The organism is Albimonas marina, from assembly GCF_029223255.1.
Taxonomy (GTDB): domain Bacteria; phylum Pseudomonadota; class Alphaproteobacteria; order Rhodobacterales; family Rhodobacteraceae; genus Albimonas.
This window is the reverse complement of the sequence record NZ_JARHUC010000007.1, coordinates 1-56,404: the sequence shown is the minus strand read 5'-3', so window position 1 is coordinate 56,404 and position 56,404 is coordinate 1. Positions and strand designations below refer to the sequence as shown.

Here is a 56,404-nt window from a genome sequence, read left to right as displayed (position 1 = left end):
CGTAGATCTCGGACTGCAGCTTCTCGAGGATGGCGTCGGTGTTGTCCATGCCGACCTCGGCCACGATGCCCTCCCACTTGGTGATCAGGCCCTTGAGGGTCTCGAGCTTGGCGGCGGCGTCCTTGACCCCGTACTTCTCCTCGGCGGTCTGGATGATCGCGCTCTCGTCGCCGGCGACGAAGGCGTCCTTGTCGGCCTTCATCTCGTCGGAGGGCTCGATGATCTCGACGCCGTGCTCCTTGGCCTCGGCCAGCACTTCCTCATCCGAGGAGGTGTAGAACAGGGTGGCGCCGAGGCTGGCCTTGGCGGCCTCCGACAGCAGCATCTTGCGCTGCTCGGCCGAGAAGCCGGCCCAGCGGTCGGCGTTCCAGGTCATCATCGACAGGGAGTGGTAGGTGCCCAGGTTCAGCAGCGTGTTGTACTTGGCCGTGTCCCACAGCGAGTACGAACGCAGCGCGCCCGGCGCCTGGATGGCGATGTCGAGCGCGCCCTTGTCGAGGCCCTCGAACATCTCGGACGACGGCACGTTCACCTCGATGGCGCCCACGGCCTGCGCCCAGCGCGACCACAGCGAGCCCGGCACGCGCATCTTCTTGCCCGCCAGGTCGGCGGTGGAGCGGATCGGCTCCTTGGAGATGATCGTGTAGGGCGAGGTCGAGTAGGTGCCCGTGTAGATCAGGTTCTGCGCCTTGTACTCGGCCAGGCAGTCCGGGCAGTGCAGCAGGTTGAACTCGGTCGCCATCGCCATCGCGACGATGTTGTTCGGGGTCGAGAGGCCCATGTCCGCGACGAGCTGCGCGTTGGGGAACTCGGCCGGGAAGTAGGTCATGGCCAGCATGCCCACGTCGGCGATGCCGTCGCCGATGCCGGTCATCGCGGGCTTGGCGCCCAGCAGCGCGCCGCCCTGGAAGTACTTCACCGTGAAGTCGCCCGAGGCCTCGACGTTCTTGATGAACGGATCGTAGCCGCCCACCGACACCGGGTGCTTGGGGCCGACCCACAGGGTGGCGGTGATGCGCTCGGCGGCCGCGGCGGGCGCGGCGATCGCGACGGCGAGGGCAGCGCCCGTCGCCCATTTGGCGATCATGTTCATGACAGGTCCTCCTCCTGTGTCGTGGTCGCGCGCGGCGGCGTTCCCGGGTCGGCCGCGCGGTCGGCGCGCACGATGAACCGAACGGCCGGCGAGAGTCCATGGGTTTCGCACTGCGGTTTGCGCAAGCCGCTTTGCGGCGCCGCAGCACGGAGGCCGATCTCACGATGACGCTACGGCACAAGCTCGACCTGCCGGCCGGCAGGCTTGAAAATCCGAAGGTTGCGGCGCATGACGGAGACGAGGCTCGACGCCCGCCCCGCCGGCGCCTCCGCCCGGGTCGGCGCCGCCGGCCCGCGTCGTCGCCCCCCGCCGTCCCCTTGCGTCTCCCGTGCCGGACCCCGCCTTGCCCCAGTCGCCCGACGCCGCCCTTCCTCCCGCCGACGCCCCGCAGACCGGCTCGCTGGCCGCGACCGGCGCGCCGCCGGCGCAGGCGCGCGCGGGCGGGGCGCTGAACGCGGCGATCGCGGCGCTGCTGACGCTGGTGGCGGCCTCGGCGCTGATGGAATCCTTCTCCGGCTGGCATTGGGCGAGCGGCCTGTCGGTGGGCGCGCTGCTGGCCGCGACCGCCGTGGGCCTGCCCCGCATGGGCCGGCGGGAGCAGCTGCTGCTCGCCGTCGCGATCGCCGTCGGCGGCTGGGTCGCGCTCACGGTTCCCGACGCGGGGCCGCGCATCTACGAGGCGCTGGACCGGGCGGCGTTCCTGGCGGCCTTCATGCTGCTGCTGGCGGTGCTGCGCGACGGCGCGCAGAGCTCGGCCGACGTCGAGGCCTGCGGCGCCTGGCTGACGCGCCAGCCGCCCTCGCGCCGCTACGGCGCGATCGCGACGGGCTCTCACGTGCTGTTCCTGCTGATCAACATCGGAACCCTCAGCCTGCTGGCGCCGCTGATCCGGGCGGGGATCCGCGACAGCCTGGCGGCCGGCGACGACCCGGAGGTCGTGGCCGCGAAGGAGCGTCGCCAGCACTGCGCCCAGATCCGCGGCTGGGCCTGCGCGATCATCTGGGCGCCGACGACGGTGACCCAGGCGGTGCTCGCCTCGCTGTTCCCCGACGCGGACACGCGCATCGTGCTGGCGGGCGGCATCGGCTGGGCGGCGCTGGCGCTGCTGGCGGGGATGTTCGAGGATCGCCTGCGCTTCCGCGGCCTGTCGCGCCGGATGGCGGCGCGCGGCGTGCAGACCCGCCGCCCGCCCCTGCCCGCCCCGCGCCTGGCGCTGGCGGGGATCGGGCTGGTGTGCCTGGGCCTGGGCGGCGTCGCGCTGGGCGTCAGCCTGGGGGCCGGCGTGGGCGTGGTCACCGCGCTGATGCTGGGCGCGCCGGTGCTGACGCTGGTCTGGATCTACTTCCAGGGCCGGGCGAAAGGCCGCTCGCGCGCCGACGCGCTTTACGAGACCAGCCGGCGGGGCCGGCGCATCATCACCCGCACCACGCCCGAGAGCGCGCCCGAGGCCTACACGCTCGCCTTCGCGGGCTTCATCGGGGCGATGGCCGCTGCGCTGGTCCCGGCCGGCGTGCTGGGCGAGACGGCGGCCTCGATCCCCGCCTGGGCGCTGCTGATGATCCCGCCGCTGGTGATGTGCATCGGGGTGCAGTTCGCGCTGACGCCGATGCTGTTCGCGGTGTTCTTCGGGCAGGCGCTGGCCTCGGCCTCGCTGCCGGTGGACCCGGCGCTGCTGGTGCTGTCGATGGGCGGGGGCTGGTGCCTGGCGATGACCTGCTCGCCCTTCGGGGCGGGGGCGCTGGTGCTCGGCCGCGCCTCGGGGATCTCGCCGGCGACGCTGACCTGGGGGTGGAACCTGCCCTATACCGGGCTGGCGGCGATCCTGCTGGCGGGATGGCTGGCGCTGCTGAACGAGCTGGTCTGAGGACCGGCGAGGAGCGACCCGCCCGCGGGGCGGACCGAATTCAAACGACCCGGCCCGAAGGCCGGGCGCGACGGGAGGAAGACGGATGACCAAGCGCTGGACGCGACGCCCCGAAGGCTCGACCTGGGGCGACTGGGGCCCGGACGACGAGCTGGGCCGGATGAACCTGCTGGGGACCGAGCAGGTCCTCAAGGGCGTGGCCGAGGTGAAGGAGGGGCGCGCCTTCCTGCTGTCCCTGCCCCTCGACCTGCCCGGCGGCAACCTGCTGAACCCGCGCCGGCATCCGCCGCGGCTGTTCGCGACGAACCGCGACGGCGAACCCTCCTACAACTTCGAGGTCTCGCGCCTCGATCCGAAGTTCACCGACGTGATCTCGGACGACGCGGCGCTGATCCACCTGCAGTATTCGACCCAGTGGGACGCGCTGGGCCACGTGGGCGGGCGCTTCGACGTCGACGGCGACGGCGAGGCGGAGGCCGTCTACTACAACGGCTGGCGCGCGGGCGAGGACGTGGTGGGGCCGAGCGAGGCGGAGGCGCCGTTCGAGGGGCCGAAGGCCAAGCGCCTCGGGATCGAGAAGATGGCCGAGACCGCCGTGCAGGGCCGCGCGGTGATGATCGACCTGCGCGCCCACCTGGGCGACGCGCGCACGCTGGTCGACATGGAGATGCTGGGCCGGATCATGAAGGAAGACGGCGTGACGGTCGAGGCGGGCGACATGGTCTGCCTGCACACCGGCTTCGCCGACCTGATCCGCGGCATGGCCGGAAACCCCGACGAGGAGACGCTGCACGGCGCCTGCTCGGCGCTGAACGGCCGCGACGAGGCGCTGAAGACCTGGGTCCGCGACTCCGGCGTGGTGGCGCTGATCGCCGACAACTACGCGGTCGAGGCGCACCCGGCGGCCGAGGGCCATGGAGACTGCTGCGCCTTCCTGCCCCTGCACGAGCTGTGCCTGTTCCAGCTGGGCGTGCACCTGGGCGAGCTGTGGTGGCTGAGCGACCTCGCCGCCCACCTGCGCGCCGCGGGCCGCTCGCGGTTCCTGCTGACCGCGCCGCCGCTGAACCTGCCCGGCGCGGTGGGCTCGCCCGCCTCGCCGGTCGGCACCGTCTGAGCCCGGCCTAGCCGCGGGAGGCGCCGCGGCGGGCGGCGCGCCCGGCCCGGCCGCCCGCCCGCGGCGCGGGGCTGGCGGGCCGCCCGCCGGCGCCGTCTCCCGCGGCGCGCGGCGCGGCCGAATCCCTCGCGGCGCCCGGCGTCGGCCCGCGCCCCTGCGGTTCCGCAGGGCGAAACTATGTCGCGCAAGCGGCCTCGGTGGACCGATTGACCCGGTCCGGCCGCGTCGTTAGCGTGCGCCTCCGATCCGCGCACAGACGTGGACGCCTTTTCGTGCGCCATGGGAGGGCGACGATGAACCCAGCGTCCTGGCTGTCCGATCTGCTCGCGCGCAACGCCGCCGCGGCGGCGTCGCGCGGCCCCTCCATCCCCGAGATGTGGGCGGCCGCGCCGGCCGACGCCCCCTGCCTGATCCTGCCCGACAGGAGCCTGAGCTACGGCGAGATCGACGCCGCCGCGCGCCGCGCGGCCTCGGGCCTCGCGGCGCTGGGGGTGGTCGAGGGCGACCGGGTCGCCTGCTGGCTGCCGAACCTGCCGGAATACCTGGTGACCTTCCTCGCCTGCTGCCGCCTGGGCGCGGTCTGCGTGGCGGTGAACACCCGCTACCGCTCGGTCGAGGTCGGCGACATCGTCGGCCGCTCGGGCGCGAAGGCGCTGGTGCTGGCGCCGGGCTTCCGGGGCATCGACTTCGCGGGCATCCTCGCCGACGTGGACCCCGCGGACGTGCCCGCGCTGGAGGCGCTGGTGACGGTGGGCGAGGTCCCGGCCCCCGTCTTGCTGGGCGCGGCGAAGGTCGTGCCCTGGGCGCAGATCGACGCCGCCCCGCCGATGGCGGAGAGCCGCGGCGGACCGGAGAAGCCCTGCAAGGTCTTCACCACCTCGGGCACCACCTCGGGGCCGAAGTTCGTCCTCCATGCGCAGGCGACGCTGGCGCGCCACGGGCGCGACGCGGGCGCGGGCATGGGGCTGGAGGCGCCGGACGCGGTCCTGCTCCAGGCGATCCCCTTCTGCGGGGTCTTCGGCATGGCCCAGATCCTGGCCGCCGCCGCCTGGGCCCGACCCTCGGTCCTGCCGCCGGCCTTCGACGCGGCGCAGGCCGTGGCGCTGATGGCCGAGCATCGCGTGACCCACGCCAACGGCGGCGACGACATGCTCGACCGGCTGATGAGCGTCTCGGGCGGCGCGCTGAACCCCGAGTTCCGCCACTTCGGCTACGCCCGCTTCAACCCCGCGCTCGACGACGTGGCCGAGCGGGCGAACGCGGCCGGCATCTCCTGCGTGGGCCTCTACGGCATGTCGGAGTGCATGGCCCTGTTCTCCTTCCAGCCCGCCGACTGCGCGATGGAGCGGCGCAAGATGGGCGGCGGCGTGCCAGTGAGCGCCGAGGCGGGCGTGCGCGTGCGCGACCCCGAGAGCGGCGCGATCCTGCCCCCCGGCGACGGCGCGGGGGAGCTGGAGGTGACCGGCCCCTCGATCATGCTGGGGTATCTGTTCAACGACGAGGCGACCCGCAAGACCTTCACGGACGACGGCTGGCTGAAGACGGGCGACCTCGCCCAGGCCACCGCGGACGGCGGGTTCGTGTTCCTCAACCGGATGGGCGACGCGTTGCGTCTGGGCGGGTTCCTGACGGACCCGCGCGAGATCGAGACGCATCTGATGACCCATGCGGACGTCGAGGCCTGCCAGGTCGTCGGCGTCCAGGCCGGCGGCAAGCCGCGGGCCGCGGCCTTCGTGATCCCGCGCGCGGGCGCGGCGATCGACGAGGCCGCCCTGGCCGCCCACTGCGACGGGCGGCTGGCGAAGTTCAAGGTTCCCGCCCGCGTGTTCGTGGTCGACCGCTTTCCCACGACCCCGAGCGCGAACGGCGAGAAGATCCAGCGCAACCGGCTGCGAGAGATGGCCCAGCAGGCGATCGACGCGGCCGCAGACGAACGGAATCCCGTGACATGAATGCGATCGAGCGCGCCATACGCTCCGTCTCCGCCTTGCTGATGGCGGTGGCGGCGGTGGCGCTCATCCTGATGATGCTCATGGTGACGGTGGACGTGGCGGGGAAGTATCTCTTCACCGCGCCCGTGCCCGTCACCCTCGAGATGGTCTCCAACTACTACATGGTCGCGGTGGTGTTCCTGCCGCTGGCCGCCGTCGAGCTGATGGACGGGCATATCCATGTCGAGCTGATCCACGCCCGCCTGCCGCGTGCAGGCCGCCGGATCCTCGACATCGCCGCCCATGCCCTGGCCTTCCTCTTCTTCGCGATGCTGACCGTCTACGGGTGGGAAGTGGCGATGAAGAAGTTCGAGGTCGGCGAGTTCCTGATGGGCCAGTATTCGCTGATCATCTGGCCCAGCCGCTTCCTGGTGCCGGTGGGCTGCGGCCTGATCGCGGTGCTGCTGATCCTCAAGACGGTGCGGTCGTGCATCCGCCTGGCGCGGCCCGACCTCGACATCGACGACAAACCTGCTGAGCACGGAGCGCTGGAGTGAGCGATCTCGACCCCGAAATCCTCGGCGGCATCGGCATCGCCGTGCTGCTGGCGATGATCTTCCTGCGCGTGCCCGTGGGCGTGGCCCTGGGCTGCGTCAGCGCAGGCGGCATCTACCTGATCCTCGGCCCGCGGGCCGCGACGGGCATGCTGTCCGAGATCCCCTACGACTTCACCGCCCACTGGTCGCTGTCGTCGATCCCGATGTTCCTGCTGATGGGCTACTTCTGCTACCACGCAGGATTGACGGAGGGGCTGTTCCGGATGGCCCGGATGTGGCTGTCGTGGCTGCCGGGCGGGTTGTCCATCGCCTCGATCCAGGGCGCGGCGCTGTTCTCGGCCGTCACCGGCTCGTCGCTCGCCTGCACCGCCGCCATGGGCCGCATCGCGGTGCCCGAGATGATCAAGGCGGGCTACGACAAGGGCCTCGCCACGGGCACGGTCGCCGCGGCGGGCACCATCGGCTCGATGATCCCGCCCTCGATCCTGCTCATCCTCTACGGCATCTTCGTCGAGGAGCCGATCGGCGCCCTGTTCCTGGCGGCCTTCCTGCCGGGCGTGCTGACCGGCGTGATGTACTCGATCATGGTCTGCGTCCGCGCGATCGTCACGCCGGGGCTCGCCCCCTCGACCAAGGACGAGAACTACACCTGGGAGCAGCGGATCTGGGCGCTGAAGGACACCTGGCCCGTCGGCCTGCTGGTGCTGGGCGTGTTCGGCGGCCTGTTCTCGGGCGTGTTCACCCCCACCGAGGCCGGCGCCGTGGGCGCGTTCCTGGCCTTCGTCATCGCCTGCCTGAAGCGGTCGATGACCTGGGAGGCGTTCCGCGAGGCGGTGACCGAGACCCTGCGCTCCACCGCCTCGATCTTCGTGATCGCCATCGGCGCGCAGCTGCTGACCCGCTTCTTCGCCCTCTCGGGGGTGACGGACATCCTGGCCGACTTCATCTCGGGCGCGGGCTATTCGCAGCTGCAGGTGGTGCTGCTGATCTCGGTGGCGCTGCTGATCCTGGGCATGCTGCTCGATCCCATCGGGATCATGCTGCTGACCATCCCGATCCTGCTGCCGGTGCTCGAGAGCCAGTCGATCAACCTGATCTGGTTCGGCGTGCTGATGGCGAAGTTCCTGGAGGTGGGCTTCATCACCCCGCCGGTGGGCCTGAACGTGTTCGTGGTGAAGGGGATCGTGGGCGACCTCGTGCCCACCCACACGATCTTCAAGGGCATCGCCTGGTTCGTGGTGATGGACGCGATCACCATCGCCCTGCTGATCGCCTTCCCCTCGATCATCCTGTGGCTGCCCACCTCGCTGGGCCTGATCTGAGGCCGACGCGCGGGCCGATCCGAACAGGGCCGATCCGAACAGGACCGATCCGACGACGGCCCGCGCCGAGAGACCGATCCCGGAGCCGGGGGGCGAAAGCCCTCCGGCCCTTTTCCTTGCGCGGCGCCGGGTCCCAACGCCACGCGGCGGGCGCCTGCCATGCGTCCCATGCAAACCCCGGCGCCGCTGCGGTAAATATGGTTGCCTTTGCATCGAACGCGTGTTTGCCTGCCGAGCGGTTGGTTGACCGGGGGAACGTCCCCTGCCCGGCCGTGCGATGGACCCCGTCACATGCTCCGCATCTCCCCCGCCCTGCGTCCCCTGATGCCGATCCTGATCGGCGCCTCGCTGATGCTGACGCTGACCATGGGGCTGCGGCAGAGCCTGGGCCTGTTCATGCCCGCGATCACCACCGACACGGCGGTGACGGTCACCCAGTTCACGCTGGCGATCTCGATCCAGAACCTGTGCTGGGGCGTGTTCCAGCCGCTGGCCGGCGCGATGGTGCCGCGGGTGGGCTACCGGCCGGTGATGGTGACCGGCGCCGTCGCCTACGCGCTGGGGCTGGCGCTGATGTCGACGGCGCAGGGGTTCTGGACGCTGGTGATCGGCGCGGGCGTGCTGATCGGGCTGGGCATGGCCTGCGCCTCGATGGCGATGGCCATGGCGGTGACGGCGCGCTCGGTCCCCGCCTCGGTGCGCTCGATGGCGCTGGGCTGCGTGTCGGCGGCGGGCTCGCTGGGCGCGCTGATCGCGGCGCCGCTGGGACAGGGGCTGATGGAGGCGCTGGACTGGCGCGCGGCGGTGGTGGGCTTCGCGGTGCTGGCGATGCTGATCGCCCCCGCGGCCTGGACCGCGGGCAAGGTCGACAGGCTGCCGGTGCCGCCCACGCCCTCGGGCGACTCTGCCGACGGGCTGAACGCGCGGGGCGCGCTGGCGATGGCCGGGCGCAACCCGCGCTTCCTGGTGATGACCGGTGCCTATTTCGTCTGCGGCATGCAGCTGGTGTTCCTGACCACCCACCTGCCCGCCTATCTCGAGCTCTGCGGCGCCGACCCGATGCTGGGCGCGACCGCGCTGGGCGTGATCGGCGGCTTCAACGTGCTCGGCTCCCTCTTCTTCGGCTGGGCCGGGGGGCGGTGGTCGAAGCAGGCGCTGCTGGGCGGCATCTACATGGGCCGCTCGCTGGTGCTGGCGTGGTTCTTCTCCCAGTGGCCGACGCCCGAGAACACGGTGATCTTCGCCGCCCTGATGGGCTTCCTGTGGCTGGGCGTGGGGCCGCTGGTCTCGGGCTCGGTGGCCGAGACCTTCGGCCTGCGCTGGCAGGCGATGCTGCAGGGCACGGCCTTCATGTTCCACCAGGCCGGCAGCTTCCTGGGCGCGCTGGGCGGGGGCATCGCCTTCGACCTGCTGGGCGACTACGACCTGGCGGTGGCCTTCGGCGTGGGCCTGGGCCTGACCGCGGGCGCGGTGCAGGCGGCGGTGGGGCTGACCGGCCGCCCGCCCTCGGCCCCGCTGCGCACGGCGTGACGGCGCCCCGCGCCGCAGGCGACCCCGCCGGGCCGCGCCGCGGGCGCGAGGCCCGCGACCTGCGCGCGGCCCGACGCGGCGCCCTGCCCGCCGCCGGCCCGAAGGCCGCGTCTTGCGCAACCGCCCCCGCCCGTGCAATTTCCCGCCGCGCGCGCCCTGCCCGGGTGGCGGAATGGTAGACGCAGCGGTCTCAAACACCGCGGCCGAAAGGCGTGGGGGTTCGAGTCCCCCTCCGGGCACCACAGCGCTTGGCGCGGCTTGCCCGCGCCCCCGGCCCTGCGCCAATTTCGCCGATCAGAACGATCCGCCCCGTCGCCGCGCCCGCCCGCGCGTCGCCGAGGGCCGGACGCAAGGCCCGTCCCGACCGGGACGGGAGGGAGGATCACGACCATGCCCCGACCGACGCAGGCCCCCGCCCTGAGCGCGGGCCCCGGCGCGACCGGCCTCCCTCGACGGATCCGAACGCGCGCGTGCAGGCCCCTGCCGCGCCGCGCCACCCCCCGAAGCGGAGACCCCCGATGAAGCTCGATCCCGACGCCGCCCGCGTGCTCGAGGCGCTGGCCGCCCGTCCCTCGCTCGACAGCATGACCCCGGCGCAGGCGCGCGAGGTCTACGCGGCCGGGCGCGCCGCCTCGGTCGGCGCGCCGACGCCGGTGGAGGTGGTGCGCGACATCACGCTGCCGGGCCCGGCCGGCGCGATCCCCGCCCGCCTCTACCGTCCCGCGCCCGAGAGCGCGGGGCCCCTGCCCGCGCTGGTCTTCTTCCACGGCGGCGGCTGGGTGATCGGGGATCTCGAGTCCCACGACGGCCTGTGCCGGCGCCTCGCCGCCGGCTCCGGGTGCACGGTGATCGCCATCGACTACCGCATGGGCCCCGAGCACCGCTTCCCCGCCGCGGTCGAGGACGCCGAGGCCGCCGCCCGCGCCGTCCACGCCCAGGCGGCCGAGCTGGGGGTGGACCCCGGCCGGCTCGCGGTCGGGGGCGACAGCGCCGGCGGCAACCTCGCGGCCGTGGTGACGCAGGCGTTCCGCGACAAGGGCGGCCCGGCGCTGCGCTGGCAGATGCTGATCTACCCCGCCACCGACTTCGCCATGGACACGCCCAGCCAGGCGGAGTTCGCCGAGGGCCACTTCCTGACCGGCCCCCTGCAGCGGTGGTTCCATTCCCACTACCTCGACGAGGCGGACAAGGCCGACGTGCGCGCCTCGCCCGCGCGCGCCGAGACCCTCGCGGGCCTGCCCCCCGCCTTCGTGCTGACCGCCAGCCACGATCCCCTGCGCGACGAGGGCGAGGCCTACGCCGCGCGGCTGGTCGCGGAGGGGGTGCGGGTCGAGACCTGGCGGGTTCCCGGCCAGATCCACGGGTTCATGCCGCTCGACGCGATGATCGCGGCCGCGCCGAAGGCGGCGGCCCTGCTGGCCCGGCGGATGCGGGAGGAGCTGACGGCCTGAAGAGGCGGGACGTCCGCACCGGGCGCGCGCCCCGGGCTCGACCCGGGGCCTCTCCCCTCGCCGGCGGAAGCGCCGAGGCGGGAGACCGCGCGACGGCGCGACGGCGCGCCTGCGCGAGGCTCCGGGTCAGGCCCGGGGCGCCGCGCGGCGGGTCGGGGCGTTCAGCCCTCGACCACCCGGATCAGCTTGGCGTCGAAGACCCGCAGCACCTGGCGCAGGTCGTGGCCGCGCTTCAGGATCCGGCCGTCCATGCCGATCACCGAATACTGCCCCTGCTTGTTGGACAGCTTGGGGCGCTTCTCGACCCGGTAGATCGGCTGCTCGGCCGAGCGGCGGAAGATCGAGAACACCGCGACCTCCCGCAGCATGTCGATGCCGTAGTCGCGCCACTCGCCCGCGGCGACGAAGCGACCGTAGGTCGTGAGGATCGCCGAAAGCTCCGTGCGGTCGAAGGCGACGCGCTCCGGCGACTGGCGGGGCGGGGTCGGGCCGGGGGGAACAACATGCAGCATGACATGAAGATGACGTTCGACCGGCCGCATGGCAAGCATCGAGCGACGCGCGTTTTACATTCCCGCAGGCGAAGATCTGAAGGCGAGCGGGCCCGCGGCGCCGTCTTCGGGGCGTCGATGTCGCTTCCATTCTGCGGGATCGACGTTGCAAGGGCCGGAAAACGGCGGCAGGGTCGCCGCGACCGCCCCGGGCTCGCGCCCGAGGGCCTTCCCCCTGCCGCAGGAGCTTCGCCCGTGACCGCCGCCATCCCCCGTTCCCGCGACTTCCACCTGCCCGGCCGCTCGGCGGCCTACGGGGCGAACGGCATGGCCGCCACGTCGCACCCGATCGCCACCAAGACCGCGGTGCAGATCCTCGACGCCGGGGGCAACGCCGTCGACGCCGCCATCGCCGCGGCCATCGTCTGCGGCATCGGCGAGCCGGCGATGACCGGGATCGGCGGCGACATGTTCGCCCTGATCCACAAGGAGGGCGAGGAGATCATCGGCCTCAACGCCTCGGGCCGCGCCCCCGCGGGCCTGTCGGCGGCCGACCTGCGCGCGCAGGGCCTGTCGGGGATGCCCGACAAGGATCCGCGCTGCGTGACCGTCCCCGGCGCGATCGACGGCTTCTGCCGGCTGGCGGCGGACCATGGGCGCCTCGGCCTCGACGAGGTGCTGGCCCCCGCGATCCGCTACGCCGAGGAGGGCATCCCCGCCGCCCCGCGCGTCGCCTTCGACTGGCGCAACTCCTCCGACCGGCTGACCGGCGCGGCGCGCACGCATTACCTCGAGAACGACGGCCCGCTGGCCGCCGGCCGCCTGTTCCGCGCCCCCGGCCAGGCCGAGGTGCTGCGCCGCGTCGCCAAGCAGGGCCGCGCCGGCTTCTACGAGGGCGAGGTGGCCGAGGACATGGTCGCCAGCCTGCGCGCGATGGGCGGGTCCCACACGCTGGAGGACTTCGCGGCCACCGCCTGCGACTACGTCGATCCCATCGCGGGCGAATACCGCGGGACCGAGCTGGTGGAGCTGCCGCCCAACGGCCACGGCGCCACCGCCATCCTGCTCGCGAAGATCCTGACGCATTTCGACGTCGCCTCGATGGACCCGTTCGGGGTCGAGCGCGCCCATGTCGAGGCCGAGGCCACCAAGCTCGCCTACGACGCGCGCAACCGCATCATCGGCGACCCGCAGCACGCGAAGATCCGCCTCGCGCACATGGTGGCGGACGAGACGGCGGCGAAGCTCGCCGCGCTGATCGACCCCAAGCGCGCGATGAAGAGCGCGACGACGCTGTCCGAGCAGGTGCACAAGGAGACGATCTACCTCACGGTCGTCGACCGCGACCTGACCAAGGTCTCGCTGATCTACTCGATCTTCTCGAACTTCGGCTCGGGGCTCGCCTCGGACAAGTTCGGCATCCTGTTCCAGAACCGCGGCATGGGCTTCACCCTGGCCGAGGGGCACCCCAACGAGGCCGCGGGCGGCAAGCGTCCGCTGCACACGATCATCCCCGCCATGCTCAAGCGCGGCGGCGAGGTGACGACCTCCTACGGGGTGATGGGCGGCGCCTACCAGCCCTGCGGCCACGCCCGCGTGCTGTCGAACCTGGTGGACTTCGGGATGGAGCCGCAGGCCGCCGTCGACGCGCCGCGCTGCTTCTCCGACGTGGGCGGGCTGAACGTGGAGCGGGGCTATTCCGAGGCCGTGCGCAAGGGCCTCGCCGAGCTCGGCCACGACGTCGCGGTCCCCGAGACGCCCATCGGCGGCAGCCAGATGATCGTCATCGACCGCGCGAACGGGGTGCTGATCGGCGCCTCGGATCCCCGCAAGGACGGCTGCGCCGTCGGCCTCTGACCGTACGGGGGAGGGCGCGCGCCCTCCCCCGCCGTCCCCGCGAGATCGGCCGCGCGTCCCCTCCGCGCCGGCGCCATCATCGACGCCGGCGTAGACGTGCGCCGAATCACGGGAGGGGACGCCATGGCGACGCCGGAAGACAGGCTCGCGGACCTGGGGCTGGAACTGCCTGCGCCGGTGGTCCGCCCGCCGGGGGTCCACCTGCCCTTCACGTTCATCAACCTGCGCGGCGACCGGGCGGTGGTCTCGGGTCACGCCCGGCAGGCGGCGGACGGGTCGCTGGCCGGCCCCTACGGGGTCTTCGGCGCGGGCCTGACCACGGCGGAGGGCTACGCCGAGGCGAAGGGCATCGGCCTCTCGGTCCTCGCCAACCTGAAGGCCGAGATCGGGGAGCTGAGCCGCGTGACCGGCTGGGTCCGGGTCTTCGCCATGGTGACCTCGGCCCCCGGCTACGCCGAGCAGCACCTGGTGGCGAATGGCTTCTCCGACCTGCTGATCGACGTCTTCGGGCCCGAGGTCGGCCGCCACGCCCGCTCGGCCGTCGGCGTCGCCGGACTGCCGCTGGGCTTCGCGATGGAGATCGAGGGCGAGGTCCTGATCCGCCCCTGAGCGTCCGCTCCGGCATGAGAAAGGCGCGGCAGGGCGGCCGCGCCTTCCGCTCGTCCGGCTCCGCCCGGGACTATTCGGCGGCCTTCGACGTCTCGACCCGCGGGCTGCGCAGGGTCTGGGCGGCGATCTCCGGGCGCAGGGCCTGGATCGCGTCGAACTGGGTCAGGAACACCCGGCCCGTCAGCTCGTGCAGGAAGTGGGTCTTCTTCAGCCGGTCCATCACCGGGCCCTTCACCTCCGACAGGTGCAGGGTCACGCCCGCGTCCTTCAGGCGGCGGTTGATCTCTTCGAGGCTCTCGAGCGCCGAGGCGTCGATCGAGTTCACCGCCGGGCACATCAGCACCACGTCGCGCAGGTCGCAGTCGCCGGCCACGAGGTCGAGGATCTTGTCCTCGAGGAAGCGGGCGTTGGGGAACCACAGGCTCTCGTCCACGCGCAGGGTCACCAGGTCGGGCACGGTGACCACGTTGTGCCGGTCCACGTTGCGGAAATGCTCGGTCCCCGGCACTTGACCGACAATGGCGCAGTGGGGCTGCGAGGTCCGCCACAGGTGCAGGCCGATCGAGACGGCGACGCCCGCGATCACGCCGGCCTCGACCCCCAGCAGCCAGGTCAGCAGGATCGTCGCCGCCGCCGCCAGCGCGTCGGAGCGCGAGTAGGCCCAGGTCCGGCGGATGGCGCCGAAGTCCACCAGGCTCAGCACCGCCACGATGATCGTGGCCGCCAGCGTCGCCACCGGCAGGAAGTGCAGCAGCGGCGTCAGGAACAGGGTGGCGAGCGCGATGCCCGCGGCGGTGAAGACGCCCGCCGCCGGCGTCTCGGCCCCCGCGTCGAAGTTCACGACCGACCGCGCGAAGCCGCCCGTCACCGGGTAGCCGCCGGTGAAGGCCGAGCCGATGTTGGCGGCGCCCAGGCCGATCAGCTCCTGGTCGGGGTGGATGCGCTGGCGGCGCTTGGCGGCGAGGGTCTGGGCGACCGAGACGCTCTCGACGAAGCCGATGACCGAGATCAGCAGCGCAGACCCCAGCAGCGAGGTCCACAGGCCCAGGTCCAGCGGCGGCGCCGAGATCGAGGGCAGGCCCGAGGGCACGTCCCCAACGATGGCCACCCCCGCCGAGGACAGGTCGAACGCCCAGGAGACCAGCGTGGTGACCGCCACCGCCGCCACCGGCCCCGCCTTGGCGATGGCGTCGGCGAGCTTCGGCCCGAGCCCTTTCGAGACCAGCAGGGGCTTGAGCGACTTGCGCACCCAGAACAGGAACCCCGCCGCCGCCGCGCCGATCGCGAAGGTGACGACGTTGGCCGAGGGGATCGCCTGCGCCAGCCCCCACACCGTCTCGGGCAGCGAGCCGCCGGAGACCTTCACGCCCAGGATGTGCTTGAGCTGGCTCGCCGCGATGATCACGCCCGAGGCGGTGATGAAGCCCCCCACCACGGGGTGCGAGAGGAAGTTCGCCAGGAATCCCAGCTTCAGGAAGCCCATCGCCGCCAGCATCAGCCCCGACAGCAGCGCCAGCGCCATGGCCGCGCCGTAGTATTCGGGCGTCCCGACCGAGGCGACCTGCCCCACCGCCGCCGCCGTCATCAGCGAGACCACCGCCACGGGCCCCACCGCCAGAGCCCGCGAGGTGCCGAAGACGCCGTAGAGCACCAGCGGCGCGATCGAGGCGTAGAGCCCGACCTCCGGCGGCAGGCCCGCGAGCATCGCGTAGGCCAGCGACTGGGGGATCAGCATGATGGTGACGATGACCGCGGCCATCAGGTCGGCGCCGAAGGTCTCGCGGTCGTAGCGCGAGCCCCAGTCCAGGATCGGCAGATAACGTTTCAGCATGGGTCCTCGGGGTCCGCCTGCGCGGGCCGATTGGGGTCCGGCCCGCAGGGCGGGGCGGTTTCGGGGACCGGCCCGCGGACGGGCCGGCCGGGAGCGGGGGCGGGCCTCAGCCCGCCTTGCCGGCGGTCTCGGCCAGGGCCTTGCCGGCGGCGTGGGGCGTCGGCGTGCGGGGCAGGATCTCGGGCGCGGCCAGCCACTCGCGCCCCTTCAGCATCGCGTGCCAGTAGACGGGGGGCAGCAGCTTCTCCTTCAGGAACCAGGCCGCGCGGGTCGGCTGCTTGCCGTCGATCAGCCAGTCGGGGAAGGAGGGCAGCAGCTTGCCGCCGTAGCCGAACTCCGCCAGCACGATCTTGCCCCGCTCCACCGTCAGCGGGCAGGAGCCGTAGCCGTCGTAGATCGCGCGGGGCTCGCCGCCCTCGAGCGTCGCGATCACGTTCTCGGCCACCACCGGCGCCTGCTTGCGCACCGCGGCGGCGGTCTTGGCGTTGGGGGCCGAGCAGGCGTCGCCCAGGCCGTAGACGTCGGCGAAATGCACGTGGCGCAGGGTGGCGGGATCGACCTCGACCCAGCCGGCCGCGTTCGCGAGCGGGGAGCGCGCGATGAAGTCATGCCCCCGCTGCGGCGGAACGGCGTGGAGCATGTCGAACGCTTTCGTCACCTCCTCGGTCCCGGCGTCCGTCTTGCGGCTGAACACGGCCGTCTTCGCCTCGCCGTCGACCGAGACCAGCGTCTCGTTCATCGCCAGCTTGATGCCGTAGGCGTTGACGTAGTTCATCAGCGCGGGGACGTAGTCCTCGACCCCGAACAGCACCCCGCCAGCGTTGCAGAACTGGATGTCGAGGCGACCCAGGCGCCCCTCGCGGTTCCAGTGATCGCAGGCGAGGTACATCGCCTTCTGCGGCGCGCCCGCGCATTTGATCGGCATCGGGGGCTGGGTGAAGATCGCGCGGCCCTCGCGCAGGGTCTGCACCAGCTCCCACGTATAGGGCGCCATGCCGAAGAGGTAGTTGGAGGTGACGCCGTTGCGGCCCAGCGTCTCCTTCAGCCCCGGGATCGCGTCCCAGTCGAGCTTCAGCCCCGGCGCGACCACCAGCGCCCGGTAGGCCAGCCGCGCCCCGTCCTCGAGCGAGATCTCGCGTCGCTCGGGCGAGAACTGGGCGGCGGCGGCGCGGATCCAGTGGACGCCCGCGGGCATCACCGAAGCCATGGGTTTGAGCGTGTCGCGCCGGTCGAAGACGCCGCCGCCGACCAGCGTCCAGCCGGGCTGGTAGTTGTGGATCGACTGCGGCTCGACGATCGCGATGTCGAGCCTCGGGCGGCGCTTGAGCAGGCTCGCCGCCGCGGCGATGCCCCCTGCCCCGCCGCCCACGATCACCACGTCGTAGCGATGCGCCGGCGGCGCGCCGGGGCCCGAGGCGTCGGGCTTGTTCGCCTCGCCCAGCCGCGCGGCGGCCTCGAGCCGCGGGCGCAGGCCGTCGAGGTCGTAGCCCGCGCCCTGCGCGGCCGCGACGATGGCGTCGGGGCTCAGCCGCGGCGCCTTCGCGAGCGCCCAGAGCGTCATCGAGCGGGTGCCCGACCGGCAATAGGCCAAGACCGGGCCCGGCAGCGTCTCCAGCGCCTTGCCGAAGCCGCGGGCGGCCTCGTCGGTCACCTGGCCGGAGGGGACGGGAAGATAGCGGAACTCGAGCCCCAGGCGCTCGGCCTCCTCGCGGATCGTCTCGGAGGAGGGCTGGTCCCCCTCCCCGTCGGGGCGGTTGCACACGATGGCGCGCACGCCCTGCGCGGCGGCGAGGCCGACGTCGGCCGGGTCGATCTGCGGCGACACCGAGAATTCAGGCGAGACGATCTTGCGTTCCAATGGGGGTCTCCTCCGCCGGCCCGGGGGCTTCTTCTTCGTGGGAGGCCCGCCGGGCGCCGCGCCCGGGGGGAGCCTCCCCTCCCCCGGCGCCGGCGTCGCGGCGAGCCCGGCCCGGCCCCTCTCGGCGCCGGACCCGTTTCGGGCGCGCGCGGGCGCGGCTCAGAGCTTGTTGATCGGAACCTTGAGATAGACGGTCCCGTTGTCCTCGGCGGGGGGCATCTTGCCCGCGCGCATGTTCACCTGGATCGAGGGGATGATCAGCTTGGGCATGCCCAGCTGCGCGTCCCGCTCGGTGCGCATGCGGATGAAGTCTTCCTGCGTGTTCCCGCCGCCGACATGGACGTTCTTCGCCTTCTGCTCGCCGACCGTGCTCTCCCACGCGTATTCGTCGCGTCCGGGGGCCTTGTAGTCGTGGCAGGTGAAGATGCGGGTCTCGTCGGGCAGGCTGAGGATCTTCTGGACCGAGTGCCACAGCGTCTCGGCCGAGCCGCCGGGGAAGTCGCAGCGCGCGGTGCCGAAATCGGGCTGGAACAGCGTGTCGCCCACGAAGGCCGCGTCGCCGATCACGTAGGTCAGGCAGGCGGGCGTGTGGCCCGGCGTGTGCAGCACGAACCCCTCCAGCGCGCCGATCGAGAAGCGGTCCTGCTCCTTGAACAGCCGGTCGAACTGGGAGCCGTCGCGCTCGAACTCGGTGCCGGCGTTGAAGATCTTGCCGAAGGTGTCCTGCACGACGCGGATGTTCTCGCCGATGCCGATCTTCCCGCCGACGGCCTTCTGGATGTAGGGCGCCGCCGACAGGTGGTCGGCGTGGACATGGCTTTCGAGCAGCCACTCCACCTTCAGTCCCTTCTCCTTCACCCAGGCGATGATCTCGTCGGCGGATTCGGTTGAGGTGCGCCCGGCGGCGTTGTCGAAATCGAGCACCGAGTCGACGATGGCGCAGGCATTGGAGGTCGGATCCTTGACGACGTAGCTGACGGTGTTGGTCGGCTCGTCGAAAAAGGCGGTCACGTCAGGTCGCATGGATCGCTCCGGGGGTCGGCAAGGGGGTCTGCATGGCTCGGCAGGGAAGATAGGTATGCATTCCTATTTTTGAATAGGTAATTCCGTCGCATTTGAGTGTAGAATGCGCGCGCGCCGCGGTCATCCCCCGTGGTGACGCAGCGCAGGCCGAAATTCGGAAAGCGAGGGGCGCGGGGCGCGGGCGGCGCCCTCAGGCCCCGGGCGCCTCGTCGAGGGAGGCGATGGTCTCGTGCAGAAACCGACGCTCGACCATCACCACCGCCGCGCGGCGGTCGAGATCGAGGCCCACCTGCGCCTGCGCCGCGCGATTCGAGGTGCCGATGCGGGTCTCGGGACCCAACGCCAGCCGCTCCAGCGGCCAGGTCAGCCCGATGGAGGCGAGGCCCGTGCAGGGGCCCAGCGGGAAGATCGAGACGCGCGCCCCCTCGGCCAGCCGCGCGCGCCAGCGCAGGGGGGCGAGGAAGGCCAGGTCCTCCCGCCCCGCCAGCAGGATCCGCCGGTCGGGATGGGTGGCGAGCGCATGGAGCGCGGCCAGCGAATGGTCGAGCCGCCCGCCCAGGAACCCCGCCGCGAGGTAGAGCGGCGCGCGGGTCAGGCGCAGGCATTTGCCGAGATCGGTGCTCTCCTGCTCGGGCTCGTGCAGGAAGCGGGGGCCGAGGCGGGCGCGCCAGCCCGGCGCGTCCGCGATCGAGTCCATGTCCCCGATGATCGCGTCGGGGGGCGGCCCGCCTTCCAGCCGGTCCGCGCCCCCGTCGGCGGCGACCACCGCGCCGCAGAGAGGGCGAAGCTCCGCGATCAGATCGGGCGCGGCCGGCCCCCCGCCCAGCAGCAGAACCGGGCTGTCGAAGACCAGGGGAAGGGGGGCCGGCCCGCTCAACCGCGCCTCACGCCGCCGGCGGGACGTAGCGCTGCAGGGACGGACGGTCCTTCAGCGCGGCCTGCCAGCGCAGGGTGGCCGTGTGCTCGTCCGGCACGCGAGTCTTGGTGACGCGCATGAAATCGAGCGCGATGTAGGCGTTGATGTCGGCCATGGTGAAACGGTCGCCGGCGAGGAACTCGCTCTCCTCCAGGCGCTTGTTCAGCACCTCGAGCCCGTTGGCGAGCGGGCGGCGGTGCCAGTCCGACATCACCGGCTCCTGCACCTCGAGCGCCGCCATCGCGGGGTGCGAGTGGCGGAAGACGTAAGCGGCGGGGAGCATGATCATGAACTCCACCCGGCGGTTCCACTGGTCGATGCGCCCGAGCTCGAGGGGCGTCGCGCCCATCAGGTTCGGCTCGGGATGCAGCCCCTCGAGGAAGCGGCAGATCGCCATGGTCTCGGTCAGGGTCGTGCCGTCGGAGAGCTCCAGCGCCGGCAGGTGGTGGGTGCCGAACTTCGCCAGATGCTCCGGGTCGTAGTGGGCGCGGGTGGCGAGGTCGATCTCCACCCTGGGGATCTCGACCCCCTTCTCCACCAGGAACGCGTTGACGCGGCGCGGGTTGGGGGCGGTGGAGCAGGTCACCAGGCGCACGGGCGCGGGGGTGGCGGTCATGTGAATCCTCCCGGTTGGTTTGGCCGCGACATTGCCCGTCGGGGCGGCGAAAGGAAACCGGGGACGGAGGCGCCCTGCGGGCGGGCTTGGGGATGCGGCTTGGGGGGCGCTTCGATGGGTGAGGGGGGGAGGACGCTCCTGACTCACCCGGAAACAGGGGGCGCGCCTGTTTCCCGGATCCGTCTCTCGCTGAAGATGCCTGAGCGACTCGGCCGGAGGGGTCAAGGACAAGCCCGCGCAAGCGCGGGTCGCTGCGCGATCCCTGACCCCTCCGGCCGAGTCGCTCTGATCGGCATCAGCGAGAGACGGCTCCGGGAAACAGGCGCTTGGCGCCCGGGCGCGGGCGTCGCGCCGGGGCGCCGGGGCGCCCGGCTCAGCCGCGGCGCTTCTTGCGGGCGTGCTTGGCGCGGGCCTTGGAGGCCGACGAGAGCTTCTTGCGGGCGGGCTGCCTGCGGCGCGACGGGGCCGGGGCGCCCTCGCCCTCGATCTCGAGGAGCTCCAGCAGCAGGCCGCCGGTCACGGGCACGGCCTCGGCGAGGCGCACCAGGCAGCGCTGGCCCATGGCGATCACCCGGCCGGAGGTCTCGCCGGTCAGGGTGTGGGTCTCGGGGTCGTGGCGGAACCACTCCCGCCCCAGGCTCGCGATCGGGATCAGGCCGTCGGCGCCGGTCTCGTCGAGCTTCACGAAGAGGCCGAAGCGCGCCACGCCCGAGACGCGGCCCGCGAACTCGTTGCCCACCCGGTCCTGCAGGTAGGCGGCGAGGTAGCGGTCGTTGGTGTCCCGCTCGGCGGTCATCGAGCGACGCTCGGTGAAGGAGATGTGCTCGGCGGTGTCCTTGAGGTCCTCGATCTCCTCGCCGGTCTGGCCGTCGCGCCCCCAGTCGTGGGCGGCGATCAGGGCGCGGTGGACGACGAGGTCGGCGTAGCGGCGGATCGGCGAGGTGAAGTGGGCGTAGGCGCGCAGGTTCAGGCCGAAGTGCCCGAGGTTGTCGGGCGAATAGTAGGCCTGGGTCTGGGAGCGCAGGACGGTGAGGTTGATCAGCTCGGCGAAGTCGGAGCCGGCGGCCTGGTGCAGCAGCCGGTTGAACAGCGCCGGGCGGATGACCTGGGACTTCGACAGCGTCAGCCCGCAGCCCTCGGCCACGTCGCGCAGCGTGTCGAGCTTGTCCTGGCCGGGCTCCTCGTGGACGCGGAACAGGAGCGGGCGGCGCTTGGCCTCCAGCGTCTCGGCGGCGCAAACGTTGGCGAGGATCATGAACTCCTCGATCAGCCGGTGCGCCTCGAGCCGGTCGCGGAAGCCGATGGAGGCGACGGTCCCGTCCTCCGCCAGCTTGATCCGCCGCTCCGGCAGGTCGAGGTCGAGGGGCTGGCGACGCTCCCGCGCCTTCGCCGCGCTGTCGTAGGCGGCGTAGAGGTCGGCGATCGTGCGCAGGTGCGGCTCGATCTCCGCGTCCGGGCGGCCGTCGGCGGCGGCCTGCACCCGCTCGTAGGTCAGCGAGGCGGGGGAGCGCATCAGGCCGCGGTGGAAGTCGTGGGCGCGCTTGGTCCCGTCCTCTGCCAGCACCATGCGCAGCGCGATGCAGGGGCGGTCTTCGCCCTCGACCAGCGAGCAAAGATTGGCGGAAAGCTCCTCGGGCAGCATCGGCACGACGCGGTCGGGGAAGTAGGTGGAGTTGCCGCGCAGCCGCGCCTCGCGGTCGAGCGGCGAGCCGGGGCGCACGTAATGGGCGACGTCGGCGATGGCGACCCAGACGACATGGCCGCCCGGGTTCTCCGGGTCCTCGTCGGGCAGCGCGCAGACGGCGTCGTCATGGTCGCGCGCGTCGGCCGGGTCGATGGTGACCAGCGGCAGGTGGCGCAGGTCCTCGCGGCCCTTCAGCGAGGTCACCGGCTCGGCGGCGGCGGCGGCCTCGGTCACGCGCTCGGGGAAGGCGTCGGGGATGCCCTGCTCATGGATCGCGATCAGGGAGAAGCTGCGCGCGGAGCCCGGCGAGCCCAGCTTGCCCACCACCCGGGCGCGGGGCAGCGCCAAGTCGCGGTTGCGGCGGATCTGGCCGATCTGCTCGGCCTCCACCAGCTCTCCGTTTTCGGCCTCGTCGGCGTCGCGGGCGGCGATGATCCACTCGCGCTGGTCGCCCTTCGAGACGGGAACCAGCCGCCCGCCGCCGTCGGGCGCGCGGCGGAAAATTCCAAGGATCTTGCGGGGGCCGGAGCCGATCTTCTTGATGACCTTGCCGGTGTAGTGATGATCCTCGCCATGCACCGGGGTGACGCGGGTCAGCAGCCGGTCGCCGGGGCCCGGCGCGGGGCCGCGCGAGCCGGGCAGGATCAGGACCTTGGGCGCGGGATCGTCCCGGTCCCAGTCCTGGGGCGTGGCGAAGAGGTCGCCGTTGTGGTCGGGCTCGCCCACCACCAGCACCGCCACGGGAGGCAGGTGGCCGGGGGCGCCGAAGCTCTTGCCCGGGCGCTTCTCGATCACGCCTTCGTCGGTCAGCTCGCGCAGCAGGTCCTTGAGCTGCACGCGCTCCACCCCCTTCAGGCCGAAGGCGCGCGCGAGGTCGCGCTTGCCGGCCTTGTCGGGGTTCTGGCGAATGTAGTCGGCGAGGGTGTCTTTGTCGGGGAGTCGGCTCATCGGCCGCGCGGTATCACGGACCGGGCCGCTCCACCAGCGAAACGAAGAAGGCGGCGATCATGACGGTGGCGTCGGGGGCGCCCTCCGGGGTCGGCGGGCCGAGGCCGTCTCCCTCCCGCCCCTGGTCCGGCGCGCCCGGCCAGCGGTGGCCCATGCCGTCGATCTTCCACTGCATCAGGGGCGCCTCGCAGGCGAACCAGATGCGCTTGCGCCCGGCGCCGTGGGGCAGCGTCTCGTCCAGCGGCGCGCGGCAGTCGTTCATCGCGACGAGCGAGGAGATCGTGCGGTCGACCGAGGCGAGCGCGCCGGCGCCGATCTTGTGCTCCCCCCGCGCCTGGCCGCCGGTCCAGGGGGCGACGGGATCCTCGGTCCCGTTGAAGACCAGGACCGAGGTCGGCCGTCCCAGCGAGCAGTTGAGCGAGGCGGGCCAGGTCGCGCCGACGATGGCGGCGCCCTGCACGAGGCCGGGCGCCTCGCACAGCGTGCGCAGGACCATGGCGCCGCCCTCCCCGAAGCCCGCGAGGATGATGCGGGACGGGTCGGCAAGCCCGTCTTCCGCCAGTTTCGCCACCAGCGCGCGCAGGAAGGCCACGTCGGGGGTGCGCACCGCCTCGCCCCCGTCGACGCGGCGGCGGCCGGCGTTCCAGGTGCGCGCGCCGCCCTCGGGGTAGACGCGCAGCCAGCCGCGGAAGGGCTCGGCGCGGGCCAGGTCGGCCAGCGCCCGGACCTGGAGGGCGGACTGGCCGCGGTCGTGCAGCAGGATCAGGGTCGGCAGGGGATCGGGGCGCGGCGGCTTCGCGCCGGGCAGGATCGGGGCGGGCGCCTCGGGGGCCTCCGGCGCCTCGACCAGGGCCTGCCGGGGGAGGCCCTGCACCTCGATCCCGATGCGCTCGACCCCCTCGGGGAGGGGGGCGGCGGAGGCGGGGGCGACGAGGAGGAGCGGGGCCAGGAGGGCGCCCAGCCCCAGCAGGATCGCGCGGCGGGGCGCGCGGCGGCGGTCCCGGCTCAAGGCCGGGACACGGCGCGGCCGTGGGGCGCGAGGGCGAAGACGGGCGAGGCGGCGAAAGGAGACGCCGCTCGCCATCCGGGCGCGGGGGCCGCGGCGCGGCCCCGGGGGGACGCGCCGGGGATCATGCCTCGCCGCCGCCGTCGAAGACGTCGTCCACCTCGGGGTCGCCGGTGGGGGCGTCCTTCGCGGCGGACTTGGCCGCGGACTTGGCCGGGGCCTTCTTCGCGGCGGGCTTCTTCGCCGCCGACGTCTTGGCGGGCGCCTTCGCGCCGTCGGCGGCCTTGGCCGTCTTCTTCGCCGCGGGCTTCTTGGCGGCGGCCTTCTTGGGCGCCGCCTTCTTGGCCTTGCCTTTGCCGCCCTTGGCGGCCTTGGCGTTCACCAGCTCCAGCGCCTGTTCCAGCGTCACGGTCTGGGGGTCGGCGTCCTTGGGCAGGGTCGCGTTGACCTTGTCCCACTTCACATAGGGACCGTAGCGGCCGGGATAGACCGAGATCGCGCCGCCGTCGGGATGCTCGCCCAGCTCCTTGAGCGGCGTCGCCGCCGCGCCGCGGCCGCCGCGGGCCATCTTCTGGGCGATCAGGTCCACCGCCCGGTTGATGCCGATGTCGAAGACCTCGGACTGGTCCTTGAGGTTGGCGTAGACCGGCTTGGGCAGCTTCTTCTCGCCCTCGGCCTTCGGCGGCTGGTGCATCACGAAGGGGCCGAAGCGTCCGATCCCGGCCTTGATCTCGCCGCCCTCGGGGTGCTGGCCCACCAGGCGCGGCAGCGCCAGCAGGTCGAGCGCCTTCTTCAGGTCCACGTCGTCCAGCGCCAGCCCCTTGGGGATCGAGGAGCGCTTGGGCTTGGGGTTCTCCTCGGTCAGCTCGCCCAGCTGCACATAGGGGCCGAAGCGGCCCGAGCGCAGGGTCACCGGCTCGCCGTCGTCGTCATGGCCCAGCAGCTTGCCGTCGGGGCCGATGGCGCCCTCGCCCTCCTCCCCGCCGCCCATGGGACGGGTGTAGCGGCACTCGGGGTAGTTGGAGCAGCCGATGAAGGCGCCGCCGGAGCGCGCGGTGCGCAGGGAAAGCCGGCCCTTGCCGCAGTTCGGGCAGAGGCGCGGGTCGGAGCCGTCGCCCTTGTCGGGGAAGAGATGCGGCGCCAGCGCCTCGTTGATCGTCTCCAGCACCTCGGTGATGCGGAGCTCGGCGGTGTCCTCGACCGCGGCGTGGAAGTCGCGCCAGAAGTCCGAGAGCAGCGCCTTCCAGTCCATCCCGCCGTCGGAGACGACGTCGAGGTCCTCCTCCAGCTTCGCGGTGAAGTCGTAGGAGACGTATTTGGAGAAGTACCGCGACAGGAACACCGTCACCAGGCGGCCCTTGTCCTCGGGGATCAGGCGGTTCTTGTCCTTGCGGACGTATTCCCGGTCCTGGATCGTCCCGATGATCGAGGCGTAGGTGGACGGCCGCCCGATGCCGAGCTCCTCCATCCGCTTGACCAGCGTGGCCTCGGTGTAGCGCGGCGGCGGCTGGGTGAAGTGCTGCTGGGCGAGCACGGCGCCCTGCCCGGCCAGCATCGCGCCCTCGGCCCGCTCCAGCCCGGCCTGCGTCTCGACCTTCTTGTCCTCGCGGACCTTGTCGAAGGCCTCGCGCAGCGCCTCGGCGGCCAGCGGCGTCGGCTCTCCCTGCGAAAGCGCCGGAAGGCGGCCGTCCTCGTCGTCCTGCGGCTCGTCCCGGCCCTCTTCATAGACGCGGATGAAGCCGTCGAACTTGATGACCTGGCCGGTGGCGCGCAGCGCGACCTCGCGGTCCTTCGAGCGGATCTCGGCCGTCGTCCGCTCCAGCCGCGCGGCCTCCATCTGGGAGGCGAGGGTGCGCTTCCAGATCAGGTCGTAGAGCTTGCGCTCGTCCGCGCCCATGTCCGCGCCGATCTTGCCCGCGTCGCGGGACATGTCGGTGGGGCGGATGCACTCGTGCGCTTCCTGGGCGTTCTTGGCCTTGTTCTTGTAGAAGCGGGGCTTCTCGGGAACGTAGGCGGCGCCGAAGCGGTCCTTGATCGCGGCGCGGGCGGCCTGCACGGCCTCGGGCGCCATGTCGATGCCGTCGGTCCGCATGTAGGTGATGTGCCCGGCCTCGTAGAGGCGCTGGGCCGCGCGCATGGTCTGCTGGGCGCCCATGCCGAACTTGCGCGACGCCTCCTGCTGGAGGGTCGAGGTCATGAAGGGCGGCGAGGGGTTGCGCGTCCCCGGCTTCGCCTCGACCGAATCCACGAAGAGCGAGCCGCCGCGCGAGGCGATGGCGGCGGCCGCCATCTCGGCCCGCGTCGCCGTCTCCAGCGTCTGGCGGTCGATCTTCTTGCCGGACAGCTCCGACAGCCGCGCCTCGAACTCGACGCCCCGCGGCGTCTTCAGCATGGCGCGGACGGACCAGTATTCCTTGGCCTTGAAGGCCTCGATCTCCATCTCCCGTTCGACGATCAGGCGCAGCGCCACCGACTGCACGCGCCCGGCGGAGCGCGAGCCGGGCAGCTTGCGCCACAGCACCGGCGAGAGGTTGAAGCCGACGAGATAATCCAGCGCCCGGCGCGCCAGGTAGGCGTGCACCAGCTCCATGTCGATGTCGCGGGGCGCGGCCATGGCGGCCTCGACGGCGGCCTTGGTGATCGCGTTGAAGGCGACCCTTCGGACGGGCGTGTCCTTCTTGAGGGCGCGGCGCTTCCTCAGCGCCTCCTCCAGGTGCCAGCTGATCGCCTCCCCCTCGCGGTCGGGGTCGGTGGCGAGGATCAGGGCGGGGTCGTCGGCCAGGGCCTCGGCGATCGCGCGGACGTGCTTCTGGGACTTGGCGTCCACTTCCCACAGCATCTCGAAGCCGTTGTCGGGATCGACCGAGCCGTCCTTGGGCGGCAGATCGCGCACGTGGCCGTAGCTCGCAAGGACGGTGTAGTCCTTCCCGAGGTACTTGTTGATCGTCTTGGCCTTGGCCGGGGACTCGACGACGACGACGGCCATGCGGACGCTTCTCCTTGCCGGGGGCGAACGGTCGGGGACCATGTTGGGACGCGGGGCGGCTTGTCAATCCGGGGGCGGGCGGCGAAGTCCGCGGGATCCGACGCGTCGCGACCGGGGCCCGGGCGCCTACCAGCCGCCCTGGTTCACGATCCGGTCGACGTTCAGATAGCCCAGCACGGCCACCGAGACCACCACCGCGGCCATCCCCGCCAGGCGGTTGGCGGCCCGGCGGCGGTAGAGCGCCGCCAGCAGCGGCTCGACGTCGATCTCGTGCAGGCGCGGGGCGATGCGCCGCGCCTCCGCCGCCTGGGCGGCGACCATCAGCGCGGCGGGGCCGGCCAGCATCAGCAGGCCCAGCGCCAGCTCCGATCGCGCGAGGAAGCCCAGCGTCGCCAGCATCGCCAGCAGGAAGCCCACCGTCGCGCCGGTCGCCGCGCCCCAGCGATGCGCGAAGGCGTCGATGCGCAGGATCATCCGGCGCGCGTAGGCGTCGCACAGATAGGCGTCCTCGCCCCCCTCGCGCAGGGCCCGGCGCAGCATGTCCCAGGGCACGCCATGGGTGAAGTAGGACGCCATCGACCAGAACACGGCCGTCAGCGCCCAGTACCAGACCGAGAAGAAGGTGGCGTCGTCGAACTGCATCCGGTGGGCGGGGCCTCGCGCCTCTGCATCGGGACCGGGCGGGACGGGCCGCGCGGGGTCGAAGGGCGTTTATGTCCGCCTTCGCCCGGTTGCGCCAGTGCCGCGACCGCGAGGGCGGGCGCCCCGGGCCGGACGATGCGTCGCGGCGGGCCGCCCGCGCCCGGCCCGCCGACCGGGACGGAACATCGCCGGATCGGCCCACCCCGGCGCGCCGCGCGGCCGTTTCGGGCCCGGCGTCGCGCCTTTCGCGCGCTTTCCACGCTATGGAACCGCGTCGCACGGCCCCTTGTCCCTCCCGCGGCGATCCCCTAGCCGTGGGAAGGTCGCGGCCCGGTCGGGCCGCCAGTCCACAGGAGATCTCCCGATGATCGGATTCGATGCGGCCGGCCTCGCGCTGCTGGCGGCGGCGCTGCTTGCGACCGGCGTCTTCGCCGGCGTTCTCGCGGGCCTGCTGGGCGTGGGCGGAGGCATCGTGATCGTGCCGGTGCTGTCGTGGCTCCTGGCCGCCTCGGCGCTGGACCCGGAGGTGACGCAGCACCTGGCGGTGGCGACCTCGCTGGCCACGATCATCCCGACCTCGATCTCCTCGGCCCGCTCGCACCGCAAGCGCGGCTCGGTGGACATGGGACTCTTGAAGCGCTGGGGCCCGGGGATCGTGCTGGGCGCGCTCGCGGGCGGCGTGCTGGCGCGCTTCGCCTCGGGCGACGCGCTGCGGCTGGTGTTCGGCCTGGTGGCGCTGGCGGTCGCGGTGAACATGGCGATCCCCAAGACGCTGACCGCGGCGAACGAGCTGCCGAAGTCGCCCGCGGGCAACGGCCTGCTGTCGGGCGTCGTGGGCCTGTTCTCCTCGCTGATGGGCATCGGCGGGGGCACGCTGGCGGTGCCGATCCAGTCGGCCTTCTCGGTGCCGATCCGCACCGCGGTGGGCACGGCCTCGGCCATGGGGCTGCTGATCGCGGTGCCGGGCACGATCGCCTTCATCTGGGCGGGCTGGGGGGTCGAGGGCCTGCCGCCGCTGTCGCTGGGCTACGTCTCGATCCCGGCCGCGCTGCTGATCGTGCCGGCCACCTGGTTCTGCGCGCCGCTGGGGGCGAGCCTCGCCCACCGCGTCGACCAGGCCCTGCTGAAGCGCCTGTTCGCGCTGTTCCTGGCGATCACCGCGGCGCGGATGCTGTATTCCGCCCTCGGCTGACGCCGCCCGGGACGGCAGGCGCCGGGAGCGCAGGCGACCGCCGGCGAGCGGGGGCTCGACGCCCCCCGAGCCGGCCTGCGGCCTGAGCCCGCCTCAGTCCAGCTCGCGCACCGGCGCCCCGTCGAGCCATCCCGCGATGTCCTCGACCGCGTCGCCGTAGAACAGCCGGTAGACCGCGTCCGAGACGTAGCCGATATGCGGCGTGCCGATCACGTTGGGCAGGCGACGGAAGAGGTCGTCGCACTCCGGCGGCTCCACGTCGTAGACGTCGAGGCCGGCGCCCGCGATCCAGCCCTCCTGCAGCGCCCGCTCCAGCGCGCCGCGTTCGACCAGCGGCGCGCGGGAGGTGTTGACCAGGTAGGCCGAGGGCTTCATCGCCCGCAGCTCCGCCTCGCCGACCACCCCGCGGCTGCGCGGCGAGAGGACCAGGTGGATCGAGATCACGTCCGCCCGCTTGAACAGCGCCTGCTTGCTTTCGGCCAGGGTCACGCCGACCTCGGCGCAGCGCTCGGGCGTGAGGTTGGGGGACCAGGCCTCGACCTCCATCTCGAAGGCCTGGGCGACCCGCGCCACCCGGCCCCCGATCTCGCCCAGCCCCAGCAGGCCCAGCCGGCGCCCGGCCAGGCGCGTGCCCACCGGCCCCTGCCACAGGCCCTGCTTGAAGCGCGTGGATTCGGCCGAGACCCGGCGCATCAGGTTCAGGATCAGCCCCCAGGCGATCTCGACCGTCGAGTTCTTGTCGCCCCGCGTCCCGCAGACCGTCACGCCCCGCGCCTTCGCCGCCGCCACGTCGATGGCGGCATTGCGCATCCCCGTGGTGATCAGCAGCTTCAGCTCCGGCAGGCGGGCGAGCAGGCTTTCGGGGAAGGGCGTGCGCTCGCGCATCGCGAGGATGATCTCGAAGCCCGCCAGCGCCTCGGCGGCGGCGTCCTCGTCGGCGAATGGCTCGCGGAAGATCACCGGCTCCACCCGGCCGGCGAGCGGTCCCCAGTCCGCGAAGGAGAGGGCCACGCCCTGGTAATCGTCCAGCACCGCGCAACGCATGTCCGGGTCCTCCCTCGACCGTTTACGGGCGCGCGCCGATCGTCGCTCCCGTCGCGTCCTTTTTGACAAGCCGGCCGGTTAGCGGCAATGCTCTGTTCGACGCGATGTCTACCGACGGCAAGGTATAGGGGAGACCACCGATGCAGCCCAGCCGCGAGCCGTATTCCCGGCCTTGCCGTGCGCCCGCCGACGGCGTCGCCTCCGGCGGCGAACCCGAGGAGGACACGGCCGCCCGCGGGGCGCGCAAGAAGGCCTCGATCCGCCGCGAGGAGATCATCGCGATCGCCGCGGACATCTTCGCGACAAAGGGCTACGACGGCGCCTCGCTGCGCGACATAGCCGAACGCGCCGGCCTGACCAAGGCCGCCCTCTACTATCACTTCCCCGACAAGGAGCAGATCTTCGAGATCGTGGTCATGTCGCGGATGGACGCGCTGATCGCCGACGTGGGCGAGCATGTGGCCGCCGCCGGCGACGACCCGATCAAGCGGATCGAGGCCTTCGTCGAGGCCTCGGCCACCCGCATCGACAGCGACCGCACCGGCTGGATCTCGTCCTCGAACACCTTCTGGAGCTTCGAGAACGCCCAGAACCGGGTGAGGATCGTGGCCCAGCGCGACGCCTACGAGAAGATCCTGCGCGACGCGATCAAGGACGGCATGGCCAAGGGCGTGCTGCGCGAGCGCGACGCGGGCCTGGTCTCGCGCCTGATTCTCGCGGGCCTGTCGAACCTGCCGCGCTGGCACAAGGCCGACGGCCCGCTGAGCGCGCAGGAGGTCGGGCGCCAGTACGTCGACTTCGTGCTCAACGGCCTGAAGGTCGAGCGGGACTGAGATCCCCGCGCCCCCCGGCCGCGGGGGACGCGCCGCCATCCGAGCCCGGCGCGAGGGCGCCCCGCGGGGCGCGCGCGCGTCCCCCCCTGCTCTCCAGTTCCGAGGCGCATGCCATGTCCGAGCTCACCGGAAAATCCGTCCTGATCACCGGCGCGAGCCGCGGCATCGGGGCCGCGGCGGCGGCGGAGCTCGCCGCCCGCGGCGCCCGCGTGGCGCTGGCCGCGCGCGACCACGCCGCCTGCGAGGCGGGGGCCGAGGCGATCCGCGCCGCCGGCGGCGAGGCCATCGCCTTCTCCTGCGACGTGACCGAGTGGTCCGACGTCTCGGCGGTGGTGGCCGCGACGCGGGAGGCCTTCGGCGGCCTCGACGCGATGGTCAACAACGCCGGCGTGATCGAGCCCATCGCCCGGCTGAGCGACTCCGACCCCGAGGGCTGGGCCAAGGCCTTCGGGATCAACGCGCTGGGCGTCTACCACGGGCTGCGCGCGGCGCTGCCGGTGATGGAGGCGCAGGGCGCGGGCGTGATCGTCAACGTCTCCTCCGGCGCGGCCTACAACCCGCTGGAGGGGTGGAGCCACTACTGCTCGGCCAAGGCGGCGGCGCTGATGCTGACCCGCTCGGCGCATCTCGAGAGCGCCGACAAGGGCGTGCGCGTGGTGGGGCTGAGCCCCGGCACGGTCGCCACCGACATGCAGCGCGTGATCGGCAAGAGCGGGATCAACCCGGTCAGCAAGCTGAGCTGGGACGACCACATCCCCGCCGACTGGCCCGCCAAGGCCATCGCCTTCCTGCTGACCGAGGCCGCGCGGGAGTTCGACGGGACCGACTTCCAGCTCCGCGACCCCGAGAACCGCGCCCGCCTCGGCCTCGGCTGAGACCCCGCGGTCGGACCGGAGGCGCCGCGGCAGGCCGCGCGCCCGGCCCGGCCCGCCCGCCCGCGGCGCGCGGCGGATGCGGCGCCCGGGCCCGGCGTCTCCCGCCGGGTCGCGCGGCGCGGACCCTCCGGCCGAGGGGCGGGTCGCGGCGTCTTCCCTGAACCGTCCATCAGCGCGCCGATGACGGCCGCCGCCGCGGAGGCATCCGGTGCGTGGGGCTGGAAGGTGCCGGGCGGCGCCTGCGGCGGCGGGTCCGCGCGGGCGGGGGCCGCGGGACTGGCGGGGGGCGGCGCGGGCGCCTATCCTCGCGCCGCAGCCCGCCCGGCGCGCGGGCGCCCTGCCCGCCCTGCCCGCGCCCCCCGCGCGCCACACCGCTCCCGGAGCCTTCGAGATCGACGTCATCCGCAAACTGATGGACCTGCTCGACGCGCGGGAGCGGCGGATCTTCTGGGTCGTGCTGGGGCTCTCGATCCTGGCGGGCTTCGCGAACATGGTGGGCGTCGCCTCGGTGATCCCGTTCCTGGCGGTGCTCGCCTCGCCCGAGGCGGCGGACCCTTCGGGAGGGCTGGGGCGGATCGCGCAGGCGCTGGGGCTGGGCGAGGCGCGCCCCTCCCTCCTCGCGCTCGGGGCGCTGGTGGCGGTCTGCTACGCGCTCGCCATCGCGGTGCGGGTCGCGACCGTCTACGTGCTGCGCCGCTTCTGCGCGATGCGGGTGCACACGATCGGCGTGAAGCTGCTGGGCCGCCAGCTGCGCCAGCCCTACCCGTGGTTCCTGGGCCGCCACAGCGCCGACCTGGTGAAGAGCACGCTCGCCGAGGTGGAATACATGGTCCACGGGGTGCTGACCCCGGTGCTGGAGGCGATGTCGAACGCCTGCATCGCGCTGGCCATGCTGGCGCTGATGCTGCTGGTCAGCCCCACGGCGGCGGCGATCATGTTCGCAGTGGTGGGGGGCGGCTACGCGCTGGTCTACCTGGCCCTGCGCCCGCGGATCCGGCGCATCGGCCAGGCGCGCCTGGCGAGCATCAACGCCCGCTTCCGCATCGCGCAGGAGAGCCTGTCCGGCATCAAGGAAGTGAAGACGCTCGGCCTCGAGGAGGCGGTTCTGCGCCGCTACGCCGAGCCCTCGCTGCGCGGCGCGCGGGCGACGGCGGACGAGGTGGTGCTCGCCCAGACCCCCCGGCACGTGCTGGAGGGGGTGGCGGTGGTCGGCATGATCGCGGTGATCCTGGCGCTGACCGCGGGGACCGACGGCTCTTCGGCCGGCTACGCCTCGATCCTGCCCACGGCGGGGGTCTATGCGCTGGCGGGCGCCCGGCTCGCGCCCTCGATGCAGGCGATCTACGGGGGGCTGAGCTCGATCCGCGCCCGCCGCCCCTCGCTCGACGCGATCCATGCCGAGCTGATGGAGCCGGGTCCTGATCCGCTGCAGGCCGCCCCGATCCCCCCGCTGTCGCGCACGCTGGAGCTGCGGGACCTGCGCTTCGCCTATCCCGGCGCCGACCGGCCGGCGCTGGAGGGGCTGGACCTGACCGTCGCCGCGGGGACGCGGGTAGGGATCGTGGGGGGCACCGGGGCGGGCAAGACCACGGCGATGGACCTGATCCTGGGGCTGCTCGCGCCCGACGCGGGCGAGATCCTGGTCGACGGCCGCCCCCTGCGCGACGCGGCCGAGCGGCGGGGCTGGCGGCGGACGCTGGGCTACGTGCCCCAGCACATCTTCCTGACCGACGCCTCGGTCGCCGAGAACATCGCCTTCGGCGACCCCGAGGGCCGCATCGACCGCGCCGCCGTCGAGCGCGCCGCCCGCCTCGCCGCCCTGCACGACTTCGTGACCGCCGAGCTGCCCCAGGGCTACGACACGCTGGTGGGCGACCGCGGCGTGCGCCTCTCGGGCGGGCAGCGCCAGCGGGTGGGGATCGCCCGCGCGCTCTACCGCGACCCGTCGCTCCTGATCCTGGACGAGGCGACCTCGGCCCTCGACACCGTCACCGAGCGGCAGGTGATGGAGGGGATCGAGGCCGCCGGGCGGGGCCGCACGGTGATCACCGTCGCCCACCGCCTGACCACGGTGCGCGGCTGCGACGAGATCTTCCTGCTCGAGCACGGCCGCGTCGCCGCGCGGGGGGACTTCGAGACGCTGCTCGCGACCTCGCCGCTGTTTCGCGAGATGGCGCGCGACATCGCCTGAGGGCGGGAGGCGGAGCGCGCCCTCCTGACGCGGCGGTCTCGGGGATGTGAACCGCGACGAAACCCGTCATGACGGGGGGCGCGGTTCATGTTATCGAACGGGAGAACCTTTCAATATAATGATCTCGCAGCCCTCGGCCCTGCGGTCGCGGCGCGGACAACTTGAACGTGGTGGGGATGAGCAAGGCGATCGCTGGCGGCTGGAGCGCCACCTGGAACCCATTCGGCGTCTTCTGGCTGGCCATCGCGGTGGTCGGGGCGGCGCTGTTCTTCCTGCCCGGCCTGGTGACGCTGGGCGAGGCCTGGCAGCTGGCCGAGTACAGCCACGGGCCGCTGATCCCGCTGCTGTCCTCGTTCCTGCTGCTGCGCCAGCTGAAGGAGGTTCCGGTCCATACAGGCCCCATCGACGACCGCTGGCCGGGCGTGACGGTGGTGGTGCTGTCGCTGCTGCTGGGCCTGCTGGGCCTGCTGAGCCATATCGGCGACGTCTCGGCCTACGCGATGATCGTGTGGATCTACGGCATGCTGCTGGTCAGCTTCGGCTGGAAGCGCGGCAAGCAGCTGTGGCCGCCGGTGCTGCACCTGACCTTCATGCTGCCGCTGCCGGGGGTGATCTACTACAAGGCCACCACCACGCTGCAGTTCATCTCCTCGGACGTGGGCGTCTGGGCGCTGCAGATGATGGGCACGCCGGTGTTCCTCGACGGGAACATCATCGACCTGGGCATCTACAAGCTGCACGTGGCCGAGGCCTGCTCGGGCCTGCGCTACCTGTTCCCGATCATGTCCTTCTCCTACATCTTCGCGGTGCTCTACCGCGGGCCGACCTGGCACAAGGCGGTGCTGCTGCTGTCCGCCGTTCCGATCGCGGTGCTGATGAACTCGTTCCGCATCGCGCTGGTCGGCCTGCTGGTGAACGCCTGGGGGATCGAGCAGGCCGAGGGCTTCGGCCACCTGATGGAGGGCTGGGTCGTCTTCCTGGGCTGCATCGCGATCCTGTTCACGCTGGCCGCGGTCATGCTGCGCCTGCAGCCCGCCCCCCGCATGACCCTGACCGAGGCGCTGGATCTCGACCTCAACGGGATCATGCCCGAGCTCGCCCGCGTGCGCTTCACCCGCCCCTCTCCGGCGATGATCGCGGCCGCCACGCTCTGCGCCGGCCTCGCCGCCGCCTGGTGGCTGAGCCCCCCGCGGGAGCTGCCGCCGATCGACCGCCAGCCCTATTCGCGCATGCCCGCCGAGATCGGGGACTGGTCCGTGGTCAGCCGCCAGCCGCGCCTGAGCGACCAGATCGAGCGGGTGCTGGGCGCCGACGACTACATCGGCCTGAACTTCGCCAAGGCCGACGCCCCCGCGCCGATCGAGCTGTTCTCGGCCTGGTATCACGACCAGACCAAGGGCGGCATCCACTCGCCCGAGATCTGCCTGCCCGGCGGCGGGTGGGAGATGCACTCGATCCGCACCGTCGACCTGGGGCCGCGGCTGGGCCTCGCGCCCGGGTTCGACGTGAACCGGGCGGTGATCATCAAGGGCGGCTCGAAGCTGCTGGTCTACTACTGGTTCGACCAGTCCGGGCGGCGCATCGCCTCGGACTACATGGCCAAGGCCATGCTGCTGGTGAACGGCATCGTCGAGGGGCGGACCGACGGCGCGCTGGTGCGCCTGACCACCCCCATCCGCCCCGACGAGAGCGAGGCGCAGGCCGAGGCGCGCCTGCTCGATTTCCTGAAGCCCGCCGTCGACGTGCTGCCGCCGTTCCTCGACGGCCGCGCCTGACCTCGCAGCCCCCCGAACCTTCCGAAGGCCGCGTCCCCCGCGGCCTTCGTCGTTTCCGGGCGGCGACGCCGTCGCGCCCGGGACGGCCGCGCGTTCAGTCCGCCCGCGCCGCGGTCACCGTGGCGTGGATCGTGACCGCCGCGTCGACCATCGCCTCCCCCGGCGCGCCGACCTTCCAGTCGGTGCGGATCAGCTCCGCCGAGACCTCCGCCCGCGCCACGTCGCCCTCGGTGACGATGGCGACCGAGAGGTCGAGGGGCCGGCTCTGCCCCTTCAGGGTCAGGTCGCCGTGAACGGTCCAGGCGCCGGGCGCGTCGCGCTGGAAGCCCTCGCCCTCGAAGATCGCCTCGGGGTGGGCGGCGGCGGCCAGCCACTGCGGCTCCGCCGCGGCGCCGGTGGCCATCCCGTCGGGAAAGGAAAGGCTGGCGACGTCCACCACCACCCGCACCCGGCAGGCGTCGGGGGTCTCGGGGTCGAAGGCGATCTCGGCCGACCAGGTCGCGAAGGCGCCCGCCATGCGCTTGCCGCCCACGTCGATCACCACCTCCAGCCGGCTGGCCTCGGGGTCGACGGTCCAGTCGCCGGCTGCGGCCGGCGGCGCGGGCGCCAGCCAGGCGGCCGCGAGGAGCGCGAGGCCCTGCGCCGCCCGAAGGCCCCTCGACCGGGGCCGGCGCGTCGCGCGGCTCGGGATCCTGCCCATGCGTGTCTCCGCCCGGGGGATCCGGGAGATCCGCACGATGGCGCCGGGCGCCGCGCGGCGCCAGTCCGCCCCGCCGGATCGTGATCGGGCTTCCCATGCGGCGGCGGGCGGCCTAATCCTGCGCCCCATGACCGAGCCCGCCGCCCCCGCCCGAACCGAGATCTACGTCGACGCCGACGCCTGCCCCGTGCGCGACGAGACCCTGCGCGTCGCCGCCCGCCACAAGCTGCGGGTGCACCTCGTCTCCGACGGCGGCATCCGGCCCAGCCAGGACCCGATGGTGAACGTGGTCTTCGTCACCGGCGGCGCCGACGCCGCCGACGACTGGATCGCCGAGCATATCGGGCCGCGCGACGTCTGCGTGACGAACGACATCCCCCTCGCCTCCCGCTGCCTCGAGGCCGGCGCCCGGGCGATCCGGCCCAACGGGCGGCCCTTCGACCAGGCCTCGATCGGCATGGCGCTGGCCCAGCGGGAGCTGATGAGCACCCTGCGCGAGACCGGGGCGTTCACCGGCGGGCCGCGGCCGTTCTCGAAGGCCGACCGCTCGGCCTTCCTCAACCAGCTCGAGACCTCGGTGCGCGCGGCGCTGCGGCGCTGACGCCCCGTCGCCCCGCGTCCGGTCTTGCGGGGGCGGCGAGGGCGGCCCATCCTCGCCCCGACCGCCACGCCGACCGGGAGCCCCGCCCATGCCCTCCGACCCGCTGCCCGGCCTCGAGCCGGGGCTCGAGCCCGGCTACGACGTCCCCGCCCTGCCGGGCATGAGCCTCGAGGAGATCGAGACGCCCGCCCTGGTCCTCGACCTCGACCTGGCCGAGGCGAACATCGCCCTGATGGCCGAACGCGCCGCCGCCGCCGGCGTGGCCCTGCGGCCCCACGCCAAGTCCCACCGCTCGGCCGAGATCGCGCGGATGCAGATCGAGGCCGGCGCCGTGGGCGTCTGCTGCCAGAAGGTGGCCGAGGCCGAGGCGATGGTGCGCGGCGGCGTGCCCGACGTGCTGCTGACCAACGACCTGGTGGATCCGCGCAAGATGGCCCGCGCCGCGCGCCTGGCGCGGACCGCCCGGCTGACGGTCATCTGCGACGACCCCGCCATGGTCCCCGCCTGGAGCCGGGCCGCCGAGGACGCGGGCGTCGAGCTGCCGATGCTGGTCGAGATCGACGCGGGCTCCGCCGCCTGCGGCATCGACCCCGGGGCCCCCGCCGCGGCGCTGGCCCAGGCCGTCGACGCCGCCCCGGGCCTGCGCTTTGCGGGCCTGCAGTCCTATTGCGGCGTCGCCCAGCACATCCGCAGCCCGTCCGAGCGGCGGGCGAAGATCTCGGCCGCGGCGGAGCGGGTGCGCCTGACCCTCGACCATCTCGAGCGCGAGGGCCTCGACTGCCCCTGGGTCACCGGCGGCGGCACCGGGAGCTGGGAGTTCGAGGCCGCCGGCCCCTGGACCGAGGTCCAGTGCGGCAGCTACGTCTTCATGGACGCCGACTACCAGCGCGACACGGCCGCCCCGGGCCAGGCGCTGGGCGAGTTCGCCAACGCGCTCTTCGTGCTGACCACGGTGATGTCGAAGGCGCGCAAGGGCACGGCGATGTGCGACGCCGGCCTGAAGGTGCAGACGATGGAGAGCGGCCCGCCCCGCATCCTGCTGCCCGATCCCGGCAACACGGGGCTCGAGGTCCTCGGCTGCTCGGACGAGCATGCGAAGATCGCCGACCCCGACGACCTGCTGAAGCTGGGCGACCGCCTGCGGATGACGCCCGGCCACTGCGACCCGACGGTGAACCTGCACGACTGGCTTGTCGGCCTGCGCGGCGAGACGGTCGAGCGGCTGATCCGCGTCTCCGCGCGGGGCCGGTCGCTGTAATTCGCGTCGGTCCGTAGGGCGCATTTCAATGCGCCGTTGCGCCCCCTCCCGTAGCGGAGGCGCATCGACATGCCCCCTACTCGACGAGCCGCATCAGGCGGTCCTTCTCGCCGTGGTCGTCGGGGCGGGCGAGCGCGTCGGCCAGCGCCTCGAGGCTGTCGATGTTGTGGGCGGCGCGGAAGCTGTCCACGTGCGGCAGCAGCGCCTTCACCCCGCCGGCGCGCGGCGCGAACCCGTCCCAGCGCAGCAGCGGGTTCAGCCAGATCAGCTTGCGCGAGCTGAGGTGCAGGCGCTCGGCCTCCGCCGCCAGGCGCGTGGGGTCGTCGCGGTCGAGCCCGTCGGTGATCAGGATCACCACCGCGCCCTGCCCCAGCACCCGGCGCGACCAGTCGCGGTTGAAGGTCTTGAGGCACTCGCCGATGCGGGTGCCCCCCTCCCAGTCCTGCGCCTCGCGCCCGCAGGCGGCGAGCGCGGCGTCGGCGTCGCGCTGCATCAGGTGGCGGGTGACGTTGGTCAGGCGGGTGCCGAAGGTGAAGGCGTGGACCTTGGCCCAGCCCGCGCCCTTCTCGTTCGCCGCCGCATGCAGGAAGTGCAGCAGCATCCGGCTGTAGGCGCTCATCGAGCCGGAGATGTCGCACAGCGCCACCAGGTTCGGCCAGCGCACCGCCTGCGCCTTGGTGCGGAAGGCCGAGACGTCGCCCCCCTGGCGCATCGCGGAGCGCATCGTCGCCCGCCAGTCCGGCCGCTTGCCCGAAACCGAGGGCCGCGTGCGGCGGGAGGCGATGGGCTTCACCGGCAGGGTCAGGCGGGCGATGGCGCGCTTCGCCGCCGCCTGCTCGGCGTTGGTCATCTGCTCGAAATCGGTCTGCTTGAGCTTCTCGTCGGCCGAGAAGGTGAGGGTCGCGTCGAACTCGATCTCCTCGCCCTCCTCCTCCTCCGCGGCGGGCGGCGGGGGGGCGGCGTCGTCCAGCAGCGCCTCGGCCGCGCGGCGCTCGGCGTCCTTGGGGGCGGGGGGCGTCTCCATGCTCTGCAACAGGGGCGAGAGCATCTTCATCATCTTTTCCAGGAACTCCGGATCCCGCCAGAACAGGCGGAAGATCTGGGCGAAGACCTGGCGATGCTCAGGGCGCGAGACGAAGCAGGCGTGCAGGGTCCAGTAGAAGTCGGTCTTGTCCGAGAAGCCCGCCGCCTCGACCGCGCGGATCGCGTCCGTCACCCGGCCGGGCCCGACGGGCAGGCCCGCCTTGCGCAGCGCCCGGGCGAAATGGACGATGTTGTCGGCCAGCTTGCCGTCCTGCGGGATCTCGAGCGGGGCGAACTCCATTCAGGGCGCCTCGGCGTAGTTGGAGACCTCGATCAGGTTGCCGTCCGGGTCGTTGAAGTAGACCGACAGGAAGGGCCCCCGGGCGCCGGTCTTCTGCACCGGCCCCTCGACCACGGCGATCTTCTCGACATGCAGGCGGGCGATCACCTCGGCCAGCGGCGTCTCGGTCAGCAGGCAGACGTCGCCCGAGCCGATGCAGGCGTGGTTGCGCACCTCCTGCCCCAGGGTCTGGAGGTTGATCTTCTGCGAGCCGACCTGCAGCGCCCGCCGACCGCCCGCGAAGGTCACGGCCTCGAGCCCCAGGGCGCGGGCGTAGAAGGCGACCGCCGCGTCGATGTCGCGGACGGTCAGGACCAGGTGGTCGATCCCGGTGACGATGCCGGTCATGACGCAGCCCTCCCTCAGGCCGCGGGCATCGAGTTGCGCGCGGCGTCGAGGATGCGGCGCGCCTCCGAGCCCTGCATCTTGGCGATGTCGTCCTGGTATTTCAGGATCGCGCCCAGGGTGTCGGCGATCACCTGCGGGCTCAGCGCCACGGCGTCGAGCGCCACCAGGCAGCGGGCCCAGTCGATCGCCTCGGCCACGCCCGGCTTCTTGAACAGGTCCTCGCGGCGGAGCTGCTGGACGAAGGCCACCACCTCGCGGCTCAGCTGCTCCTGCGCCTCGGGGGCCTTGGCGGCCAGGATCTCCATCTCCCGCTCGAAGTTGGGATAGTCGACCCAGTGATAGAGGCAGCGGCGCTTGAGCGCGTCATGCACCTCGCGCGTGCGGTTGGAGGTGAGGATCACGATCGGCGGTTCCTCGGCCTTGATCGAGCCGATCTCGGGGATCGTCACCTGGAAGTCCGACAGCGCCTCCAGCAGGAAGGCCTCGAAGGGCTCGTCCGTGCGGTCGATCTCGTCGATCAGCAGCACCGGGGCGCCGCCGGGCTGGGGGCGCATCGCCTCCAGCAGCGGACGCTCGATGAGGAAGTCGTCGGAGAAGAGCTCGCGGGTCAGCGCCTCGCGGTCCTCCGCCCCCACCGCCTCGGCCGAGCGGATGGCGACCATCTGCGCGGCGAAGTTCCACTCGTAGACCGCGGAGGAGGCGTCGAGGCCTTCGTAGCACTGCAGCCGGATCAGCCGGCGGCCGAGCGCGAGGGCCAGCGCCTTGGCGATCTCGGTCTTGCCCACGCCCGCCTCTCCCTCGAGGAAAAGCGGCCGGCCAAGCTTCAGCGACAGGAAAACGACTGTGGCGAGATCGCGGCCGCAGACATAGCCGACGCGCCCGAGAATTTCCGCGGCTTCGTCTATGTTTGCGGGAAGTCCTTGCGACATGGTCTCAGCCTCCGATCGGGGCGTTTTCTGGGTCATTTGGGGAACGCCCTTGGCTGGGCTGAGGGTCGGTCCTAGCTCGCTGAACAAGACAGCCCGGCATGGGAAGAGGTCAACCCCTCCTTTCCGGGCATGCCGTCGGCCTGGGCCGGGTCATCCCGACGCAGGCGCGTGACGACGGCGAAGACGCTGACGACAGGAGGACGGCCATGCTCAGCCCGCGCACGATCCCCAACCTGCTGTCCGGCGCGACCCTCGCGTCGGCGATCCTGGCCGCAACGGCCGCATCTGCGGACGCCGGTGCGCTGGACTGGCCGCAGGCGGACGCGACCGCCTCGATCGTCAGCTTCGGCGGAGACGCGGTCTCCGCCGACCCGGTGACGCCGGAAGGGGGCGGCGAACTCGAGCCCTCGCCCTTCAGCGGCACGCCCGCGTCGGACGACGCGATGCTGCCGTACGCGTCGCAGATCAACCCGGAGCCGTCGGACGCCTACGCCGCCGAGTTCCGCAACAAGGAGGGTTCCTGACATGGCCCGCAACAGCAACAAGACCCGCACCGCCGCCCGCCGTCCCCGCAGCGCGTCCTTCGCGATGCTGGCGATGACCGTCGGCGCGGTGTCGCTGGCCCCGGCGCTGGCCCCGATCTCGGCCGCGGCGCAGACGACCGACGACGCCAAGACCGTCACCACCGTGACCGACGGCGTCACCAAGGACCATGTCACCGTCGACTTCGCCGACTCCACCTTCATGGAGGAGCGCGCGATCTCCCAGATCGTGCAGGAGGTCTATGGACCGGGCGCCGAGATGTCGAGCGGCTCGGGCCCCTCCGAGGCGGTGCAGCAGGCGCTGGACGTGGGCGAGCCCCTGCCCCCGGAGGCCAACGCCAAGCCCGTGGAGATGAAGCTCGCCAGCCGCCTGCCCGCGGGCCCCACCTGGATGGCCGTGGGCGAGAATCTGGTCGCGGTGGATGCCGACGGCCGCGTGAGCCGCGTGTACCACGACATGCTTCCCTGACATCCCCCCCGATGGGGAGCATGAAGTGTATGCGTGGGAGGGTCCGGTCGAAAGGCCGGGCCCTTTCCATTTCGGGCGTGTGTGCGACGCGCGTCGGTCTGGTTGGAGCCCAGAGCCGACTTTCGCTGCGTCATCGCCATGCAGCGCCGCTGTCCGTCGAACCCGACGATCGACACAGGCGATTGGTCCGCTGGCGGACGCCTGGGCGACCCATGCGGCCGCTCTTTAAAGTTCGAATGCCCTACCTTGCGGGACCAAGTACGGACGCATATCTTTTCTAAGCGAAATGTGCCTGCATGTGGCACTTTGCGTATCTCACCGAAGTCATCGCCCTGACGCCGATCAGGCAACCCTGATTTTCCTGAGGAAAAGTCGGCCTGGCATGTCGCCGGCGCGATTCTGCAAACTTTGAGGACGTGATGGCCAAAGGCAACAACAAGCGCGGAAACAAGGAAGCGAAGAAGCCGAAGCAGGAGAAACCCAAGGTTCTTGCGACGGCCAATTCCGGCGTGCCGAAGCCCCTCTCGCTGGGCGCAAAGAAAGCCAAGTAATTCGGCAAGCGGGCGGATGAGAAGCGTTCGCCCGCTCCGATCAATACACTCCAATGAAGAAGTCGATCTGGAAGAGTTGTCGCTGTTGCTGAAGCGGCAGCGACGCAACCGTGCAAGACGCGCCGACCCCGCTGCGGTACGGCGGACTTCACGCCCATCCTCGCCCCCGACTCGTCGCAAACGGCCCGAACCTACCGTTCGGCGGCCGCCGGACGAAGATCCGCTTCGTCCGCACAACGGACCGAGTCGGTTCGCGGACATGCGCTTCCATTTCAGGCGCCCCCGCAGGGCGCCTTTCGATGCGCCGCGCCGGCCCCCGCCGGCCGACCGCCCCCTAGATCAGCACCATCCCCGCCAGCCCCAGGAAGCTGAAGAAGCCCACCACGTCGGTGACCGTGGTGACGAAGGTGCCCGAGGCGAGCGCGGGGTCCGCGCCCGCCCGGTCGAGCGCGATGGGGATCAGGATGCCCGCCAGGCCCGCGGCGATCAGGTTGATCACCATCGCCGCCCCGATCACGGCGGCGAGCTTGTAGTCGCCGTACCAGAGGATCTCGACCACCGCGACGAGCACGGCGAAGATCACCCCGTTGGCGAAGCCCACCACCGCTTCACGAGTCACCAGCCGGCGCATGTTGGCCGGCGTCAGGTCGCGGGTGGCGAGCGCGCGCACCGCCACCGCCAGCGTCTGCGTCGCCGCGTTGCCGCCCATGGAGGCCACGATGGGCATCAGCACCGCCAGCGCCACGATCTGCTGGATCGTCGCGTCGAACTGGCTGATCACCAGCGAGGCGAGGATCGCGGTCCCGAGGTTCACCGCCAGCCAAGGGAAGCGCAGCTTGGTGATCTCCCACACCTTGTCCGACAGCGACTCGTCGCCGACGCCCGACAGGCGCTTGAGGTCCTCTTCCGCCTCCTCGTCCAGCGCCTCCATGGCGTCTTCCATCAGGATCACGCCGACCAGCCGCCCCGCGTCGTCCACCACCGGGGCCGAGGCCATGTGATACTGGTTGAAGCCGTAGGCGACGTCGGCCTGCGGCTCCTCGACCTCGATGGTCTCCATCCGGTCGCGCTTGAGGTCGACCAGCGCCTTGTCGCGGCCCGAGCCCATGATCCGGCTCAGCGGCACCAGCGCCACCGGCTTCAGCGCCGGGTCCACCAGCACCACGTCGTGGAAGGCGTCGGGCAGGTCGTCGTGGGCGCGCATGTGGTCGATCATCTGGCCCACGGTCCAGTGCGGGGGCGCGGCCACGAAGTCCCGGCGCATCATGCGGCCGGCGGTGTATTCGGGGTAGTTCAGCGCCTGCTCGACCGCGGTCCGGTCGACGGGCTCCAGCGCCTCGAGGACGTTCTGCTGCTGGTCCTCGTCCAGGTCCTCGATCAGGTAGACGACGTCGTCGGCGTCCAGCTCGCGGGCGGCGCGGGCCAGGTGCTCTGGGTCCATCGCCGCGAGCACGTCGTCGCGCACGTCGTCGTCGAGCTCGGACAGCACCTCGGGGTCGAGGTCGGCGCCCAGCACCTGGACGACCGCCTCGCGCATCTCGTGGCCGAGCTGCTCGAGAAGGTCGGCGAGGTCGGCGGCGTGGAGGTCTTCGACCAGCCGCTTCAGGGCGTGGACGTCGCGCTCGGCCGCGGCGGCCGCGGCGCGGGCGGGCAGCGAGGGGTCGAGCGACCACTCGTCCTCCCAGCTCTCGGCTTCGGGCTCGGGCTCCGGCTCTTCCTCGCGCGCGGCTTCCGCCTCGGGCCGGGGCTCGGACTGTGGGGCCGCGCCGTCGTCCGTCGCGGCCTCGGCCGGCGTCTGCTGCCGGGGACCGTCGCCGGAGGCGTCGACCGCGTCGGTCCCGCTCGCCTCGGGCCCCGCCTCTCGCGGATCGTCCTCGGCGTCGGGTTTGCGGTCGTTTCCGGCGTCGGTCATGGGCGGTCCTCTCGGCGGCGGGAGGGCTGGGACCCGCCCTTCTAGCGCGCGCGGACAGGCATTTGAAGCGCGCGCCTGGACGCGCGGCGCGCCATTCCGACAGGTGGCGACGGCGGGCTCCGGTCCGCCCGGCGGTGTTGACACGCGCGGGCCGGGCCGGCGTCATGGGCCGCGCAAGGCCGGCCCGCCGCGACGGTCGGCGGAGGGAGAGCCAATGGCGCAGAGCACCGGTCAGGCCCAGGAGGCCGCCCCGCCCCCGGGCGCCGCCCCGGCGCCGCGCACGCTGGGGGAGCTGCGGGCGCTGGGAATCGACCGCCAGCGCGCCGGCGATCTCGACGCCGCCTTCGCCGCCTACCGCGCCTACCTGCGCCAGCGCCCGCGGGATTCGGGGATCTGGACCAACCTCGGCGCCCTGCTGCGCCGGCGGGGGGAGCACCAGGCCGCCGCCGCCTGCCAGCGCCGCGCCCAGGCGCTGGCGCCCGGGGACGCCGCGATCCTCAACAACCTGGGCAACGCGCTCCAGGACGCCGACCTGCTGGAGGAGGCGCTGGAGATCCGCCGCGAGGTGCTGGCCCGCCGCCCCGGGGACGCCGACGCCCACGCCATGCTCGCCGTCACCCTGCGCGCGCTGGGCCGCTTCGAGGAGGCGCGGGACACGGCCGAGGCCGGCCTCGCCCTGCATCCCGCCGACGGCGAGCTGCGCGTGCAGCGCGCCATGGCGCTGCTCGCCGCCGGCGACTACGCCCGCGGCTTCGACGCCTTCGAGGCCCGCTGGGAGATCGGCGAGATCGCCAAGGGCGAGAACCCCGAGCCCGAATGGGCCGGCGAGCCGCTGGAGGGCCGGCGCATCCTGGTCCTGCCCGAGCAGGGCTTCGGCGACACCCTCCTGATGAGCCGCTTCCTTCCCGCCCTGAAGGCGCGGGGCGGGACCGTGATCCTCGCGGTGAAGCCGCCCCTCCGGCGCCTGCTCCAGGGGGTCGAGGGCGTGGACGAGCTGGCGGAGATCGGCGGCCCCCGCCCGCCGGCCGATTTCGTCACCTACATGATGGCCCTGCCCCGCTTCCTGGGCTGCGACGCCGCCGCCCTGCCCCCCTCGCCCCGGCTGCGGCCGCCGGGCGACTCCCGCTCGCGCGCGCGCAAGCTGCTGCAGCCGTTCGAGGGGATGCTGAAGGTGGGCGTGTGCTGGTCGGGCTCGGTCACCTACAAGGCCAATTTCAAGCGCAGCTTCGGGCCGGAGCGGTTCCTGCCGCTGGCCCGCATTCCCGGCGTGCAGCTGGTCAGCCTCTACAAGGGCCCGCTGCTGGAGGGGTTCCGCCGCTCCGCCGCCTCCGCCCTGATCCTCGACGCGGCGGGGGACGAGCGGGATTTCGCCGACACGGCCGCCACCCTGCGGGAGCTGGACCTGGTGATCACCATGGACACCGCCGTCGCCCATCTCGCCGGCGCGTTGGGCCGGCCGGTGTGGAACCTGCTCGCCTACTCGCCGTTCTGGCTCTACGGCCACGCGGGGGAGACGACGCCCTGGCATCCCTCGATGCGCCTGATCCGCCAGCCGCGCCCGGGCGACTGGGACGCCGTGCTGGAGGAGGCCGCCGCGCGTCTCGCCGACCTCGCCGCCGCGCGGGGGGCCCGGCCGTGAGCGCTCCGATCCATGGCCGCGGCGAGATCGGCGTGCAGGTCGAGATCTCGCCCGGCGAGCTGATCGACAAGATCACCATCCTCGAGATCAAGTGCGAGCGGATCGCCGACCCGTCGCGCCGCTTCAACGTGACGACCGAGCTGGCGCTGCTGGTGGCCGCGCGCGACGCCGCCCTGCCCGCGCCGGCGGAGCTCGACGAACTCACCGACGCCCTGCGCGAGGTGAACGCCGACCTGTGGTCGATCGAGGACGACCTGCGCGCCTGCGAGGCGCAGGGCGAGTTCGGCCCCGGCTTCGTGGCGCTGGCCCGCTCGGTCTACCGGCTCAACGACCGCCGCGCCGCCCTGAAGCGCGAGATCAACCTCCTCCTCGGCTCCCGCCTGATGGAGGAGAAGTCCCACCCCCTCTACTGACGCGCGCCGCCCTCCGCCCCAGGCGCCCGTGCTCCGCCCCAGGCGCGCCCTGCGCGACGCCTACAGGCCCGCGCGAAGCGCCTGTTCTTCGGAGCCGTCCGTCGCTGATGCCGAAAAGAGCGAGTCGCCCGCCGGGGTCAGGGATCGCGAAGCGACCCCCGAAGGGGGCTTGTCCTTGACCCCGGCGGGCGACTCGCTCAGGCATCTTCAGCGACGGACGGCTGCGAAGGACAGGCGCGGCCGTGTTCTTTGGTGAGCTCCCGAAGCGGCCTTCCGGGCGCGACACGCGTCGCGCCCCCGCGCAGCGGCCAGCCGACGAGCCCCGCCTCGGAGGCCCCCCTCGCCGCCGCCCGTGCGCTACCCCGTCGCCCCGCGCGCCCGGGCGAAGGCGGTCTCGAGCTGGTCGGCCAGCTCCACCCGCTCCTCCGGGCTCAGGAAGGCCCCCAGCTCGATCTCGCGGCCGTTTCCGCGCAGGGTCAGGTAGTTCTCGGGCCGCCCGTGGGGGTGCAGCGTCAGGCGCACCCAGTGGGGGTTGGCCTGCCAGCGGCGCACGCGGCCGTCGGGCTCGTGGCGCTCCACCGCCACCAGGTCCGGCCACAGGCGCAGCTCCTCGTGCAGGGAGAGGTCGCGGGCGTTGCGGCGCAGGAACCAGCCCAGCGCCGCCAGCGCCGCGACCACGAAGGGCAGCAGCCCCAGTGCGGCGCGGCTTCCGGCGAGCGGGATCATCGGCAGCGACAGCATCGCCGCCGTCCCCCCCATCACCAGCCCGTAGCCGCGCCGGCCCAGCGAGCGGTGGGGCCACAGCGTGACCTGGTAGATCGGCGCGTCGGAACGGCCGACGGCCGGAGGTTCCCCCCCGGCCGTCTCGTTTCGCGTCGCCTTCGGCGCGTTCGTCTCCACGATTGATCCTTGGATCAGTGGTGGGGCTGCTTGTCCCACATGTCGGGGGTCGGCAGCGTCTCGAACGTGTGGGCCGGCGGCGGGTTGGGCAGCGTCCACTCGAGGGTGTCGGCATGCTCGCCCCAGTAGGACTTCTCGGTGACCTTCTCGCCCTTCGTGACCGTCACCCAGACGATGTAGAAGAACAGCAGGAACGAGAGGCCCGAGATGAAGGCGCCGATCGACGAGACCTGGTTCCAGAGCTCGAACTGCTCGGGATAGTCGATGTAGCGGCGCGGCATGCCCTGACGGCCCAGGAAGTGCTGGGGGAAGAAGGTCAAGTTGGCGCCGATGAACATCATCCAGAAGTGGATCTTGCCCAGGGTCTCGGGGTACTGGCGGCCGGTCATCTTGCCGATCCAGTAGTAGACGCCGGCGAAGATGCAGAACACCGCGCCCAGCGACATCACGTAGTGGAAGTGGGCGACCACGTAGTAGGTGTCGTGGTAGGCGCGGTCGACGCCGGCCTGAGACAGCACCACGCCGGTCACGCCGCCGACGGTGAACAGGAAGATGAAGCCGAGCGCCCACAGCATGGGCGTCTTGAAGCTGATCGACCCGCCCCACATCGTCGCGATCCACGAGAAGATCTTGATGCCCGTGGGGACCGCGATGACCATCGTGGCCAGCATGAAGTAGGCCTGCTGGGTGTGGGACATGCCCACGGTGTACATGTGGTGCGCCCACACGACGAAGCCCAGGATGCCGATGCCGACCATCGCGTAGACCATGCCCAGGTAGCCGAAGACCGGCTTCTTGGAGAAGGTCGAGATCACGTGGCTGACGATGCCGAAGCCCGGCACGATGATCATGTAGACCTCGGGGTGGCCGAAGAACCACAGCAGGTGCTGGTAGAGCACCGGGTCCCCGCCGCCGGCCGGATCGAAGAAGGTCGTGCCGAAGTTGCGGTCGGTCAGCAGCATCGTGATGGCGCCGGCCAGGACGGGCAGCGACAGCAGGATCAGGAAGGCGGTCACGAAGATCGACCAGGCGAACAGCGGCGTCTTGTGCAGGGTCATGCCCGGCGCGCGCATGTTCAGGAAGGTCGTGATCATGTTGATCGCGCCCAGGATCGACGAGGCGCCCGACACGTGGACCGCGAAGATCGCGAGGTCCATCGAGTAGCCGGCCTCACGCGTCGACAGGGGCGCGTAGAGCACCCAGCCCACGCCCGATCCGAGCTGCTGGTCGCCGCCCGGCGACACCACCGAGAGCACCGCCAGCGTCGAGCCGGCCGCGTACATCCAGTAGCTGAGGTTGTTCATCCGCGGGAACGCCATGTCCGGCGCGCCGATCATCAGCGGCATGAAGTAGTTGCCGAAGCCGCCGAACAGCGCCGGAATGACCACGAAGAACATCATGAGGATGCCGTGGGCCGTGATCATCACGTTCCACAGATGGCCGTTCGGCGTGACGCCGTCCTCCATCAGCATGTACTGCACGCCCGGATGCATCAGCTCCAGGCGCATGTACATGGTGAAGGCCACCGAGATCAGTCCGAGCACCGCCGAGGTGATCAGATACAGGATCCCGATGTCCTTGTGGTTGGTCGAGAGGAACCACCGGGTGAAGAACCCCGGGTGGTGGTCGTCATGCGCGTGGGCCGCCGCATCCGCCATGTCTGCACTCCTGCCGCAAGCCGGAACGGCGCCTGCCCGACGCCGATCCCGGTCCGGGGCTCCCTCGCCCCGGGGAATGTCTCGTTTGCGGGACCGTCGCGTTCCGGTCGGGCCCCGCATCGGTCGATACGACGAATGCAGCCCGCCGGATCAACCTCGTCCCCCTGAAGAGGTCCCCCCGCCCGCGATGCGGACGCAGGGACGTCTCGAAGTCTGCGCGGACCATACCGATTTCGCCGGCGACGTCCACGCGACCGTTTCGCCCGCACCGATTTTCACCCCCCGCGGGGCCGGGATCGTCGCGGCGCCCCGGCGACTCGGCCCCGAATCCGGGGCGGCCGCCGGCCGAATCCCTTTGCCGGGACGCGGTTTGGCCCTCGTATTCAACACGCCGCAGGTGTCATTTCAACCCGGGACGCCGCCCGGCAGGGGCCCAAGGGGCGACTCGCCGGGCCGCCCGCGGCGCGGTAGCGTCCGGCATTCCGACCGAAAGGGAGTTCGACCATGCCTCGCCTCGCCACCCGCCTCCGCCGCCCGGCCGCCGGCCTCGGCGCCTTCGCGCTGGGCCTCGCCTTCGCCGGCGCCGCCCAGGCCGCCGAGATCACCCGCACCCTCGAAGCCGACGACGAGACCGAGCTGCTGACGGTCTACGCCGTCGATTCGAGCTGCGCCCCCGCCGCGCTGCCCAGCGTGACCGCCTCGCCCTCGCCCCGCCTCGGCCGGCTGAAGATGCAGGCGGGCATGGGAACCGCCTCCGAGGGCGCCTGCGCGGGCCGTGAGGTCGAGACTCTGACCGTGGTCTATTCCGCGCAGAGCGAGAAGGGCGTGGACCTGTTCACTCTCACCGTCTCGGGCGCCGCCTCGGGCGATGGCGCGCATGACGTGGCGATCACCGTGCATCGCTGAGCGGGGCGCGCGGCCCGGCCTCATCCGGCCGGGCCGAACACCTCCTCGAACGCCTCGCGCAGGGCCATGTCGAGCTCGGGCATCGACACGATCAGCCCCAGGTCGGCCAGCGAGGTCACCCCGTAGCCGGCGATCCCGCAGGGCACGATCCCCGAGAAATGCTCCAGCTCCGGCTCGAGGTTGATCGAGACGCCGTGGAAGCTGACCCAGCCGCGCAGGCGCAGGCCGATGGCGGCGATCTTGTCCTCGGCCGGCGCGCCGTCGGGACCGGGCGCCTTCTCCGGGCGCGCCACCCAGACGCCGACGCGGCCCGGGCGACGCTCCCCCGTCACGCCGAAGGCGGCGAGGGTTCGAATCACCCACTCCTCGAGCCGTCCCACGAACACCCGCAGGTCGCGGCCGCGGCGGTTGAGGTCGAGCATCGCGTAGGCCACCCGCTGCCCGGGGCCGTGATAGGTGTATTCGCCCCCGCGCCGCGCCTGGAAGACGGGGAAGCGGTCGGGATCCAGCAGGTCCTCGGGCCGGGCCGAGGTGCCGGCGGTGTAGAGGGGCGGATGCTCCAGCAGCCAGACGAGCTCGTCCGCGCGGCCCTCGCGGATGGCGGCGACGCGCGCCTCCATCTCCTCCAGCGCCACGGGATAGGGGACGAGCCCCTCGCTGATGCGCCACTCCGGCATGGCGGCTCCCTGCCCGCGCGGCCGCCTGCGGGCCGCGGGCGGTGTATCGCTCCGCCCGGCCCCTGCGGCAAGCGTTGCGTGGGCGCCACGCGCCGCCGGCCCGCGGAAAAAAGAAACGCCGCGCGGGGCATGCCCCCGTTCCGGACGCGATTCCATCACGCTGCTGTCACGCCCCGCGCTCCATCAAGGTCCCACGACGCGCGGACCGGCGTCGCCGCGGCGCTCCCCGAGCGCGCGGCACGGACCGGATCGCGCGGCGGACGAGATCCGAACAGGCGCCGCCGTCCCTTGGGGGATGCGGCAGGCGCCGGGGGGGACCGGGAGGCGTCGTGGGGGCGCCGGCCGGTCCGGGGGCTCCGGAACCGATGTGTGGGTCGGAACCGGAGCCCTCCAATCGTCCTCTCCTCCGCCGTCCGCGCCCGACCCTCTCCGAACTTTCTGCATCGCTTGACGCAAGGAACCTCGCCGCGGCGCGCGCAGGGGTCTTCACAAGCCTCTCGGCGGGTGCTAGAGGACGCGCCGCCTGATGAGGCCGCGGTCGTGGCGGAATTGGTAGACGCGCAGCGTTGAGGTCGCTGTGGGGTAACTCCCGTGGAAGTTCGAGTCTTCTCGACCGCACCATCAGGCAGGCTTAGTATGTTGAATGCTAAGTCTTATTTCGAGTTCTGCAGTCCCTACGCCTACACGCTGACTCCACAGCCGGGGCCGTCATGGGACTGCAGATCGACCTCCTCCACATCCGGATCGAACGCCGTTCGGGACATTTCGTCTATCGAAGGCGGATTCCTCAGACGGTGAGGCCGATTCTCGACGGGCGTCGGGAGTTCACCCGGGTGATCGGGAAGACCCAGGCCGAGGCTCTGGCGAATTACGCCGAGGTCCACGCCTTCGCCGAATCCCTGATCCGCGGTCACCGCCGTCTGCGCGCCCTACCGGATTTGCGCCCCTGTCAGGCTTTCGCGGCGGTCCCTCTGCCGCTGCCGCAGGAGACGTCTCCTCGAAAGCCTCCGGCTCCCTCGTCCCCGACGCTATGCGAGGCGTTCGAGTTCTACCTTGCGGAGCGGCGCAAGGATGACCCGACCGAGCGCCACCAGCAGGAACTGGCCATCGCCCGGGTCCGCACCATCGCCCTGAAAGTGTTGAAGGAGGATCGCCCGCTGACCGAGATCAAGCGGCAGGACGCCCGCGCCATCCGCGACCACATGCTGGGCACCGGCGTGAAGCCGATCACGGTGAAGCGCCGCCTCTCCGACCTCTCCGCGGTGTTCCGCCTGATGGCGCTGGAACACGACCTCGACCCGCGCTCGCCGTTCTCCGGACTATCGATGCCGCAGGACGAAGAGGGTCTCAGCCGCCGCCAGCTTCGCCTACCCCTCCCCAAGGAGGTGATCGACGCGATGTATGCCCGCCTCGCGACCGCCCGCCGACCGGAACTCCTGCAGGTCTGGACTCTGCTCCACCACACCGGCGCGAGGCTGTCCGAGGTGGCGGGCCTTGAAGCCTCCGATCTTCGCCTCGACGACGACGTTCCCCACATGGTGATCGAGCCGAAGCCCTGGCGACGCCTGAAGAACGCCTGGAGCGAGCGAAGGGTGCCTCTGCTGGGCGACGGCCTCACGCTCGCCCGCACCCTGCCCCGCACCACCCGGTTGCTGTTCCCTCGCTATGCCGAGGGCCGCGGCCCCGACAGCCTGAGCCAGGCCCTGATGAAGCACCTCAAGGAGGAGCGGAAGAACAACCGCCAGACCGTCCACAGCCTGCGCCACAGCCTCAAGGACACCCTCCGCAACACCGGAGCCCCGCATGACCTCCAGAACGCCATCCTGGGCCACGAATTGAGCCGTGGGGTCGACGGGGCCTACGGCTCGGGCTTCACGCTGGAGAAGCTGCGGGATGCGCCGGAGCCAGCGCTCAGCGGCTAAGGACGCGGTTCTCGCTACGAAGCTCACGCAGGAACGAAGGCCGCGACAGCGTCGGTATGTAGCTGTGTGTCGCTCGCGGCCCGCAATGTCCTTCCGCAAATCCTCATCGGTCCCTTGACAGGGACGGCGCACCCGAAAGAGATGCGTTGGATACTGTGCAGTAGGAACCACGCCACGCTAAGCGCTTGAGCAAGTATCCCAAGTCACAAGAAGCGAATCCATTGCGGCTGATTTCGCCATCTCTGCCCGACGAACGCGCAAAAAGGGTGCACCATGCACAACAACAAAAACCTTATTGAATGGCAGCGCGACCAATATCAACACGACCTTCGATATCATTTTGATGTCATTTCGCTGCACAAAAATGATAGGCTAAAGCACTACGCCCTCCATTTTGCCAAGTATGTAGGCAGGATTGCGAGAGGGGATTGCGAAGAAAAAACGATTGAGCAAACTGTTACCGACGCAATTCTTATAACCTTAAGTGCCGCGAACTGCCTACACCAAGAACTAGCTCACACTCCGAGTGCGGAAAGGGCACCTCTCTTGTCAACTCTTGCAGATGCTTCCGGACGCTTCTGTGACTGCGCGGAAAAAATTGACCATCAAGAACCCTTTTTGGATGCCGCTCGGCGCGCGAACCAAGACATATTCAATCTTCTTATTGACTGGACCAACTCGGCCGACGTCAATATTTCGACACTGCTCGACCAGCGACGGCAGCAACTTAAACAACGCCAATTTTTCGTGAGGTAGCGGCGTGAGCTTCTGGGGCAGACAGCGCTGGCTGAGCGAAGGCGCAAAGGGCTACAGGAAGGGCCCAGTCTTCCCTTGGGATGAAGGTAGAGTTGAAGCCGCCGGATATAGACTATCCGTGGGATGCGAGTATTTTATAAATGGCAGCGGCTCCTCCACGTCTAATAAGCTTGACAGGGGGCGCTCTTTTGTCATTCAGCCCGGTCAGTTTGCCTACATTCTAACCGACGAGCGCGTATACATTTCAAAGTCAGCGATTGGCTTCATATCGATACGTGCATCCCTGAAGTTTCTCGGCCTCGTCAATGTTTCAGGATTCCAAGTTAATCCCGGATACTCCGGGAATCTCATATTTGCTGTATTCAACGCCGGACCCAAGCATATCAACATTCGTCACGGAGATGAAATTTTCTCAATCTGGATTGCCGATCTCGATGCGGAAGTTCCACACTCATTCACAGAAACGGGCAAGATTCCGAATGACTTGGATCATATTTCGAGCGACATAGTTAACGGCATCGCAGGGGAAGCCCTTACAGCCTACCAGCTAACAGAACGCATTTCGGAACTTCGAGACGAGTTGCAAAAAGTAAGAACCTACGCGATGACTGCGGCAGCAGTTCTCACGATTGTTGCTGGCATTGCGGGTGGCTACTACTTCCCGAAATACCAAACAGATACGTCTGCCCCGCCCAGCGCGCAGCAGCCTACAGCGGACGAGAGAGAGTAGCGCAATGGCACCAACACGCCCTCCTGGCGCAACGCGCAGACTAAGATCATGACTCGGATGAGAGAGATGGATTCAATTGACTCATTCATCTGCGCCATTGCGAATGTTCGCCTGCCCAACGTCTTCAATCCTTATTCTGACAGGTGCGAAGATTGCGACATGGCAGATGCGGCGAGCATTAGGCGAATGAACCTTAAGTCCGCCCTTGTCGCCGCCGTGACACTAAACGTGCGGACAGTTTGGATTGCTCGGGACCTCGGCTATAGGGGTGGAAGAAGGACGGGATTGGCTCTCACCGACGAGGCGCACCTATCTGACTACAGCGCGCTACTCGGCGGAGTCCCACTTCAGAAATCAACCCACGGCCCGGTGATGAGCGAACGCACATCAACGGTGATCTGGCGGATGGCAAGCCGCGTTGGCGAGCCTGTTTTTATGTGGAATGTCTTCCCACTTCATCCTCACGAGCAGGGCCGCCCGCTCACAAATAGGTGCCATACGGCGTCTGAACGAACCGCTCTTATGTGGGTATTGGACGCGGTAATGGAAATCATTGGGCCAGAGAGGATATATTCGATCGGGCGCGACGCCCAATATTGCCTCTCCTCAAGTGACCTGTCGCCAATTGCCCTCCGCCACCCCAGCTATGGGGGGCAAGCTGAATTTATCCGGCAAATCGAAGCCGAGTATAATCTCACCACCGACACTCAATCAAACAGCCAGCAACTCCCGCTACTTTGAGGGGTAGCCTATGATATTATCTTGTTCCCTTCTGCCGAATAGCGAGCGTCGCTGTTTCTAAAATCAAAGGGGTCGCCCAGTATCAACCGCCCCACGCCGCGCGTAGTATCGCGAAACCAATTTACGATTTCAGCCGCCTCTTGCCTAGAAAATTTCCTATGGCCAATGCGGTTCTCGTAACCCATCCCTTCGAGAATTTCCGCAGGCACCACTGGTGCCTCTCGACCAAAGTATACAAATTTCTTTGAAATGAGCACTTTGTTTGTCTTTGTATCTTTCCGGACATTTGATTCATTTGGCGTGCCATCCGGATAGCTATGATGAGAATTTGCCTGCTGCCAGCTAGCGGTTACGTCGGGTCGATAGTAGATATTGTCGCCCATCATCATTGCGCGACTACCATTTCGCACCGGCTTCTTGACCGCGTATTCGTCCGATAGCCAATACTCCTCAAATGTTAATGTTTGCGTAACCTTCATTCCAAAAATGCATCTGCCCGTTGCTTTAAGGCGGGAGCCGCCCATACCGAATACCCAGTCTCCAACGCTTGCAGTTGATCGCAGTCGATACATGCAACACGCCAAAGTGCAGGAGCCATGGAACGGGTTCGGCGCAAACCCGAAGTCACGGTCCACAACATACATATACACATGAGACTTGATCGCGGCTTCGGTCAGCATTGCGAAGTGCTCGCACCATGAATCGCCACCCGAAGTTTGCCATCCGGGTCTTCAAAACGATTTATTTCGCCCTCTACTGCTCCGACGATGCTATCGGGATGCCACTTCACCAATGCAGCGCCGTAGTCGTTCAACGCGTCCGGCACGTCCGCCTCAGAGCCGCCCCGAAGATACACCCCAACGATCCGCTTCCCCAGCCGATTTGCCTGCCGTATCTCCCAATCGACCCAGGGGCGTGCGTGTGTCTCCTTTCCGATGAGGACGACAACAGTGCCTGCCCAGTTCATCTTCATTCGGAGAATCCGCTTGATAGTTTCGTCCGAAACTCGCCCCTCCTCCATTCTTCGTTGGTTTGCCGGTTTCATTCGAACAGATGAGTTTCGCACGTCGTAAGATTTTGACTTCATAATCTTCGTGAACTTGTCGACATGCTCGTCATCATTATGATGATGGCTTATGAATACATGTTTCCGCTTTTCCATTTTCCACCTCACAGCCTAAGGAGTGAAACATTGGCAGTTCTCTCCCCAACGACACAGGCCCCATCGCCTTCCGCACTGGTTAAAATGATTACTGAAACTGCCCCCAGCGCTAGCAATATGGCAATGTAAAACCAGCACACAGACCACGACAGCGCAAGCCGGATCGCCGATGGAGTGTCCTTGAGAATTTCTCGAGCGTCGAGGCTGTAAGCTTCGATTTCGTCACTTTTTCGGACTCGGTCGTAGAGCGTCCTATATGCCTTTTCCAGCCGAAGATATTTCGCGTCCATGAACCAGAATATTGCCATTGGCACAATTGCTGCGACAGCATAGATCGAAGATGGGTTGTCTGCAGACGCCATGATTGCGACAGAAGCGCTGCCAAAAGTTGCAGAGAGCGCTTTCAGCGTAAAGGAATTTGAGCCCATGCGCGCTATGACACCTTGGATCATGGTGAGGTGAGCTATCCGAATGCTCTCCCGCTCGGCACTGCTGATAGTCACTTTCCGGCTCCTTTCGGCTTTCTGACCAGGCACACTCGCCGCAGCGAGCCAATTCCCACCGACTAGCTCAATTCGAATAGGAATTCGATGGAATGCCCTCACTGACAGCCATCATCAGCGCCTCAATCTTGTCGGGCGGAAGAAATACTGAGGAGTCATCTCGCCATGTCGTGAGCGCTGAGACCAGGAGATCGGGCTCGCAGAAGCCTCCCGCATGCAGTTGGTCGACCACCCACAGCACCCCGTGAACTCGAACGTCCCGGCTTGCTGCCACCTTCCGGAGGGTGCCGTCGCCAGTCAGAAGAACACCATCGGCATGGTGGGCGGTGGCGACCAGTGCGAAGCAGTCGTTCGCGGACAGGTGAACCGCTCCGGGTCTGCCGGAGGCCGATGTTCGTTAGCTACGCGGCCACATCGCGCGTTTCCAGCGCAGCGTGGAATGCGGCTTCGGCTTCTGCGGGCGGCACATTGCCTATGGGCTCGAG

49 protein-coding genes and 2 tRNA genes (1 of these 51 cut by a window edge) are annotated in these 56,404 nt (G+C 70.8%); 28 read left to right on the top strand and 23 right to left on the bottom strand.

The window, feature by feature from the left end; all coding sequences use genetic code 11:
• Positions 1-1,093: the 5' portion of a C4-dicarboxylate TRAP transporter substrate-binding protein gene (locus tag P2H44_RS18685; RefSeq protein ID WP_275765805.1), read on the bottom strand. 29 nt of this gene lie to the left of the window's left edge; the window shows 1,093 of its 1,122 coding nt (coding positions 1-1,093); the start codon lies at positions 1,091-1,093; its stop codon lies beyond the left edge, outside the window.
• Between the two features lie 343 nt (positions 1,094-1,436).
• On the opposite strand from P2H44_RS18685, the gene P2H44_RS18680 reads away from it, so the two are divergent.
• The 8 genes from P2H44_RS18680 (at position 1,437) to P2H44_RS18645 (ending at position 10,862) form a co-directional block, all read left to right on the top strand.
• Positions 1,437-2,957, top strand: a complete 1,521-nt coding sequence (locus P2H44_RS18680) for a hypothetical protein (protein ID WP_275765802.1) — start codon at positions 1,437-1,439, stop codon at positions 2,955-2,957.
• An 85-nt stretch (positions 2,958-3,042) separates the two neighbouring features.
• On the top strand, positions 3,043-4,071 hold the full coding sequence (locus tag P2H44_RS18675; RefSeq protein WP_275765800.1) for a cyclase family protein: 1,029 nt from the start codon (positions 3,043-3,045) through the stop codon (positions 4,069-4,071).
• 293 nt (positions 4,072-4,364) lie between these two features.
• Positions 4,365-6,023, top strand: coding sequence for an AMP-binding protein (locus P2H44_RS18670; RefSeq protein ID WP_275765798.1), 1,659 nt, complete (start codon positions 4,365-4,367; stop codon positions 6,021-6,023).
• A complete protein-coding gene (locus tag P2H44_RS18665) occupies positions 6,020-6,559 on the top strand; it encodes a TRAP transporter small permease subunit (RefSeq protein WP_275765795.1) in 540 nt (179 codons plus the stop codon). Before P2H44_RS18670 ends, P2H44_RS18665 begins: the two co-directional genes overlap by 4 nt.
• Positions 6,556-7,881: a TRAP transporter large permease gene (locus tag P2H44_RS18660; protein WP_275765792.1), complete on the top strand. Its 1,326-nt coding sequence runs from the start codon at positions 6,556-6,558 to the stop codon at positions 7,879-7,881. The genes P2H44_RS18665 and P2H44_RS18660 overlap by 4 nt, the downstream gene beginning before the upstream one ends.
• Positions 7,882-8,172: 291 nt before the next feature.
• Positions 8,173-9,411: an MFS transporter gene (locus tag P2H44_RS18655; RefSeq protein WP_275765789.1), complete on the top strand. Its 1,239-nt coding sequence runs from the start codon at positions 8,173-8,175 to the stop codon at positions 9,409-9,411.
• A gap of 158 nt (positions 9,412-9,569) precedes the next feature.
• Positions 9,570-9,653, top strand: a tRNA-Leu gene (locus P2H44_RS18650).
• A 276-nt stretch (positions 9,654-9,929) separates the two neighbouring features.
• Positions 9,930-10,862 carry an alpha/beta hydrolase gene (locus P2H44_RS18645; RefSeq protein WP_275765786.1) on the top strand — a complete coding sequence of 311 codons (933 nt, stop codon included), beginning with the start codon at positions 9,930-9,932 and terminating at the stop codon, positions 10,860-10,862.
• A 161-nt stretch (positions 10,863-11,023) separates the two neighbouring features.
• On the opposite strand, the gene P2H44_RS18640 is transcribed toward P2H44_RS18645, so the two are convergent.
• Positions 11,024-11,374 carry a DUF2794 domain-containing protein gene (locus P2H44_RS18640; protein ID WP_275765783.1) on the bottom strand — a complete coding sequence of 117 codons (351 nt, stop codon included), beginning with the start codon at positions 11,372-11,374 and terminating at the stop codon, positions 11,024-11,026.
• A 306-nt stretch (positions 11,375-11,680) separates the two neighbouring features.
• Here P2H44_RS18640 and P2H44_RS18635 point away from each other — a divergent pair, with 306 nt between their 5' ends.
• Both P2H44_RS18635 and P2H44_RS18630 read left to right on the top strand, forming a co-directional pair.
• Positions 11,681-13,210, top strand: coding sequence for a gamma-glutamyltransferase family protein (locus P2H44_RS18635; RefSeq protein ID WP_275766359.1), 1,530 nt, complete (start codon positions 11,681-11,683; stop codon positions 13,208-13,210).
• Between the two features lie 123 nt (positions 13,211-13,333).
• Positions 13,334-13,819 (top strand): RidA family protein, encoded by a 486-nt coding sequence (locus P2H44_RS18630; protein WP_275765781.1) that lies wholly within the window; start codon positions 13,334-13,336, stop codon positions 13,817-13,819.
• A 70-nt stretch (positions 13,820-13,889) separates the two neighbouring features.
• On the opposite strand, the gene P2H44_RS18625 is transcribed toward P2H44_RS18630, so the two are convergent.
• From P2H44_RS18625 to P2H44_RS18585, 9 genes are all read right to left on the bottom strand, one after another.
• Positions 13,890-15,650, bottom strand: a complete 1,761-nt coding sequence (locus P2H44_RS18625) for a SulP family inorganic anion transporter (protein ID WP_275765779.1) — start codon at positions 15,648-15,650, stop codon at positions 13,890-13,892.
• A 106-nt stretch (positions 15,651-15,756) separates the two neighbouring features.
• Positions 15,757-17,508, bottom strand: a complete 1,752-nt coding sequence (locus P2H44_RS18620) for a bifunctional protein tyrosine phosphatase family protein/NAD(P)/FAD-dependent oxidoreductase (RefSeq protein WP_275765777.1) — start codon at positions 17,506-17,508, stop codon at positions 15,757-15,759.
• Positions 17,509-17,667: 159 nt separating this feature from the next.
• Complete coding sequence (locus P2H44_RS18615; protein ID WP_275765774.1) at positions 17,668-18,531, bottom strand: MBL fold metallo-hydrolase; 864 nt, start codon at positions 18,529-18,531, stop codon at positions 17,668-17,670.
• 190 nt (positions 18,532-18,721) lie between these two features.
• A complete protein-coding gene (locus tag P2H44_RS18610) occupies positions 18,722-19,408 on the bottom strand; it encodes a thiamine diphosphokinase (protein ID WP_275765771.1) in 687 nt (228 codons plus the stop codon).
• Positions 19,409-19,415: 7 nt separating this feature from the next.
• On the bottom strand, positions 19,416-20,063 hold the full coding sequence (locus tag P2H44_RS18605; protein ID WP_275765768.1) for a glutathione S-transferase family protein: 648 nt from the start codon (positions 20,061-20,063) through the stop codon (positions 19,416-19,418).
• 373 nt (positions 20,064-20,436) lie between these two features.
• Positions 20,437-22,695, bottom strand: a complete 2,259-nt coding sequence (gene rnr, locus P2H44_RS18600) for a ribonuclease R (protein ID WP_275765765.1) — start codon at positions 22,693-22,695, stop codon at positions 20,437-20,439.
• A gap of 13 nt (positions 22,696-22,708) precedes the next feature.
• A complete protein-coding gene (locus P2H44_RS18595) occupies positions 22,709-23,704 on the bottom strand; it encodes a CE1 family esterase (protein WP_275765762.1) in 996 nt (331 codons plus the stop codon).
• Between the two features lie 121 nt (positions 23,705-23,825).
• A complete protein-coding gene (gene topA / locus P2H44_RS18590) occupies positions 23,826-26,687 on the bottom strand; it encodes a type I DNA topoisomerase (RefSeq protein ID WP_275765759.1) in 2,862 nt (953 codons plus the stop codon).
• Between the two features lie 126 nt (positions 26,688-26,813).
• Complete coding sequence (locus P2H44_RS18585) at positions 26,814-27,329, bottom strand: hypothetical protein (protein WP_275765757.1); 516 nt, start codon at positions 27,327-27,329, stop codon at positions 26,814-26,816.
• Between the two features lie 364 nt (positions 27,330-27,693).
• Here P2H44_RS18585 and P2H44_RS18580 point away from each other — a divergent pair, with 364 nt between their 5' ends.
• Positions 27,694-28,521 (top strand): sulfite exporter TauE/SafE family protein, encoded by an 828-nt coding sequence (locus tag P2H44_RS18580; RefSeq protein WP_275765754.1) that lies wholly within the window; start codon positions 27,694-27,696, stop codon positions 28,519-28,521.
• 93 nt (positions 28,522-28,614) lie between these two features.
• On the opposite strand, the gene P2H44_RS18575 is transcribed toward P2H44_RS18580, so the two are convergent.
• On the bottom strand, positions 28,615-29,565 hold the full coding sequence (locus P2H44_RS18575; RefSeq protein WP_275765751.1) for a D-2-hydroxyacid dehydrogenase family protein: 951 nt from the start codon (positions 29,563-29,565) through the stop codon (positions 28,615-28,617).
• Between the two features lie 140 nt (positions 29,566-29,705).
• Here P2H44_RS18575 and P2H44_RS18570 point away from each other — a divergent pair, with 140 nt between their 5' ends.
• The 4 genes from P2H44_RS18570 to xrtD all read left to right on the top strand — a co-directional run bounded on the left by P2H44_RS18570 (position 29,706) and on the right by xrtD (position 35,239).
• Entirely contained in the window at positions 29,706-30,398 is a 693-nt protein-coding gene (locus P2H44_RS18570) for a TetR/AcrR family transcriptional regulator (protein ID WP_275765748.1), read from the top strand.
• Positions 30,399-30,511: 113 nt separating this feature from the next.
• The gene (locus tag P2H44_RS18565; protein ID WP_275765745.1) at positions 30,512-31,273 is read left to right on the top strand and encodes an SDR family oxidoreductase; all 762 of its coding nucleotides are present in this window, start codon (positions 30,512-30,514) and stop codon (positions 31,271-31,273) included.
• 412 nt (positions 31,274-31,685) lie between these two features.
• Positions 31,686-33,464 (top strand): ABC transporter ATP-binding protein, encoded by a 1,779-nt coding sequence (locus P2H44_RS18560; protein ID WP_275765742.1) that lies wholly within the window; start codon positions 31,686-31,688, stop codon positions 33,462-33,464.
• A gap of 176 nt (positions 33,465-33,640) precedes the next feature.
• Positions 33,641-35,239: a VPLPA-CTERM-specific exosortase XrtD gene (gene xrtD / locus P2H44_RS18555; RefSeq protein WP_275765739.1), complete on the top strand. Its 1,599-nt coding sequence runs from the start codon at positions 33,641-33,643 to the stop codon at positions 35,237-35,239.
• Positions 35,240-35,333: 94 nt separating this feature from the next.
• Here the strand turns inward: xrtD and P2H44_RS18550 are convergent, their stop codons facing one another.
• A complete protein-coding gene (locus P2H44_RS18550; protein WP_275765736.1) occupies positions 35,334-35,939 on the bottom strand; it encodes a YceI family protein in 606 nt (201 codons plus the stop codon).
• A 127-nt stretch (positions 35,940-36,066) separates the two neighbouring features.
• On the opposite strand from P2H44_RS18550, the gene P2H44_RS18545 reads away from it, so the two are divergent.
• Together P2H44_RS18545 and P2H44_RS18540 are read left to right on the top strand one after the other, a co-directional pair.
• Entirely contained in the window at positions 36,067-36,540 is a 474-nt protein-coding gene (locus P2H44_RS18545) for a YaiI/YqxD family protein (RefSeq protein WP_275765733.1), read from the top strand.
• An 88-nt stretch (positions 36,541-36,628) separates the two neighbouring features.
• Positions 36,629-37,798, top strand: coding sequence for a DSD1 family PLP-dependent enzyme (locus P2H44_RS18540; protein WP_275765732.1), 1,170 nt, complete (start codon positions 36,629-36,631; stop codon positions 37,796-37,798).
• Positions 37,799-37,874: 76 nt separating this feature from the next.
• On the opposite strand, the gene P2H44_RS18535 is transcribed toward P2H44_RS18540, so the two are convergent.
• From P2H44_RS18535 to P2H44_RS18525, 3 genes are read right to left on the bottom strand one after another with little or no spacing between them, the layout of a single operon-like run.
• A complete protein-coding gene (locus P2H44_RS18535; protein WP_275765730.1) occupies positions 37,875-39,122 on the bottom strand; it encodes a vWA domain-containing protein in 1,248 nt (415 codons plus the stop codon).
• Complete coding sequence (locus tag P2H44_RS18530; RefSeq protein ID WP_275765728.1) at positions 39,123-39,509, bottom strand: VOC family protein; 387 nt, start codon at positions 39,507-39,509, stop codon at positions 39,123-39,125.
• Positions 39,510-39,523: 14 nt separating this feature from the next.
• Positions 39,524-40,438 (bottom strand): AAA family ATPase, encoded by a 915-nt coding sequence (locus P2H44_RS18525; RefSeq protein ID WP_275765726.1) that lies wholly within the window; start codon positions 40,436-40,438, stop codon positions 39,524-39,526.
• Positions 40,439-40,644: 206 nt separating this feature from the next.
• On the opposite strand from P2H44_RS18525, the gene P2H44_RS18520 reads away from it, so the two are divergent.
• From P2H44_RS18520 to P2H44_RS18510, 3 genes are all read left to right on the top strand, one after another.
• Positions 40,645-40,962 (top strand): hypothetical protein, encoded by a 318-nt coding sequence (locus tag P2H44_RS18520; protein WP_275765724.1) that lies wholly within the window; start codon positions 40,645-40,647, stop codon positions 40,960-40,962.
• Position 40,963: 1 nt separating this feature from the next.
• Positions 40,964-41,449 carry a hypothetical protein gene (locus tag P2H44_RS18515; protein ID WP_275765723.1) on the top strand — a complete coding sequence of 162 codons (486 nt, stop codon included), beginning with the start codon at positions 40,964-40,966 and terminating at the stop codon, positions 41,447-41,449.
• Between the two features lie 419 nt (positions 41,450-41,868).
• Positions 41,869-42,000 (top strand): hypothetical protein, encoded by a 132-nt coding sequence (locus P2H44_RS18510; protein WP_275765722.1) that lies wholly within the window; start codon positions 41,869-41,871, stop codon positions 41,998-42,000.
• A 334-nt stretch (positions 42,001-42,334) separates the two neighbouring features.
• On the opposite strand, the gene mgtE is transcribed toward P2H44_RS18510, so the two are convergent.
• Entirely contained in the window at positions 42,335-43,912 is a 1,578-nt protein-coding gene (gene mgtE, locus P2H44_RS18505; protein ID WP_275765720.1) for a magnesium transporter, read from the bottom strand.
• A gap of 214 nt (positions 43,913-44,126) precedes the next feature.
• Between mgtE and P2H44_RS18500 the strand changes: the two genes are divergently transcribed.
• Together P2H44_RS18500 and P2H44_RS18495 are read left to right on the top strand one after the other, a co-directional pair.
• Positions 44,127-45,551, top strand: coding sequence for a tetratricopeptide repeat protein (locus P2H44_RS18500; protein WP_275765718.1), 1,425 nt, complete (start codon positions 44,127-44,129; stop codon positions 45,549-45,551).
• Complete coding sequence (locus tag P2H44_RS18495; RefSeq protein WP_275765716.1) at positions 45,548-45,964, top strand: DUF6165 family protein; 417 nt, start codon at positions 45,548-45,550, stop codon at positions 45,962-45,964. Before P2H44_RS18500 ends, P2H44_RS18495 begins: the two co-directional genes overlap by 4 nt.
• 357 nt (positions 45,965-46,321) lie before the next feature.
• On the opposite strand, the gene P2H44_RS18490 is transcribed toward P2H44_RS18495, so the two are convergent.
• Both P2H44_RS18490 and ctaD read right to left on the bottom strand, forming a co-directional pair.
• Positions 46,322-46,864 (bottom strand): DUF2244 domain-containing protein, encoded by a 543-nt coding sequence (locus tag P2H44_RS18490; protein WP_275765714.1) that lies wholly within the window; start codon positions 46,862-46,864, stop codon positions 46,322-46,324.
• A gap of 14 nt (positions 46,865-46,878) precedes the next feature.
• Positions 46,879-48,522 carry a cytochrome c oxidase subunit I gene (gene ctaD, locus P2H44_RS18485; RefSeq protein WP_275765712.1) on the bottom strand — a complete coding sequence of 548 codons (1,644 nt, stop codon included), beginning with the start codon at positions 48,520-48,522 and terminating at the stop codon, positions 46,879-46,881.
• 504 nt (positions 48,523-49,026) lie between these two features.
• Between ctaD and P2H44_RS18480 the strand changes: the two genes are divergently transcribed.
• Positions 49,027-49,428 (top strand): hypothetical protein, encoded by a 402-nt coding sequence (locus tag P2H44_RS18480; RefSeq protein WP_275765710.1) that lies wholly within the window; start codon positions 49,027-49,029, stop codon positions 49,426-49,428.
• Positions 49,429-49,448: 20 nt separating this feature from the next.
• On the opposite strand, the gene lipB is transcribed toward P2H44_RS18480, so the two are convergent.
• Entirely contained in the window at positions 49,449-50,105 is a 657-nt protein-coding gene (lipB, locus tag P2H44_RS18475) for a lipoyl(octanoyl) transferase LipB (RefSeq protein WP_275765709.1), read from the bottom strand.
• A gap of 534 nt (positions 50,106-50,639) precedes the next feature.
• On the opposite strand from lipB, the gene P2H44_RS18470 reads away from it, so the two are divergent.
• From P2H44_RS18470 to P2H44_RS18450, 5 genes are all read left to right on the top strand, one after another.
• Positions 50,640-50,726, top strand: a tRNA-Leu gene (locus P2H44_RS18470).
• A gap of 89 nt (positions 50,727-50,815) precedes the next feature.
• Complete coding sequence (locus P2H44_RS18465) at positions 50,816-52,027, top strand: tyrosine-type recombinase/integrase (RefSeq protein WP_275765708.1); 1,212 nt, start codon at positions 50,816-50,818, stop codon at positions 52,025-52,027.
• Between the two features lie 273 nt (positions 52,028-52,300).
• A complete protein-coding gene (locus P2H44_RS18460) occupies positions 52,301-52,783 on the top strand; it encodes a hypothetical protein (protein ID WP_275765707.1) in 483 nt (160 codons plus the stop codon).
• A 4-nt stretch (positions 52,784-52,787) separates the two neighbouring features.
• Entirely contained in the window at positions 52,788-53,513 is a 726-nt protein-coding gene (locus P2H44_RS18455) for a dCTP deaminase domain-containing protein (RefSeq protein ID WP_275765706.1), read from the top strand.
• Between the two features lie 285 nt (positions 53,514-53,798).
• On the top strand, positions 53,799-54,254 hold the full coding sequence (locus tag P2H44_RS18450; protein ID WP_275765704.1) for a uracil-DNA glycosylase: 456 nt from the start codon (positions 53,799-53,801) through the stop codon (positions 54,252-54,254).
• An 8-nt stretch (positions 54,255-54,262) separates the two neighbouring features.
• On the opposite strand, the gene P2H44_RS18445 is transcribed toward P2H44_RS18450, so the two are convergent.
• From P2H44_RS18445 to P2H44_RS18435, 3 genes are read right to left on the bottom strand one after another with little or no spacing between them, the layout of a single operon-like run.
• Complete coding sequence (locus P2H44_RS18445) at positions 54,263-54,934, bottom strand: Nmad2 family putative nucleotide modification protein (RefSeq protein WP_275765702.1); 672 nt, start codon at positions 54,932-54,934, stop codon at positions 54,263-54,265.
• Positions 54,928-55,416 carry a TIR domain-containing protein gene (locus P2H44_RS18440; RefSeq protein ID WP_275765701.1) on the bottom strand — a complete coding sequence of 163 codons (489 nt, stop codon included), beginning with the start codon at positions 55,414-55,416 and terminating at the stop codon, positions 54,928-54,930. Before P2H44_RS18440 ends, P2H44_RS18445 begins: the two co-directional genes overlap by 7 nt.
• A gap of 8 nt (positions 55,417-55,424) precedes the next feature.
• A complete protein-coding gene (locus tag P2H44_RS18435) occupies positions 55,425-55,919 on the bottom strand; it encodes a hypothetical protein (protein WP_275765699.1) in 495 nt (164 codons plus the stop codon).
• Between the last annotated feature and the right edge of the window lie 485 nt (positions 55,920-56,404).

What these genes read in the sequence shown, in the direction of transcription:
- P2H44_RS18465 (WP_275765708.1), top strand. Translation starts at nt 50,816, where the DNA reads ATGGGACTGCAGATCGACCTCCTCCACATCCGGATCGAACGCCGTTCG.
- P2H44_RS18645 (WP_275765786.1), top strand. Translation starts at nt 9,930, where the DNA reads ATGAAGCTCGATCCCGACGCCGCCCGCGTGCTCGAGGCGCTGGCCGCC.
- P2H44_RS18665 (WP_275765795.1), top strand. Translation starts at nt 6,020, where the DNA reads ATGAATGCGATCGAGCGCGCCATACGCTCCGTCTCCGCCTTGCTGATG.
- P2H44_RS18625 (WP_275765779.1), bottom strand. Translation starts at nt 15,650, where the DNA reads ATGCTGAAACGTTATCTGCCGATCCTGGACTGGGGCTCGCGCTACGAC.
- P2H44_RS18670 (WP_275765798.1), top strand. Translation starts at nt 4,365, where the DNA reads ATGAACCCAGCGTCCTGGCTGTCCGATCTGCTCGCGCGCAACGCCGCC.
- topA (WP_275765759.1), bottom strand. Translation starts at nt 26,687, where the DNA reads ATGGCCGTCGTCGTCGTCGAGTCCCCGGCCAAGGCCAAGACGATCAAC.
- xrtD (WP_275765739.1), top strand. Translation starts at nt 33,641, where the DNA reads ATGAGCAAGGCGATCGCTGGCGGCTGGAGCGCCACCTGGAACCCATTC.
- P2H44_RS18655 (WP_275765789.1), top strand. Translation starts at nt 8,173, where the DNA reads ATGCTCCGCATCTCCCCCGCCCTGCGTCCCCTGATGCCGATCCTGATC.
- mgtE (WP_275765720.1), bottom strand. Translation starts at nt 43,912, where the DNA reads ATGACCGACGCCGGAAACGACCGCAAACCCGACGCCGAGGACGATCCG.
- P2H44_RS18585 (WP_275765757.1), bottom strand. Translation starts at nt 27,329, where the DNA reads ATGCAGTTCGACGACGCCACCTTCTTCTCGGTCTGGTACTGGGCGCTG.
- P2H44_RS18545 (WP_275765733.1), top strand. Translation starts at nt 36,067, where the DNA reads ATGACCGAGCCCGCCGCCCCCGCCCGAACCGAGATCTACGTCGACGCC.
- P2H44_RS18440 (WP_275765701.1), bottom strand. Translation starts at nt 55,416, where the DNA reads ATGGAAAAGCGGAAACATGTATTCATAAGCCATCATCATAATGATGAC.
- P2H44_RS18570 (WP_275765748.1), top strand. Translation starts at nt 29,706, where the DNA reads ATGCAGCCCAGCCGCGAGCCGTATTCCCGGCCTTGCCGTGCGCCCGCC.
- rnr (WP_275765765.1), bottom strand. Translation starts at nt 22,695, where the DNA reads ATGAGCCGACTCCCCGACAAAGACACCCTCGCCGACTACATTCGCCAG.
- P2H44_RS18580 (WP_275765754.1), top strand. Translation starts at nt 27,694, where the DNA reads ATGATCGGATTCGATGCGGCCGGCCTCGCGCTGCTGGCGGCGGCGCTG.
- P2H44_RS18535 (WP_275765730.1), bottom strand. Translation starts at nt 39,122, where the DNA reads ATGGAGTTCGCCCCGCTCGAGATCCCGCAGGACGGCAAGCTGGCCGAC.
- P2H44_RS18565 (WP_275765745.1), top strand. Translation starts at nt 30,512, where the DNA reads ATGTCCGAGCTCACCGGAAAATCCGTCCTGATCACCGGCGCGAGCCGC.
- P2H44_RS18515 (WP_275765723.1), top strand. Translation starts at nt 40,964, where the DNA reads ATGGCCCGCAACAGCAACAAGACCCGCACCGCCGCCCGCCGTCCCCGC.
- P2H44_RS18630 (WP_275765781.1), top strand. Translation starts at nt 13,334, where the DNA reads ATGGCGACGCCGGAAGACAGGCTCGCGGACCTGGGGCTGGAACTGCCT.
- P2H44_RS18525 (WP_275765726.1), bottom strand. Translation starts at nt 40,438, where the DNA reads ATGTCGCAAGGACTTCCCGCAAACATAGACGAAGCCGCGGAAATTCTC.
- ctaD (WP_275765712.1), bottom strand. Translation starts at nt 48,522, where the DNA reads ATGGCGGATGCGGCGGCCCACGCGCATGACGACCACCACCCGGGGTTC.
- P2H44_RS18540 (WP_275765732.1), top strand. Translation starts at nt 36,629, where the DNA reads ATGCCCTCCGACCCGCTGCCCGGCCTCGAGCCGGGGCTCGAGCCCGGC.
- P2H44_RS18675 (WP_275765800.1), top strand. Translation starts at nt 3,043, where the DNA reads ATGACCAAGCGCTGGACGCGACGCCCCGAAGGCTCGACCTGGGGCGAC.
- P2H44_RS18615 (WP_275765774.1), bottom strand. Translation starts at nt 18,531, where the DNA reads ATGCGACCTGACGTGACCGCCTTTTTCGACGAGCCGACCAACACCGTC.
- P2H44_RS18530 (WP_275765728.1), bottom strand. Translation starts at nt 39,509, where the DNA reads ATGACCGGCATCGTCACCGGGATCGACCACCTGGTCCTGACCGTCCGC.
- P2H44_RS18635 (WP_275766359.1), top strand. Translation starts at nt 11,681, where the DNA reads ATGGCCGCCACGTCGCACCCGATCGCCACCAAGACCGCGGTGCAGATC.
- P2H44_RS18480 (WP_275765710.1), top strand. Translation starts at nt 49,027, where the DNA reads ATGCCTCGCCTCGCCACCCGCCTCCGCCGCCCGGCCGCCGGCCTCGGC.
- P2H44_RS18460 (WP_275765707.1), top strand. Translation starts at nt 52,301, where the DNA reads ATGCACAACAACAAAAACCTTATTGAATGGCAGCGCGACCAATATCAA.
- P2H44_RS18575 (WP_275765751.1), bottom strand. Translation starts at nt 29,565, where the DNA reads ATGCGTTGCGCGGTGCTGGACGATTACCAGGGCGTGGCCCTCTCCTTC.
- lipB (WP_275765709.1), bottom strand. Translation starts at nt 50,105, where the DNA reads ATGCCGGAGTGGCGCATCAGCGAGGGGCTCGTCCCCTATCCCGTGGCG.
- P2H44_RS18510 (WP_275765722.1), top strand. Translation starts at nt 41,869, where the DNA reads ATGGCCAAAGGCAACAACAAGCGCGGAAACAAGGAAGCGAAGAAGCCG.
- P2H44_RS18560 (WP_275765742.1), top strand. Translation starts at nt 31,686, where the DNA reads ATGGACCTGCTCGACGCGCGGGAGCGGCGGATCTTCTGGGTCGTGCTG.
- P2H44_RS18500 (WP_275765718.1), top strand. Translation starts at nt 44,127, where the DNA reads ATGGCGCAGAGCACCGGTCAGGCCCAGGAGGCCGCCCCGCCCCCGGGC.
- P2H44_RS18640 (WP_275765783.1), bottom strand. Translation starts at nt 11,374, where the DNA reads ATGCTGCATGTTGTTCCCCCCGGCCCGACCCCGCCCCGCCAGTCGCCG.
- P2H44_RS18550 (WP_275765736.1), bottom strand. Translation starts at nt 35,939, where the DNA reads ATGGGCAGGATCCCGAGCCGCGCGACGCGCCGGCCCCGGTCGAGGGGC.
- P2H44_RS18520 (WP_275765724.1), top strand. Translation starts at nt 40,645, where the DNA reads ATGCTCAGCCCGCGCACGATCCCCAACCTGCTGTCCGGCGCGACCCTC.
- P2H44_RS18445 (WP_275765702.1), bottom strand. Translation starts at nt 54,934, where the DNA reads ATGCTGACCGAAGCCGCGATCAAGTCTCATGTGTATATGTATGTTGTG.
- P2H44_RS18605 (WP_275765768.1), bottom strand. Translation starts at nt 20,063, where the DNA reads ATGACCGCCACCCCCGCGCCCGTGCGCCTGGTGACCTGCTCCACCGCC.